Genomic DNA, 44791 nt, shown 5'->3' with positions numbered 1-44791 from the left:
ACTGGAGGACGTCAAGGGCCCCAGGCTTTGCCCTGGTGGAGACGAACAGGCCTTGAACGTCCTCGAACCGGGTGCTCACGAACTCCAAACGTCGAATGAGTCCGTCGTTCAGCTCGTAAACGTAGTCCCCGGCGTGCCCTTGGGAACGCAACTCGTCCCGGACCAATCTCGCCGTGCGAAGTGATTCAGACCCGGCCGCGATCAGGTCGTGGGATGCCATCTCGATAGATAGACCCACTGCGGCAAGGTCCTCAAGTCGTTCGATCTGCAAACGCGAGAGTTCTCGCTCTGCCGCGATGGCATTGGCCACTCTCGCGATCTCGGCACGCGCCGAAGCGGGGATGGACTTATCGCCGACGAGCGAATCAAGACTCCCACCTTCCCCGCTGGTCTTCTCGAGCTTGGACTCGCGTTCCTGACGCTTCTTAACCAGATACTTCGCGTAGTGGTCGCCGCGAACGAAGGAGAGCACTGATTGGAGGAGCGCAACAAAGTCTTCGGTTGCATTGCCGACGTCAAGCAGACCCTCGCGGCTCGTCTTGTCGCGCAGGTCCGGATTGTGCGCTTGCGAGATCGCGACGTACCCCACCGTCTGATCGTTGCTGAACGTCGTCCGAGCAGAACGCGTGCCGCGAGTCGCGTCGATCCGAAGCCAGTCGTCGTCCGGGTCTCCATAGGGATAGACGCGAACGCCGTCCCGATAGAGATAGATGCGGTGCTGCTTGAGTGCGGTCTTCTCCTGAGGGTCCAACCGAAACTGTTCGGAAACATCACCGTTGAGGTCAAAGACGTAGAACTTGAACTCAAACGGGCCACACTCGGGACGTCTCCACTCGCCCTCGCCGGTCTTGAAGCGCGCGATGAACTCCGAGTTTCCGCGCAGCTCTGGACCATCGAGCTTGAGGCACTCTCTCGCACCGTTGACCAAGAAATCGATTTCGTTCGCCCCGACGTCAAATCGGCCCTCGTCGATTGTCAGGACCGCGCGCTCAAGAATCAGGTCGATTGGAGCGGTCTTCTCGCTCCTGAAAGACTCAGGAACTCCGTCGCGCAGGAACTCGACTCTGAAATCGTCCGACTGCGTCTGATCTGGAGCCACCCAGTGAAGCGGTTGGAGCCTAAGAACATCGACTAGGGAGTTCTCGACCGCGTCGTTACTCCAAGAACCTCGCAGGTTTCTTATCTCGATCTGAGTTCCGTGCGATGAAGCACCGGCGCCGCCTTCGAAGGCGATCGGTGACCCGCTCTCGATCATCACCGGTAGCTCATCCAGGTACATCTCGCTCGGGGCGCCGGTACCCTCGTCAAGCATCGCGATGTCGACCGCGACCGTCACCTCGGTGGGGCTGCCCTGAGTACGAGATGACAAGTGAATCTCGCGCCCGAGCTTGAATGCGGCGAAACGGCCGATCCCCTTCTCGCCCTGAAGTATGCGACCTCGTTCGGTTCTCGGGTTTGACATCTTGATTAGCCGCTTCGAAGGAGTGGCTGGATTCAGCCACGCTTCGCGCACGACCGACTCCGACATACCCGATCCATCGTCGCGGACGACGATCGCTGATCCGGGGCCTGCGGTCATGTCCTCGTTGAAGTCTCTGAAGTCGACCGTTACCAGGGTCGCGTCAGCGTCATAAGAGTTCTTGACCAACTCGACCAACGCGATTCGATCACTACGGATTAGCTGCTCGCCGAGCATCGTGAGGAGCCTTGCATGTGGTCGGAAGGCTGAGGCGTCGGCCATCGTCAGGGGCGTTCCAGAGTCATGACTATTTCGGTTCTCATTCGCTTGGTCACGCTCGACTCAGTATCCGATGCGTTGATGGCCATGTAGCGGCTAGAAGGTGGAATTTCGCGTTCATACCGCGCGTCGTCAATCATCCGGAATCCAGCGTGTTCCATGGCCTTTTGAGTGATGACGTCGTTACGAATGTAGTTGCCCTTTAGCGTGGAGTTGCCGACGACCAAGACGCAGCGGCCGCCTGACCGAACCGTTCGATGTAGTTCGGTCGCGAATCCGATGCAATCTTGTGCGAACCTTTCCAGCATTGGTCGACGGAGGACTTCCTTGTTCGCCGCCTCGGATTCGATTACATCAACGATCTTGCTGACTGTCTTCGTCGTCTTCCCGTCGGGACGACGTTCCGCACCGATGCTCGCGCTTCGTCGGGCCCGCAGCTCGGCGATCTTGTAGCCGAACCATACGAGCGCTAATTTGTGCCCTCGGAGATAGTCGAGCGCGTTCAGATACGGCGGAGAGGTGACTGCCAGGTCCACTGACGCGTCATCGACACCCGACAAAGATCTTGCGTCTCCCAATTCCACCCTTCCACTGCCGCCGAAGGTTCGAATCTCCAGCATTCGCGCGAGTTGGGTGGTCGATCTGGCGAATCCCGCGAGCACGTCGTAGTCCGAGTCAGTCTGGACTCTGTGCGGTCGACTATGAGATGTATCAGCGGCGAGCGAGGCCGCCGGAGTCTTCGTGACGATTATCCGACTGAGCGCGAGTCGCAGGCCAAGCTGGATTTCGCGGCTGTCGAGGGACGATATCGCGGCTGTGAGGGCTATGAGATCTTTCTTCTGTTTCGATCCGAACCAATAGTCAACGAAGTGATTGGTTTCGTCATCGTCGCCCCAAGGTGGCTCGCCATCGCTGGCAGCCGCCGCTCTCACCACCTCGCTGGACGTCGAAGTGAGGACATCTGAGTCCAAAGGCGTGACCGTGAGCTGGGACATCATCACCGCCAGTGGGTCGATGTCCACTCCGACGGCATTGTGTCCTTGTTGAATCGCCACTCCCAGCACGGTGCCCGACCCGCACATCGGATCCAGCACGGTGAACGGTTCATCCATCGCAGAGGGAATCGCTTTGAGCGCGATTTCCGGCGCCATCCTGGCGGGGAAGGGATGGATAGTGCGCGCGCTCATGGCTCCCCGTCAACTGTCGGAATGGACGCCGCCAGCCTGCCATACACCATCCACCTGCGGATGAGGTCTGCCGGCGTGCCGTGAGGTTGCCCAGGCGCCACCCGCTGGGAGGGACATTCCGAAGTCATGGTCGGAAGTCGCATATAGCGTGATCGCATGTTCGTCCGCAACTCTCGCGTGTACTACAGCGCCTCAGACCTGAAGGCTGCAGTGGAGTGCGAGTGGGCGCTCATGCGGAAGCTCGACGCGAAGCTCGGTCGCATCGAAGCGGTAGAGGATGCCACCGACGCGATGCTTGAACGCGCGAGTCTCCTAGGCGGCGAGCACGAGGCCCGCGCCCTCGCGAATTTCAAGGCCACGTTTCCCGAGACGGTCGTCGAGATCGAGACCGAAGACGCTCGGGCCGACCCCGGCATCCTCCGGGCGGCGCAGGAGCGCACCATCCAGGCGTTGCGGGATGGGAACGACGTCGTGTTCCAGGCGACGTTCTTCGATGAGCCTGAGGGTGAGCGGATCGGGTTCGTCGGGTTTGCTGACTTCCTGGTGAAAGCCCCGGTCTCGACACGCGACCCGGAGGGTCGCTACTCGACCACCGAATATGAGTACCAGGTGTGGGACACCAAACTCGCTCGCAAAGCCCGCGTGACCGCGCTGCTGCAACTCGCGGCGTACGCCGACCAGCTGCGCAAGCTAGGCATCCCGGTCAGCGACGACACCTACCTGCTGCTCGGCAGCGGCGAAGAGTCCCAGCACTCGCTCAAGGACATCGAACCCGTCTTCCACGACCGCGTCGCGCGGCTCAAAGAGATGATCGAGGCGCGGCTCGACGATCCGAACCCCATCGAGTGGGGCGCCCCGGGCTACACCGCCGACGGGCGCTGCGAATGGTGCGCGCCCGAGATCGAAGGCACCCGCGACGTGCTGCTCGTGGCCGGCATGCGCACCACGTCACGGGCACGACTGGCGGATGCCGGCATCCACACGATCGACCAGCTCGCCGCCAGCACGGGCGAGGCGGATGGGATCGGCGGGCCGGCACTCGAGAAACTGCGGGCTCAGGCGCGGATGCAGCTCACCCCGCATGCCGACGGGGAAGTGAAGTACGAAGTCTCGTCGGCGGGGAGCCTGTCGCAACTTCCGCCGGCGGATGCAGGGGACATCTTCTTCGACTTCGAAGGGGATCCGTTGTGGACATCCAATGGTCTCGACTGGGGGCTCGACTACCTCTGGGGTCTCATCACGCTCGAGCCCGAGGAGAAGTTCACGGCGTTCTGGGCTCATGACCGGGATGAGGAGAAGCAGGCACTCATCGACTTCCTCGAGTTCGTGCAGGCACGCCGCAAGGCGCATCCGGGGCTGCACATCTACCACTACGCCGACTACGAGCGGGCGCACCTGCTGCAGCTGACGGCGCGGTACGGGGTGGGCGAGGCGATCCTCGACGAACTGCTCACCGAAGACGTGTTCGTCGACCTCTACCCGATCGTGCGGCGCAGCATCCGCATCTCGGAGGGCTCCTACTCGATCAAGAAGCTCGAGCCGCTCTACATGGGCGACGAGGTGCGCGTCGGCGACCTGGTGAAGGGCGACGAGAGCATCCAGTTCTACGTCGACTACACCGAGCTGCGGGATGAAGGCCGCACCGCCGAAGCGGCGGCGAAGCTCGAAGAGATCCGGGCGTACAACGAGTACGACTGCGTCTCGACCCACCGGCTGCGCGACTGGCTGCTCGAGCGGGCGCGCGAGAACGGCGTCGAGCCCGTCGCCACCCAGGTCGCCGCGGCCACCCGCGAGAACTCACTGGCGACGGCGGAGAGCGAAGTACGAGACCGCCTCTACGCGCACATCGACGGCATCCCGGCGCTAGACCGCACGCCCGACCAGCACGCCATCGGACTCGCCGCCGCCGCCATCGAATACCACCGCCGCGAAGACAAGTCGTACTGGTGGGAGCACTTCGCCCGCCACACCGTCGAACTCGACGACCTCGAAGACACCCGCGGGGTCTTCCGCGTGCACAGCGCGCAGGTCGTCGAGGACTGGCGCGTACCCGAAGGCAAGCGCACCGAACAGCGGGTGATCCGGTTGCGCGGGCGACTCGCGCCCGGATCCCGCCTGGATGCCGGCGGCCGCCCGTTCGTCATGTACGAGCCGCCGCTTCCGGGGATCATCCAGAACGTGCTGCCCGGGCGCCGCGGCGAACACAACCGCGGCTCGGTGCTCGAAGCCGGCCTCGTCGAAGGGCTCGGCGGCGAGATCGCCGACGTCGTGCTCGAAGAATCCGCAGGCGTCGGCGGGGAGCCGTGGGTCTCCTTCCCCGTCGCGCTCACCCCCGAAGCCCCGGTGCCGACGAAGGCGCAGCGCGAAGCCATCCTGCAGTGGGGTGGCAAGGTCGCGGACGCCCTCGCCACCCGCGGGTTGAGTGCCGGCGCAGCCGGTGTATCGAAACCCCCCACGGGTGACTCGGAGGTGGGTTTCGATACACCCGCCTCCGGCGGGCACTCAACCCGCGAGGGCGCGGGGTTCCCGAAATCTCCTGCTCTCGACATCCTGCGGCGGGTTCCCCCGCGCACCGTCGACGACGGTGGGCTCGAACCGGTGGGGATCGACGGGGTGCCGTCGGCGATCGTCGAGACCCTCACCCGACTGGATGACTCCTACCTCGCCGTGCAGGGCCCCCCGGGGTCGGGCAAGACGTACGTCGGCGCGAAGGTGATCGCCCACCTCGTCACCGAGCTCGGGTGGCGCGTGGGGGTCGTCGCGCAGTCGCACGAGGTGATCGAGAACCTGCTGCGGCGGGTGCTCAGCGAGGGCGTGCCGGCGGAGCGCATCGGCAAGAAGCCTCCCGGCGGTGGCTACGCGACCGAACCCGGCTGGACGATCCTCGACCGCAACGAAGACATCCCGCCGTTCATCAGCGCCCACCACGACGCCGGGTTCGTGCTCGGCGGCACCGCCTGGGATTTCGCGAACGCCGGCAAGGTGCCGCGCGAGAACCTCGACCTGCTCGTCGTCGACGAAGCCGGGCAGTATTCGCTCGCCAACACGATCGCCGTCGCGGTCGCCGCCAAACGCCTGCTGCTGCTCGGTGACCCGCAGCAACTGCCGCAGGTCACCACGGGCACCCACCCCGAGCCGATCGACACGTCCGCCCTCGGCTGGCTGTCGGAAGGCCACGACGTGCTGCCGGCGCACCTCGGCTACTTCCTCGAAGAGACCTGGCGCATGCATCCCGCGCTCACGTCAGCGGTGAGCGACCTGTCCTACGAGGGACGCCTGCGCGCCAACCCCAGCACCCTCGAGCGCCACCTCGGCGGCGTCGAACCCGGGCTGCACCCCGTCCCGATCGAACACGACGGCAACTCGGTCGAATCCCCCGAGGAGTGCGCAGCCGTCGTCGCCCTCGTCACACACCACCTCGGGATGCCCTGGCGCGATCCGAGCACCGGCAGGAATGACAGCATCCGCCCCACCGATCTCATCGTCGTCGCGCCCTACAACGCCCAGGTCGACCTGCTGCGCCGCCACCTCACCGCCGAAGGACTCGCGGAAGTGCCGGTCGGCACGGTCGACAAGTTCCAGGGGCAGGAGGCGGCGATCGCGATCGTGTCGCTCACGGCATCCTCAGCGGCGGACGTGCCGCGCGGCATCTCGTTCCTGCTGCAGCGCAACCGGCTCAACGTCGCCATCTCGCGCGGCAAGTGGGCGGCCTACCTCGTGCACTCCCCCGGATTGCGCGACTACCTGCCGTTCACGCCGCAGGGCCTCGCCGAACTCTCCGGCTTCATCCGCCTCACAAATCCAGCGCGTCCCTGAGGTAGAGCCGGATCGTGTCGAGGCTGTCGACATCCACAGACCCGCTCCACCGCACGATGCGTTCCCGCGCGATGGAGCGCATCTGCTCGGTCATCGCCCAGCTCGACGCGGTGAGTCCGGTCATCCCGGTGAGGAGAACGTGGTTCGGCCACTCTCGGTCGCGCGTGGTGACCGGGATGACGGTCGCCAGAGAATCGACGGACTCGAGATACTCCGAGGAAGAGATGACGACGCCGGGACGGATCCCACCCTGTTCACGGCCGCGCGTGGGTTCGAGGTCTACCCAGACCACGGCGCCCGCGAAGAGTTCCATCACGAAAGAGGGTCGTACTTCGCCAGGTCCTCGTTCGCCGCGCGATCCCACAACTGTGTCTCTTCTCGGTACTCCGCCCACTGTGCAGGAGTCGAGCGTGCCATTGCCTCCTTGATCGCCCGAAAACGCTCGGCCCGCTCGTCGGCGGCGATCAACCGCTCGATAACGTCGGCGACGGTGGAATCGGATGCCCGCGCCCGTGCGTTGAGGCGGTCGCGGAGGTCTTCCGGCACTTTGATCGTGGTGGCCATGCCGGGAGTATACCGCCGGTATACTCGGAGGTCGGGGTTGCGAGACACCGCCTCCGGCGGCACTCAACCTGCGGACGGGTGCGGCTCAGGCCGCGGCATCCTTCTTCGCGTCCTTGGCGACCTGCTTCGCCGCCGTGCGGTCGGCGTTGACGTCGGCGGCCATCTCGGGATGCGTCCGGCCCGGGTCGACCGGCGGCGGCACCACGTGGTTGCCGGCACCCCCGGAGGCCGCGCGGCGGCGGAAGAGCAGGATCGCGATCACCACGACAAGGGCGACGACCCCGATCATGACGATGATGCCGGTGATGAGTGCCATGTCGAACATGGGTCCTGCCTAACCCTCATCCGCCCGCCCGGCAAGGGGTCGACAAACCCTGCGCCCTGAGCATCGACTTGATGTCCTGGACACGAAGGAGAACGCGATGAGCGGATACGAGAGCCCCAGCCCCGAGGACGAGGTCGCCGGCGGCAACACCGGCAGCGCGACCGGCGGCGGCTCGCCGGGCGATCAGGACGACATGGGCACCGATGACCCGGTGACGGTCGAAGAGGGCGCCGGACGGCCGCAGTCGGTCGAGGAGACCGACCCCGACACGGCGGACCAGCCGTGAGCGGCTACGAGTCGTCGTTCGCCGGCGGCGAGGAGGAGGTCAATGCGAGCCCGGAGTTCCAGCACGACGCGAACGACGAAGCCATCGCCGAGGGTGAGGGCACCGAGGCCGCCACGACCGTCGACGACCGCAACCCCGAGGGCGAAGACGAGACGGTCGGCATGGAGCACATCGACGACTTCCGCCCGCCGGCGGCCCGCGAGAATCTGCGGCTCACCTGATGGGCAAGCCCGAGCTGAGCGGTGAGGACATCACCGACGGCACCACCCCGGACGCCGACCTCCAGGTCGAGAAGGTCGACGACGACGACGAGGCCTGACTCGGAGCCGACTACGATCCGGGCGCCGACTGGCCGATGATCCCCAGCACGACGATCAGGAACATCAGCGCCACGATGGTGCCGAACTCGACGAGCGGCAGATAGATCGCGACCCGCCCCGCGTGCAGTCGCACCGCGGCTGCGGCGGTGACGATGATCGGCGCCGCCATCAGCGCGATGCAGGTCGCCGACCAGGCCGGCGCGAGGGGCCCGGTCGGGGCGTGGATCAGGTAGAGCGCACCCAGGAAGCTCCCGAGGAAGACGCCGAGACCGGCCAGCACGAGTGTCGCCACGACCTCGCCGAGGGTGACGGGCGATCGAGACCTCGACATCGCCATACGCACGACGGTAACCCTCCGCCCCGCGGACGCAAGGGCCGAAAGTCCCCCCGAGACTAGCGCCCGCGGCCTCCGCCGCCGCCCCCGCCGCCGCCGGAGAACCCGCCGCCCGACGAGCCGCCGCTGAACGACGAACCCGACGATCCGCTCCAGCCGCCGGACGATCCGCCACTGCCCCAGCCACCCCATCCGCTGCCCGACGACGACGACTTCGCCTTCGCGACGAGCGGTCGGGGCGGCTCGGGCGTCGAGCGGCGGATGCCGTTGATCGTCGAGGTGAGCCGCCACGACGTGAGATCGCTCGACCCCGACCACCAGGCGACCGGCACGGCGGCGGCGGCCGCCTTCACGGTGAGCTCCTGCGACCACTGGTCTTCGATGCCGAAGATGATCGCGTACGGCAGCAGGCGCTCGTAGAGCTTCACCATCGCAGAGCGGTCGTCGAGGTCGATGCGCTCGGCGCCCTCCGGGCTCTGCAGGTAGCGGATGCGGTCCTCCTCCGCGAGCTGCATGTAGTCCCGCATCCCGAGCAGGTAGTCGTTCTGCTCGCGGCCGCGCTGGCTGAGGGTCGCCACGGTCGACCGTCGACCGTAGGTCGCCGACGCGCTGAAGATCGCGACGAAGAGGGCGAAGAACGAGAACTCCGCGAAGGAGTCGTCGGCGAACCGGCGCATCGTGTCCAAGCCGGTGAGGATCGCGACGGCGACCGATCCGAAGAACAGCGCCGACCAGAGGAAGGTCGGCTTCGCCGGGCCCTGGTAGCCGTCGCTCTTCAGCTTCTTGTCGACCATCCGGTAAACGCCCGACAGCTTCGAGCCGAGCTTCGTGTTCGACGAGCCCAGCGGGATGCGCCGGCCGGCGGGGAGGTCGTCTCCGAACACCGCCTGGAGCACCTTCAGCTCCACCTCGTCGACCCCGTCGGCGTGGAGCAGTTCCACCTCGAACGGCGCCGACGAATCGGCCGGGTGGTCGAGCAGGCGCACGTTGCCGCGCACCGCGAGGTTCACGATCTGCGCGGCGAAGGCCCGCTCCGGGCGCCCCGCGATGTACGACGCGACCATCACGTTGAGCCCGTCCGGCGGGGTGTACTGCGGGATGATGATGTCGCTCGGCCCGGTGCGGCGCGAGCGATCCGCCCCCTGGGTGGCGCCCGCGATGAGCGAGATCACGACGGCCGCGGGGCCCAGGATGAACGGCCCGAACGTGTCCCAGAAGGTGGGCTGCTCGGCCGGGGGCAGGTAGTCGTCGTCATCCGACGGCGGGATCACGATCTCGCCCGGCTCGAAGGTGCCCGGCTCGAACGCGATCGCGACGGTCAGCGACTCCGTCGGGATGAGGTTCGTCGCCGCCGCCGTGAACACCGCCGAACCGTCGGGCCGGTCGACCCGGGTGAGCGGTTCGTCGCAGTCCCCGACGAGACGCACGCAGTCGCTCGCGCCGGTGAGGGCCGGAACGAGCGACGGGTCGACGGTCAACGTCATGCTCGCCCGCCCGAACGGCTGCGCCCACCCGGTGCCGTTGACATCCCAATAGAACTCGTCGGCCCCGGTGTCGGCGAACGCCTCGATCACGTCCACCTGCTCGTAGCTGATGACGTAGGTCTGACGGCCCTGCACGAAGGTGTCGTCGCCGAGCCCGACGCTGAAGAAGTCGTAGTAGTACTCGGTCGTGTACGCCACCGGCTGCCCGAACTCGTCGACGACCGAGTCGACGGCGGTGTGCAACTGAACGCCGTGCCGGTACTCCGGGATGTCGCGGTAGAAGCCCTTGTTCTGGTCGAAGTCGGGGAACATGGCCACGATCGTCTCCGTCACCCGGAGGTGCGCGTGTCCGTCGGCATCCCGGGTGAGTACCCAGTCGGCGTCGAACGACTCGATGTCGAAGTCATCCAGGTTCTGCGCCGTCGCCACCCCCGCGGGGGCGAGCGTCAGCGCCGCACCCAGGGCGAGCACGGCGACGAATCGAGCGAGCCTCGGCATGCCCTCACCCTATCGACGGCGCCCCGCCACGTAGGCTTGGGCGGTGACTTCCGAGAGCCCCGCGCAGCGCCACGACGGGCAGGCGCGCCGCGCCAGCCTCGAGGTGCTGCGTGCCGAAGCCCAGGACGAGCTCGCCACCGTCGTCGTCGAGCGGCTGCGCTCCGGCGAGGACCCGTGGGCGTTCATGGACGAGATCCCGTCGGTCGACGAGCTCGTCGTGCTCATCTTGCGGGCCGAGCACATCGTCGCCGACAACTCCCGGATCCCGACCGCCGAGGTCGACTACCGCATCCTGCGCCAGATCGCGCTCGCCTACCCCGAACTCAGCTCCACCGTGTGGGCGATGCTCGACCGCCGGATGGCGTCGGCGTGACCGCGGCCGCCCTCGCCGTCTTCCGATTCGACGCCGCGGGTGCCGCGATCGGGTACGACCTCGTCGACCCGGCGGGTCCGACCCTCGCCGTCACCGAGCTCGCCGCGAACCGGGGCGACGGCGTCTTCGAGACCGCGGGGCTGCTCGACGGCCGGCCGCTGAAGCCCGCGCGGCACTTCGTGCGCTTCGCCACCTCCATCCGCATGCTCGACCTGCCCGCGCAGGACTTCACCGTCTGGGATGCGGCCCTGCACGAAGTCGCCGCCGCCCTCGCGCCCTCGGCCCTCGAGGGTGGGGAGGGCTGGGTGAAGATGGTGCTCAGCCGCGGCATCGAGGGGCAGCCGACGCCGACGGGCTGGGCGTACGGGCAGAACATCCCCTCCACCGAACACGTGCGGCAGGAGGGCATCCGGGTGGTGCTGCTCGACCGCGGCTACCCGGCCGACATCGCGCAGACCTCGCCGTGGCTGCTGCAGGGGGCGAAGACGATCTCGTACGCCGTCAACCGCGCGGCCCTGCGCGAAGCGGCCCGCCGGGATGCCGACGACGTGATCTTCACGACCACCGACGGGTTCCTGCTCGAAGGGCCGACCTCGACCCTCGTACTGCGGAATGGGATGACCCTGCGCACCCCGCCGGCGTCGCTCGGGATCCTCGCGGGCACCACCCAGCAGGAACTCTTCGACTGGGCTACCGGCGCCGGCTACACGGTCTCGTCCGAGATGCTCACCCCCGCCGACCTCGCCGCCGCCGACGCGGCCTGGCTCGTCTCGTCGGTGCGTCTCGCGGCCCCCATCCGCTCGGTCGACGGCACCCCGAAGACGGTGGATGCCGAGCTCACCGCCGCCTTCACCGCTCACCTGCGCACCACCGCGGGTTGAGTGCCCGCGCAGCGGGTGTATCGAAACCCCACCCCCGCCCCCGCAAACCTTGAACTATCTAGCGAAACTTGACGTCTTGCGCGCCGCCGCGGGCTGAGTAATCTCGACTCAACCGAAACGGCGAACCCGGAGCGGACGGTGTCACAGCCGCCGGCCGAGGGCCGCACCCGAGTCACCCGGGGTCATTCCCGAGCCGACCCGGACGCGGTGCCCACGGGTCCCCCGGCGTCACAGCCGAAGGACGCGCGGGATGCTTGCCCGAGAGCTCGCGGGCGGGACGCCTGATCGACCACTGATGGGCCCCGGGATTTCTAGACCCGGGGCCCATCGTGGATTAACCGATCCTCCCCACCCCTCCGCGGGTTGAGTGCCCGCGCAGCGGGTGTATCGAAACCCACCCCCGAGCAGCCAGCACGTGCCAGCATCCGGGGATGCCAGCCACGTACCTCCTCCGTTGCGCCGACGGCAGTTACTACGTCGGCAGCACCCGCGACCTCCCAACCCGTCTCGCGCAGCACGCCTCGGGAAAGGGATCGGAGTACACAGCGAGACGTCGTCCCGTGGAACTGGTCTGGGCAGCCGAGTTCGATCGCATCGACGACGCGTACTTCCTCGAGAAGCGCATCCAGGGGTGGTCGCGGCGGAAACGGGAGGCGCTCATCGCCGGGGAGTTCGAGGCGCTGCCGGCGCTGAGCAAGAAGGCGAACTTCGCGCGACCGGAGAGCTGAGTTACTCGGGGTGGGGTTCGATACACCCGCTACGCGAGCACTCAACCCGCGGAACCTCGCGGTTTCGATACACCGCCTGCGGCGGCACTCAACCCGCGGTGATGGGGTACGAGGCGGGGGAAATACTGACGGCGGTGATGTCGTCCGCGGATTTCGCTCTTACCCCCGTAATTGCGAATCGCGATAGTGACGAGATCACCGCCGTCTGGCTAGTCCCCCAACTAGTGCTCTTGAAGCGTAACCGCGGATGTAAGACCCCCGCTGTCCCCAGTGGGGGTGTCCTCACTCAGGAGGACACAGCGGACATTTCGGGGTACAAGACACCTCGGGGTGGGTTTCGATACACCCGCTGCGCGGGCACTCAACCCGCGGAGCCTCGCGGTTTCGATACACCCGCTACGCGGGCACTCAACCCGCGGAGCCTCGCGGTTTCGATACACCCGCTACGCGGGCACTCAACCCGCGGAAGCCCGCGGTTTCGATACACCCGCTGCGCGGGCACTCAACCCGCGGTGGCGGCGACGGCGTCGCGCAGCAGCGAGACGAGCGCCTCGAGCTGCACGGAGCCTTCCGCCGCCTCGAACTCCTCGCCGTCGAGGGCGCGGGCGGCAAGGCCGGCCTTGCTGTCGATGAGCTCCGAGATGCGGCCGTCGATCGTGCCGGCGGCGATGATGCGCCACGCGGTGACCGGCAGTTCCTGCCCGATGCGGTGCACGCGGTCGATCGCCTGCGTCTGCTCGGCGTTCGTCCACGACAGTTCGGCGAGCACGACGTTGGACGCCACCTGGAGGTTGATGCCGACGCCGGCGGCGGTGAGTGAACAGACGGCGACCGCGACATCCGGGTCGTTCGTGAACGCGTCGAGAGCGGCCGTGCGGGCCTTCGTCGACTGCTCGCCGCGGATCGACACCGTCTTCAACCCCGCCTTCGCGAAGAACTCCTCGGCCGCATCCATCACGTCGATGTGCTTGGCGAAGAACACGACCTTGCCGACGTTGCGGGCCAGGTTGACCGTGTAATCGGCAGCCGGCACCGCCTTCGCCTGGCCGATGCGACGCACCATCGCGAAGACGTTGGTGCCGTCGGATCCCCCGCCGCGCGACTCCTCGAGTTCGGCGGCGGCGACCAGTCGGATGGCGTCGTCCGGCGACGTGTCGGGACGCGCCGCGGTGAGTCGGCGATACCGCTCCACCAGTCGGGCGAGCAGCGCCGCCTCGGCCTCGCGGATCGAGCGGCCCGCCTCACCGTCGAGTTCGACGGGGATGTCGGCGATGCGCCGCGCGGGGATGTCGGCCGCGACATCCACCTTTTTGCGGCGCACGATGCCCATGTCGATGACGGCGCCGCGGGCGGAGGAAAAGAAGCCCGGGTCGCCCGGGTTCAGCTCGGTCTCTTCGAGCTTGCGCATGAGCGAGGTGAGCGGCTTCTTGTCGTCGATCCACCCGAGGTACTGCCAGATCATCCGGAAGTCTTCGATCTGGTTGATCAGCGGCGTTCCGGTGAGGGCCACGAAGAGCGCGTTCGGGGTGACCGCGCGGATGCTCTTGGACAGCGCGAGCACGTTCTTGCTGCGCTGCGAGTCCTTGTTCTTGATGAAGTGCGCCTCGTCGACGACCATCCCCTTGAATCCGCGACGCGAGAGCCAGGCGACGTGCCGGTCGAGCACCTCGTAGTTGACGATCACGACGTCGGCGAAGGCGTCGATGTCGTCGCCGTCACCGTGCACGACGGTGGCGGAGCGCTGCGGGATCCACTTCTCGACCTCGCGCGCCCAGTTCACCTTGACGACGTTCGGCACGACGACGACGAGCGGGAACGCGCCTGCGGCCTCCGCGGCGAGCAGCGCCTGCGCGGTCTTGCCGAGGCCGGGCTCGTCGGCGAGCAGGTAGGTGCGGTGCCCCGAGCGGGCGCTCTCGATGAACCGCGCCTGGTGGCGCATGAGCTCTTTGCCCCCGGCGGCCGCGAGCGAGCGCGCCTCCGGCAGCTCCATGCTGGCGGCTCCCCCGCCGGAACCCATCTCGAACGACCGGAACAGCGGCTCGATGAGCTCCCAGTTCGCGAGACGGCCGGCGGTGCTCGAGGCACGCGGGGTCGTGGCGCTGAAGTCGGGGGCGAGGAACGGGTTCGACATCTGGTACTGCTTCACCGACTGCGGGACGACGTACTTGTCCTCCTGCTTCGGCGCGGGGGCCTCGGTGGTGACGATGAGGTCCTCGGGCGACAGTTCGGCGCCCGCCTCGATCAGCATCGCCCGCTTCTCCTCCTGCTGCTGCGTCGTGAGAGGTGCGGTGTCGGTGAGCAACTGGATGAGGGAGGTGTCGCGGGCCGCGGTCTTCGCCATGATCGTGGCGATGCCGTCGAGTCGCGTCAGCTCCTTCGTGCGCTCGGCATCCGTCAGTGCCTTGTCGGTCTTGATGCGGGCGCGCTCTTCGCGCACGAGCGCCGCGACGACGCGGAACTTGACCCGGTTCGACGGCGCGACCTTGCCGCGCTCGGCCGAGTTCTCGATCGCCCGCACGGTGCGCGCGAGGATCGGGATGATGCCGGCTTCGTCCTGGTGCTGACGGCGCCGCTGCGACTGCCCGCTCGAACGCTTGCGCGTCTTCTGACCCGACGACGTGGTCCTCTTGCCCGAGGACGGGTTCTGCCCAGAGGGGCTCATCTATCTCCTTGGTTCCCGTGTCGGGAACCTGCTGTGCGATGTGCCTACGGCGGCCCATCGAGGTGATCCGAGAAACGCTCCGCGAAACGTACCCAGACCCGGCTTGACCGGTGGTGGGGAGCGACTTCATCTTAGCGCGGAACGGCCGACAGCAGAATCGCTCCCCGTAGAATCGCCCCCCGTAGAATCACTGAGTGTTGTTCACCGCGCTCCGAGTCCTCGCGCGGTGCTGGCCCGCCTTGCTCGCCTGGTTCCTGCTCGGCTGGACCGCCCGGGCACTGATCATCCGGCTGGCCGCCTTCGTCGGCAACGCCGACGACATCTACGGCCTGCTGATCCTGCCGGTCGCGGTGCTCGTGCAGCTCGCGGCCTACATCGGGATGTTCCTCGCGATCCGTCGGGAGCTGCCGCACCTGAACCGCGTCGACGACGTCGAGACCGGGGAGGCCGCGCCGAGCGCGACCCGCCGCTGGCGCGAGACCCTGCTCGCCGGCATCCTGCCGTTCTTCCTGCTCTACGTCGCGTGGAACTTCATCTACGACGACATGATCGACTACTTCTCGTCGGCGCTGAACCAGGCGGACCTCTTCGGCGGCGGCCGGGTCGCCTCCCTCGCCTCGTTCGGCGTCATGTCGGTCACCCTCGTCGTCGTCGCGTTCGCCCTGCGCTGGCTGCTCGGGCGCTTCTCCACGCGGCTGCCGCGGTGGTCGAGCGCCATCGCCACCTACCTCGAGGCGGTCTGGGTGTTCGTCGCCTTGACCGTGATCCAGACCTTGCTCGTGGGCGTGCCCGCCTGGCTCGCCAGCCGGCGCATGTTCGCCTGGGCCGTCGACGGCTGGGCATCACTCGTCGACTCGCTCCCCTGGTTCGCGTCGGCGAACGAGATCGTCGGCTGGATGCTGGGTCAGGCCGGCACCCTCATCGGCCTGCCGCTCGCCTGGCTCGCGATCGCCTCGATCGTCTACTTCGCGACACTGCCGCGCAGCACGGGTCCCGCCTCGGGCGCCGTCGCCAAGGTGAGCGAGCGCTGGTCGCGGATGCCGGTGTGGGCGCGCCGCATCGGGATGACGGTGTCGTCGGGCCTCGTCGACCGGTGGGGTCCGGTGACCCTCGCGGCCCGCCTCATCTGGCGCTCCGGGCCGATCGCCCTCGGCACCTACCTCCTCGGCTTCGCCGTGGTGACCGCCGCCGGCGAGTGGCTGAGCCTCGTCGTCTACCGGCTGCTCGGTCCGCACGACACCGGCTGGTGGTTCGGGGCGAGCGACGCGGTGCAGCTCGGTGTCGCCGCGATCACCGCCGTGCTCCAGGTGTGCCTGGTCGCGGCGGCGTTCGACCAGGCGCTGCGCAGCGACGAAGCGGAGCGCCTCATCGACGAGGCGGGCGACGCGGTCAGCTCAGCCGCAGCACCCGCGGCAGACCTGCCGACGAGCTGAGTTCGATCACCGGCTGTTCCACCTGCCCCCGCGGCACGAGGAACGTCAGCTGCAGGTCGTACGACCCCGGCTCGGTGAGGGTGCACAACGACTCGAACCGGTCCGGCACCACGTAGTCGCTGTCGGAGTACAGCTCAGCGTCCCAGCGTCGCTCGAAGCCCGCGTCCGACGACACGACGTGCACCTCGCAGCGGGCGGCCTCGGGCGGCTCGACGACGTCGATCGAGAGCGTCGCGACGACGACATCCGACCCGGCCGGCGCCGCCCAGCGGTCGCCGTCGAGCAGCTCCAGGGCGGTCAGCTCGATGTCGGCCCCCGAGTAGCGCACCGTCTCGCCGAGGGCCACCGACTCCGGCTGCGGCTGCTGCCCCTGGTACGGGAACCAGCGCGGGATGAGCGACACGACGAACGCCACGGGCAACAGCACGGCGAGCGCGACGAGGTACCAGCGGTTGCGGGTCAGCCAGGCGGTCATCGGTCTCCCTCCCGGGCGGGGTCGCGTTCGGTGCGCGACTCCGACGGGAGGCTCGTGAGGTCGAACTCGAGGTCGATCACGCTGTCGAGTCGCGCGTCGATTCCCGAGCTGAACCGCACCGTCGCCGTTCGGGCGCCGGGGTGGTCGAGGATGTCGGCGGGCAACTCCACGAGCACCGAGCCGGTCACCGGGAAGCCCGCGTCGGCGACCCGGCCGTCCACGGCATCCGTGCCGATGCGTCCGGTCGCCGGGTACCGTACGCCGTCGACGAAGACGTTGACGGCGACGGTCGAGCGCTCCGTGCGGGCCTGGATGGTGGCATCCACGACCAGCCACACGCCCGAGGTCGTTCCCCGCCAGTCATCGACGACGACCTCGTCGGCGAGTTGCGCGTCGTGCACGGTCACCACGAGGTGCCGCGACACGGTCTCCTCGCCCACCTCCGCCGCCACGGAGAACGGCGCCTGCACCTCGTCGTCGCCGGGCGTCGAGAACGCGACCCCGAAGGCGAACAGCAGCAGACCCAGACCGGCGAGCACCGCCAGCGGCCGCCTCATCGCTCGTCCCGCAGCACGACCGGCACTTCGACGGCGACGTACGGGCGCGCCCACCGGGTGCCGTCGAACAGGTCGGCCTCCTCCGGGGTGGCATCGGTGAGGCCGATCCGCAGTTCGTCGCCGTCGGCGAAGAGCCCCGCGTCGACGACGAAGACGAACTGCACCGTGTCGGGCACCCCCGGACTGAGCGTGCTCCCGCTGGTGCCGTCACGCAGCAGACGCATCGAGTTATCGCCCGCTCCGAGCACGGTGTCGAGCTCGAGGTAGCCCGGGATGGTGAAGGAGTAGAAGCCCTTCGACCCGAGCGCCCCCTGCGGCTCGTCCGTCAGGTTCTCGAGGGTGGCGACGACGACGAGGAACCTGGTGCCCGGGTCGGGCTCGGTGAACCCGTCGGGATGCTCGTCGGTCAGGTAGAGGTCGTCGATCGCGGTGCTCATCCGATGGCCGGCGTAGGGCTGCCCGATCGGCTGCTCCGGCACGACGGCGCTCTGCAGCTCCACTTCGTCCCACCCGCCGAGCGGGATCGCCACGAGGCCGGCGGCGACGAGCACTCCACCGACGATGAGCACCGGTCGCCAGGTGCGCAGCGTCTCGCGGAGAGTCACCGACGCTGATCCTCGGGAATCGGCACCTTGATGAACCACCCGGCGAGCAGGAAGGCGAGGGCGGCGACGTACTGGGCGCCCTGCCACCACGGCGCCGGGATGTCGATGACCCAGACCGGGTTCCAGGCGATCGCGATCACGGCGAACGGCGGCAGCCACCACCACTGCTTGGCCTGGAACGCGAACACGGCGACGATCGCCGCGAAGATCGTCACGAGGTAGCGGATGACGGTGAACGTGCCCTCGTCGAGCACGACGGCTCCGACGAGCAGCGCGATCGCGGCGATCAGCCCGGGGATGAGCGCGAGTCGCCGGGTGCCGGGGTCGGGTTTCGTGCCGTACCGGGATGCGGGTCGCGACGTAGAGGAAGCCATCCCTGCAACCCTACGATGTCGGCCATGGGCTTCCTCGATGACATCGGCGACGCGGTCCGCTCGTTCACCGGCGGAGTCGACGGCGACCTCCTCGCCACCGGCATCCTCGGTCGCGCCGACCTGCTCGGCATCGACGTCTCGGGCACGACGATCCAGATCGGCAACGGGCTCGTGGAACGCAAGTGCGACTTCACGCTGCAGGTGTATCTCGAGGGGGAAGCGCCGTTCCCGGCGACCTGCACGCAACGGGTCGGCGAGATCTACCTCCCCCAGTTAGTCCCCGGGCAGACGGTGCTCGCCGTGCGGGTCGACCCGGGCGACCGCAGCAAGGTGGCGATCGACTTCGCCTCCGACATCCCGAACATCACCGTCGCGCCGAGTGACGGTCACGACAGCGCGGCCTGGATCCTGGCGAACGGGTCGGATGCCGCCGTGGTGCTCGTCGCGAACCAGCCGATGGGCCTCACCTCCGCGTCGGGCGACCCCGTGCACGCCCTCACCCTCACGATCGACAAAGGCGCCGACAGCTACCAGGTGCAGGTGGGCAACGGGGTACCGAACAGCGCCCTCCCGCTGGTCTTCCCCGGGTCGAAGCTGCACGCGAAGATCGGCGACACCCCGAACGCCGTCGTCGTCGACTGGTCCCGCGGCGCCCGCGGACAGAATTCCGCGGGGTGAGTGCCGCCGGAGGCGGTGTATCGAAACCCACACCGAGTCACCCGCCGGTCGGGTTTCGATACACCGCCCGCTGCGCGGTCGGCACTCAACCCGCGGGGTGGCCGAATACCATCGGAGGGTGGATGCCGACGCCGCCGTGGAGCGCCTGAGAGAGCTTCTCCGGGTTCCCACCGTCTCCCGCACCGAGACCGAGCTCCAGGATGCCGACGCCTTCGCGCGGTTCCCGGTGCTGCTGTCGGAGCTGTACCCGCGGCTGCACGCGACTCTCGAACTCGAGCGGGTCGGCGACGTCGGGCTGCTCTACCGTTGGCCCGGCCGCACGCCCGGGGATGCGCTCATCCTCATGGCGCATTGGGATGTCGTCCCCGCCGACGAACCCGGCTGGACGCATGAGCCCTTCGCCGCGGATCTGACGGCGGATGCCGACGGCTCGCGTCGGCTGTGGGGCCGGGGGGCGATCGACGACAAAGGCGCGCTCGGCGGCATCCTCGAGGCGGTCGAAGATCTGCTGGGCGCCGGGTTCGTGCCCGAGAACGACGTCTATCTGAGCTTCGGCGGCGACGAGGAGATCGCCGGCACCGCGGCCGCCGCCGCCGTCGACGTGCTCCTCGCGCGCGGCATCGCCGTCGAGTTCGTGCTCGACGAAGGCGGCGCGGTCGTGCAGGGGCAGTTCCCCGGCGTGAGCGAGCCGACGGCCGTGATCGGCATCGCCGAGAAGGGCATCGCGACGATCGAACTGCGCGCCGCCGAACCCGGAGGGCACGCGGCCCACCCGCCGCGCTCCGGAGTCACCGCGACCTCCCGGCTCGCTCGCGCCATCCAGCGGGTGTCCCGGCAGGTGCCGGCCGGACTCCCTCCGACGGCGTTCCCGATGTTCGCGGCCCTCGGCTCCCGCGCCCGCGGGATCCTCGGCCTCGCCTACCGTCATCCACGCCTCTTCCGTCCCGTGCTGCTGCGCGCGCTGACGACCGGCAGCGACGAGGCCAACGCCCTCGTACGCACCACCCGGGTGGTCACCCGGCTGCGCGGCGCCGCCGCCGACAACGTGCTGCCCGAGGTCGCCACCGCCCACGTCAACATGCGCGTCGTCGTCGGGTCGACGCTCGACGCGGAGGTCGCCCGCATCCGCCGCGACATCGCGGATGCCGGCATCGGCGTGCGGGTGCTCGCCGGATCCGACCCGCCCCCCGTCGCGCCCGCGACCGGCCGCCCGTGGGAGCGGCTCGTCGCCGCGCTCGCCAGCTCGCATCCCGAGTCCGTCCCCGTGCCCTACGCGATGCTCGGCGCCACCGACGGCCGGCACTTCACCCGGCTCACCCCCGCCGTCTACCGCTTCACGCCGTTCGAGATGACGAAGGCCGAGCTCGCCGGGTTGCATGCGATCGACGAGTCCATCCGCGTCGACGCCTACCTGCGCGGCATCGCGTTCTACCGCGCGCTCCTCGAGTCGGCGTAGGGCGATTCACCACCGCGGGTTGAGTGCCGCGAAGCGGTGTATCGAAACCCGCGAGGGAAGATGGCCTCAGGTGCCGGGAGCGGTGGCGGCGATCCACTCGTCGAGGGCGGACGGCTCGTCGGTGACGATGCCGTCGACCCCGGAGGCGAGGGCCTCCCCCCACCGCTCCTCGCTGTTGAGGGTGTAGAGCAGCACGCCGAGGCCGGCCGCGTGCATGTCGGCGACGGCGTCCGGACTCGCCGCGAGCGCGGATGCCCGCGTCATGATCGCGATCGCGCCGAAGCGGCCGGCGACCGCGACCGGGTCGAGGGGCAGCACCCGCCGGATGAGCACCCGCGGGATGACGGGGGCCGCCTCCTGGAGAGCCGCGACGGTGCCGGTCGAGAAGGCGGCGAACACGATGCGGTCCTGCGTGCCGCGGAAATAGATGCCGCCCATCAGGCGGTCGACCTCGTCGGCCGACCACTCACCCTTGACTTCCACGAGCGCGGTGACCTCGGGCGAGGCGACGAGGATGTCGAGGAATTCGTCGAACAGCGGCACCGGGATGCCGGCGAACGCCGGGTCGTACCAGGAACCCGCGTCGAGGGTGCGGAGTTCGGCGAGGGTGAGGTCGGCGACGAGCCCGGTGCCGGTGGTGGTGCGGTCGACGCTCGGGTCGTGCATCAGCACCGGGTAGCCGTCGGCGGTCAGCCGCACGTCGGTCTCGAGAAAGTCGCTGCCGCTGGCGACCGCCGAGACGAAGGCGGGGATCGTGTTCTCGGGGGCGCTGGCGCGGTCGCCGCGGTGGGCGGCGATGAAGGCGGCCTCCCCGGGGGCACGCAACGGACCCATCAGGTTGGCGGCGTAGGCGCTGCGGGCTCCGGGGGCGAGGATCAGCACGAGCACGGACGCGGCCGTGACCAGGATCGCGGCAGCGATGCGCACAGGACTGCTCATGGAACGCCTTCGGGTAGCGGGACCGCGTCATTGCGGTGGCCCGACGATAGCAGAACCCGTTACCGTTTCGTTACCTCCCGTTCACCATTTCGTGACCTTCGCTCCTCGGTCGGCGGCGTCTGGCACGCTGTCGCCATGGTGTGGAGCACGGACAACCCGACCCAGGCCCGCCTCGACGGATTCGCCGACCGCTACCTGGCACGGCCCGACGTCGACTGGGGTCGCATGTTCGGCACGATCGGTCTGCGCGTGCGGGGCAAGGTCTTCGCGGTCGCCGTGCACACCGGCGGACTCATGGTGAAGATTCCCGGGGCGCGGGCCGACGAGCGCATCGCGGCCGGTGAGGTCACCCGCATGGTCATGCGCGGGCGGGAAATGCGCGAGTGGGTCGTCGTGCCGCTCGACGCCCCTGACGCGCTCTGGGAGTCGCTCCTCGAGGAGGCTTACGCCTACCTCGACGAGATCACCCCGGCGTAGGCGTTTCGATACACCGGGCTTCGCCCGGCACTCAACCCGCGAGCGCTAGATCAGGGCCTTGGTGTGCCAGACGGTCTTCGTCTCGGTGAACGCGAGGATGCGGTCGAGCGCGAGATCCGGGATGCCGGCCTCCGGCCGTACCACGCGCTTGAGGGTGTCGGCGGCCGCGATCTCGAGGTCGATCCACTCCAGCGCCCCGGCCCCGGCCAGGTCGAGGGCGTTGACGTCGGCATGCGAGGCGAGCCACGGCGCCATCTCGGCAGGTGACCCGGTGAGCACGTTGACGACTCCCCCGGGCACGTCGCTCGTCGCGAGCACCTCGGCGAGCGAGACCGCCGACAGCGGGCGCGTCTCGTCGGCGATGACGATGACCGTGTTGCCCGCCACGAGGATCGGCGCGACCGTCGTCACGAAGCCGAGCAGCGACCCCCCGGCGACGCCCTGCGGGGCGATCGCGGCGACGACGCCCGTCGGTTCCGGCACCGAGAGGTTGAAGTACGGGCCGGCGACCGGGTTGCCCGAGCCGGCGACCTGGGTGAACTTGTCGGTCCAGCCGGCGTACCAGACCCAGGCGTCGATCGCGGCGTCGACCTGCTTCGCCGCCGCGGCGGTCGAGGCGCCCTCCGAGAGCCGGAGCTCCTCGATGAACTGGTCCCGGCGACCTTCGAGCAGCTCGGCGATGCGGTAGAGCACCTGGCCGCGGTTGTAGGCGGTGGCGCCGGCCCAGCCGGACACCGCCGCGCGGGCGGCGACCACGGCATCCCGGGCGTCCTTGCGGGAGGCGAGCGACGCGTTCGCGAGGAAGACGCCCTTCGGCGTCGTCACCTCGTAGGTCCGGCCCGACTCGCTGCGCGGGAACTTGCCGCCGATCGCGAGCTTGTAGGTCTTGGGGATGCTGAGGCGGCTCATCGAGTGCGTCCCTTGGTTTCGATACGCGAGCCGCTGCGCGGCGCGCTACTCAACCCGCCTGCGGCGAGATAGGCGGCGAGTCCGTGGCGGCCGCCCTCGCGGCCGTAGCCGGACTCCTTGTAGCCGCCGAACGGGGAGGCGGGGTCGAAGCGGTTGAAGGTGTTCGCCCAGATGACCCCGGCGCGCAGCTTGTCGGCGACGGCGAGGATCTTGCTGCCCTTGTCGCTCCAGATGCCGGCGGAGAGGCCGTACGGGGTGTTGTTCGCCTTCGTGACCGCCTCGGCCGGGGTGCGGAAGGTGAGCACCGAGAGCACCGGGCCGAAGATCTCTTCGCGGGCGATCGTCGACGACGCCTGCACGCCCGTGAAGATCGTCGGCGCGAACCAGAAACCGTTCTTCGGGATGTCGCACGGGGCGCTCCAGCGCTCGGCGCCCTCGCTCTCGCCGATCTCGGAGAGGGTGCGGATGCGGTCGAGCTGCTCTTTCGAGTTGATCGCCCCGATGTCGGTGTTCTTGTCGAGCGGATCGCCGAGGCGCAGCGTCGAGAGGCGGGTCTTCAGCTTCTCGACGACCTCGTCGTGCACGTTCTCCTGCACGAGCAGCCGGCTGCCGGCGCAGCAGACGTGGCCCTGGTTGAAGAAGATGCCGGTGACGATGCCCTCGATCGCCTGGTCGAGCGGGGCGTCGTCGAAGACGATGTTGGCCGCCTTGCCGCCGAGTTCGAGGGTGAGCTTCTTGTCGGTGCCGGCGACGGCCTTGGCGATCTCGCGGCCGACCGCGGTCGACCCGGTGAACGCGACCTTGTTCACGTCATCGTGGCGCACGAGCGCGGCGCCGGTCTCGCCGGCCCCGGTGACGATGTTGACGACGCCCTTCGGGAGCTCGGCCTGCTGCAGGATCTCGGCGAAGATCAGGGCGCTCAGCGACGTCGTCTCGGCGGGCTTCAGCACGACGGTGTTGCCGGCGGCGAGGGCGGGCGCGATCTTCCAGGCGAGCATGAGCAGCGGGAAGTTCCACGGGATGACCTGCGCGGCGACCCCCAGAGCGCGCGGGTTCGAGCCGACCCCGGCGTACTCGAGCTTGTCGGCCCAGCCGGCGTAGTAGAAGAACCAGGCGGCGACGAGGGGGATGTCGACATCCCGGCTCTCCGTGATCGGCTTGCCGTTGTCGAGGCTCTCGGCCACGGCCAGTTCGCGGGCGCGCTCCTGCACGAGCCGCGCGATGCGGAACAGGTACTTGCCACGGTCGGACCCGGACATCTTCGACCAGGTCTTCTCGTAGGCGCGGCGTGCGGCGGCCACGGCCTTGTCGACGTCGCCCGCCGTCGCGGTGGCGATCTCGGCGATCTTCTTCTCGGTCGCCGGCGAGATCGTCGAGAACGACGTGCCGTGGCCGTCGACGAAGTCGCCGTCGATGAAGAGCCCGTACGCCTTCTTCAGGTGCAGGATGCTCGTCGACTCCGGCGCGGGGGCGTAGTCGAGGAATCGGGTCGCGGGCGCGACGTCCTTGGCCATGGTCAGTCCACCGTCACGTAGTCGGGGCCGCTGTAGCGACCGGTCGTCATCTTCTGCCGCTGCATGAGCACGTCGTTGAGCAGCGTCGAGGCGCCGAAGCGGAACAGGTGCGGCTGCAGCCACTCCTCCCCCGCCGTCTCGGCGACCGTCACCAGGAACTTGATCGCGTCCTTCGACGAGCGGATGCCGCCCGCCGGCTTCACGCCGATCTTCTCGCCGGTGAGCCGGTGCCACTCCTGCACGATCTGCAGCATGAGCAGCGTCACCGGCAGGGTCGCCGCGGGCTGCACCTTGCCGGTCGAGGTCTTGATGAAGTCGCCACCCGCGAGGATCGAGAGCCAGGATGCCCGGCGCACGTTGTCGTAGGTGTTCAGTTCCCCGGTCTCGAGGATCACCTTGAGGCTCGCGTACGTCCCGTCGGCGCGGCGGCAGGCCTCCTTCACGGCGACGATCTCCTCGAAGACCTTGCCGTAGTTGCCGGCGAGGAACGCGCCGCGGTCGATGACCATGTCGATCTCGTCGGCGCCGGCGGCCACCGCATCCTCGGTGTCGGCGAGCTTCACCCGCAACGACGCGCGTCCGCTGGGGAACGCCGTCGCGACCGCCGCGACCGAGATCTTGCCGTCGTCGGGGTCGCCGTGCATCTCGCCGAGCGCCTCGACCGCCGTGGCGACCATGTCGCCGTAGACGCAGACGGCGGCGACGCGGGGGGTCGACGGGTCCGACGCGTCGGGGGTGATCGCCTTCGCCACGAGCGAGCGGACCTTGCCCGGGGTGTCGTCCCCGGAGAGGGTGGTGAGGTCGATCAGCCGGATGACGGTGTCGAGCGCCCAGGCCTTCGAGGTCGTCTTGATCGAGCGGGTGCCGAGGCCTGCCGCGCGGGCTTCGAGCCCGACGGCATCCACGCCCGGAAGTCCTTCGAGATGGAGCCGGAGGCTCTTCTCCGAGAAGTCCCCGCCGAGCAGCGAGACCGCCCGTTCGGCCGGTGCCAGCGACGTCGCGTCCATCCGCCAGAGTCTACGCGGACGGCCCGGCGTCTACGCTGGAGGCGTGACTGAGGCGCCGGTGCTCGCTGTTGACTTCGGAGGCACGAAGGTCGAGGCCGCCCTCGTCGCCGACGGCCGCCTGGTGGAGGGCACTCGCACGCGTCGCCCCACCGGACCCGACCGCACCGCGGCCGAACTGGATGCCGCGGTCACCGAGGTCGTGCGAGGCGCGCTCGGCGACACGACCGTCACCCGCGTCGGCATCGGCTCGGCCGGACCCGTCGACACCGCGCGCGGCTTCGCCTCGCCGCTCAACGTCCCCGCCTGGCGGGATCACCCGCTGCGCGACCTCGTCGCCGGCCTCGTGCCGGGCGCCGACGTCACCCTCGCGATCGACGGGCTCGCGATCGCCCTCGCCGAAGCGCGCCACGGCGCCGGGGCGGGGTCGGCGAACGTGATGGGGATGGTCGTCTCGACCGGGGTCGGCGGCGGGCTCGTGCTCGACGGCCGCGGCATCTCGGGCGCGAGCGGTAACGCGGGGCACATCGGCCACGTGCAGGTCGCCGGCTTCGACGACCCGTGCCTCTGCGGACGCCGGGGCTGCCTCGAGGCGATCGCCTCGGGACCCAACTCGGTGCGCTGGGCCAACGCCCAGGGCTGGGTCGGCGCGACCGGCGAGGAGCTCGCCGCCTCGAGCGATCCCGTCGCCCGGGCGGCCATCGAACGCTCCGCCCGCGCCGTCGGGCTCGCGATCGCGTCGGCCAGCGCCCTCGTCGATCTCGACGTCGTCGCCGTCGGGGGCGGGTTCTCGCACTCCGCGCCCGACTACCTCGACCTCGTGCGCGCGGCGGCGGATGAAGGTTTCGGCTTCGTGCGAGCCACCCGCATACTGCCCGCCGGGCTCGGCGGCGAGGCGCCGCTCATCGGCGCCGCCGCCCTGGTCGTCAGCTAGCGCGGGTCGTCGACCCGCCCGGGGCGCAGGACGATCGGCACCGCCACCAACGGCAGCATCCCGATGGCGACGAACACCACGAGCGGCGCCGTCCACTCCCCCGTCGCGTCGTGCAGTACACCGAGCGCGAGCACCGTACACCCGGTGACGACGTAAGCGATCGTCTGCACGAACGCGCTCAGCCGCACCGCGACCCGCGTCGTGCCGGCACGCACGACGACCTGCACGAGGACGAGGGTGAACGTGAGCGCCCCGCATCCGATGAGCACGCACCACAGGGCGGGCGCGGCCGTCGGCGCGAACAGCAGACCGGCCCAGCCCGCCGAGCCGAGCAGACCGGCGGCCGCGACGATCGCCGCGGCGGGGTGTGGCCTCGACGCGACGAGAGGCACGAGCAACGACGCCGGGATGCCGACGAGCAGCACGATCCCGAGGTGGGCTCCGGCCGTCGCGGCGTCGAGCCCGGCCCGGGCGGTGAGGATGAGCGGCAGCCAGGCCGCTCCGCCATAGCCGACCATCGCCGACGCCGAGAGCACGAGCACGAGCGCCCAGGCCAGCGGCGAGCGCCTCAGCCGCACCGGATCGCCGGCGTCGGCCACCGGGGCGGCGGCGGGCAACTCGAGCGCCACCGTGCGCGCTCCGCGGGCGAGGGCGATCCACGGCACGACCGCGATCAGCACCGTGACCGCCCAGACGGTGAGCGCGGGGCGCCAGCCGATCGCGTCGGAGAGCGGCACGGCCACGAAGGCGGGGCCCGTGCCGCCGATCGCGAAGAGCGTCGTGTACACCGCGGTCAGCACGCCGACGCGGTCGGGGAAGTAGCGCTTCACGAAGGCGGGCAGCAGCACGTTGCCGACCCCGATCCCCACCATCGTCAGCGCGGTCGAGGCGACGATGCCGAGCACCTCGCCCGAGAGGGCCCGGGCGACCTGTCCGAGCACGATCGCGCCGATCGCGACGACGAGCGCGCGCTCCGCTCCGAGCCGGCGGGAGAGCCAGGGGGTGAGGCTCCCCGCGAGCGCGAACGCGAATGGCGGCAGCGCGCCGACCACTCCGAGCACGACGGGCGAGAGACCCAGGTCGGCCGAGACCAACTCGAACACGGGAGTGAACGACGTCGTCGCGCTGCGCATCCCGAACGACAGCAACACGATGCCGAGCAACGCGAGCAGACGGGGCTTGACGACCCCCGTCATGAGCGGACGGTGGGGGTGACGATCTCATCGTCGACGAAGCGCTCTCGCCGAAGGATCACGATCGCCGGCACCACCAGCAACAGGCTCACCAGGGCGAGCACGGTCGACGCCGTCCAGCCGCCGGTGAGTTCGTGCAGCGCTCCGACGATGAACGACGAGAGACCGCCGAGCACGTAGCCGACGGCCTGCACGAAGGCGCTGACCGAGACCGTGACCCGGTGGTTGCGGGTGCGCGTGTTGACCAGCAGCAGCGCGAGGGGGAAGGCGATCGGCACCGACCCGATGAGGAACGCCCAGAGCACGGGAGCCGCCGCCGGGGCGACGAGCATCCCGACCCAGCCGACCACCCCCGAGGCCGCCGCGACGACGAGCAGCGGCAACACGAATCGCCGCCGCACGGCGAGCAGCGGCACGATCAATGCCTGCGGGATGCCGACCACGATCGCGACCCCGAGGGCGAAGGCGGCCGCGGCAGGCGACACCCCGGCCGCGATGAGCATCACCGGCAGATACGCCATCGCGGCGTAGATGCTCACCGAGGCGAGCGCGAGGGTCGCGGCGATCGCCCACGCCGTCGGCGACACCGCGACCCGACGGCGCACGATCGGAAGCACCGCCACCGGCTCGACGGGGTCGCTCGGTCGCTCGTCGAACTCGGCGGCGAGCGGCTCGACCGGCGCGACCGCGAGCGGGGCGGGGGCGCGCACCATCGCGAGCCACGGGATGATCGCGATCAGCGGGATGAGCGCCCAGACCCCGAGCGTCCAGCGCCAGCCGACGCCCTCGGCGAGCTGCACCGCCGCGAACGCCGGCGCCGACGCGCCGACGCACATCAGCACGAGGTACAGCGAGGTGAGGACGGCGACGCGGTCGGGGAAGTAGCGGCGCACGAGCGGCGGCAGCAGCACGTTGGCCGCGCCGATCCCGAGCATGACGATGACGGTCGAGCCGACGAGCAGCACCGCCTCGCCGGAGAACGCGCGCAGGATCTCGCCGAGCGCGATCGCGAGGATCGCGACGACGAGGAGCGCCTCGAGCCCGAAGCGGCGGGTGAGCGGCGGCACGAAGAGTCCGGCGGCGGCGAAGCACAGCGGTGGAGCGGCGCCGACGAGCGACAGCACGACGACGCTCAGCCCGAGTTCGTCCGAGATGACGTCGAAGACCGGCGCGATGACCGCGACGGCGTTGCGCATCGACAGCCCGACGAGCACGATGCCGAGCACGGCGACGAGGCGGCCGCCCCTCGGGATGACGGCGAGCGCGCCCGTCACCCGAGCAGCCGCTCGTGCCAGGAGCCCGCCGACACGTCGGTCAGCGAGGCCACCTGGTCGACGACGACGCGCATGCGGGCGGCGTCGTCGGGAGCGTCGGCCCAGTCGGCGGCGAAACCGACATCCAGCTGGCTCGGATCGGCCAGCAGGCGGTCGGCGAGTTCGGTGAGGATGCCGCGCTGCCGGGCGTAGAGCGGCTGGCGGGCGTTCGTCGACATCACATTCGCCGCGACGATGCCCTTGAGCACCGCGATCTCGGCCCGGGTCTCCTCCGGCACCACGACATCCGCCCCGAATCGCGCGAGGGCGGACTGCGGGTACGCCTCCCGGGTCGCGCGCTCGGCATGCCCGGCGAAGCGGCCGATGAGGAAGCTGGTGAGGTTCTTCAGCCGGGCGAGGTCGCGGCGGCTGGCGTCCCAGGTGTCGATCCAGTACTCGAGGCTGTCGAGCCGGTCGAAGGCCGCGATCAGAGTGTCGTGGTCGAACTCGCCGCCGATCCAGGCGAACATCGCGTCGACCAGGGCGTCGTGGTCGACGCGGGCCCCGAGCGCCTTCACGTCGAGGAACCCGCCGACGATCGCATCCTCGAAGTCGTGCACCGAGTAGGCGATGTCGTCGGAGAGATCCATCACCTGCGCTTCGATGCAGCGCACCCGCTCCGGCGCCCCGGCGCGCAGCCACTCGAACACCTCGGTGTCGTCGTCGTAGAAGCCGTACTTGCTGCGTCCCGACGGGTCCGGGATGCCTTGGGCGGCCGGCCACGGGTACTTGCAGCTCGCGTCGAGCGACGCCCGGGTGAGATTGAGTCCGTACGAGCGGCCGTCGTCGCCGAACACCTTCGGTTCGAGCCGGGTCACCAGGCGCAGGGTCTGCGCGTTGCCCTCGAAGCCGCCGATCTCGCTCGCCCACTCGGCGAGCGCACGCTCCCCGTTGTGCCCGAACGGCGGATGCCCCAGGTCGTGCGCGAGACACGCGGTGTCGACGACATCCGGGTCCAGTCCGAGCCGCTGCGCGAGTTCCCGACCGACCTGAGCGACCTCGAGGGAATGCGTGAGGCGGTTGCGGGCGAAGTCGAGCCCGGCCGTGGGACTCAGCACCTGGGTCTTCTGCGCCAGCCGGCGCCAGCCGCTGGAATGCAGGATGCGCGCGCGATCGCGGGCGAAGTCGCTGCGGCGGCTCGCGTGCTGCTCGGGAAGCCAGCGCTCGGCATCCTCCTCCGCGTAGCCCAGCGGCAACGGCGAGGAGTGGCGGTGATCAGCCACCGCTGTTGTGCAATTCGGCCTCGGCGACCTCGGCCCGCATGCCCTCCGCGATCTCGCGGCTGTCGAGCCAACGATCGGGCAGGCTCGGGGTCTTCGGGGTGCCCGCCCGGCCGCGCTGGCCCTCGGCGTCGGCGCCCGGGTAGGGCTGGTCGTGGTCGAGGCGACCGAGCAACTGGGCGATCTCGTCGAGGCTCGACGACATCGCGAGCGCCGCCCGCGTCTCGCCGCCGACCGCGTAGCCCTTGAAGTACCAAGCCACGTGCTTGCGGATGTCGCGGCAGGCCCGCGCCTCGTCCTCGAAGAACTCGACGAGCAGTTCGGCGTGCCGCTGGTAAGCCCGGGCGACCTCGCCGAGCGTCGGCTCGGCCTTGAGCACCCCGCCGGTGAACGCCGCGGCGAGGTCGCCGAAGAGCCAGGGCTTGCCGAGACAGCCGCGCCCGACGACGACCCCGTCGCAGCCGGTCTCGGCGACCATGCGGAGGGCATCCTCGGCCGACCAGATGTCGCCGTTGCCGAGCACCGGCACGTCGGTGATCGTCTCCTTGAGCTTCGCGATCGCCGACCAGTCGGCGTGTCCGGAGTAGAACTCGCTCGCCGTGCGCGCGTGCAGGGCGATGCTGCCGACACCCGCGCCCTCCGCGATCCGCCCGGCCTCGAGGTAGGTCAGGTGGTCGGGATCGATGCCCTTGCGCATCTTGATCGTCAGCGGACGATCCCCGGCCGCCTTCACGGCACCCTCGACGATGTCGCGGAACAGGTCCAGCTTCCAGGGCAGCGCGGCTCCCCCGCCCTTGCGGGTGACCTTCGGCACCGGGCAGCCGAAGTTGAGGTCGATGTGGTCGGCGCGGTCCTCGGCGACGAGCATCGTCACCGCCTCGCGCACCGTCTTCGGGTCGACCCCGTACAGCTGGATGCTGCGCGGCGTCTCCGACTCGTGGTGCCGGATGAGACGCATCGACTCCGGGGTGCGTTCTACGAGGGCGCGGGAGGTGATCATCTCGCTCACGTAGAGCCCGGCGCCGTACTCCCGGCAGAGCCGGCGGAACGCCGTGTTCGTGATCCCGGCCATCGGCGCGAGCACCACCGGAACGGTCAGCTCGATCCCCCCGATCCTCAGGGGTTTCGCGATGACGGAGGTGGACACTCCTTGATTGTTTCAGACCCGCAGACGGGGTGCCGGTGGCGTCCCGTCGTGTTCTCAACTCTTGGACATTCAGCCCTTCGTCGATGAGACGTCGATGAGGGGTCGAAATTCCGAGAGTTGCGAACACCGGGAGAGAATCGGAGCATGACGACCGGCAGAGAACGTGTTGCGGCCGACGCGGAAGCCCGAGGCATCCCCGTCGAGTTCACGGAGCGGGCCGTCGCCCGGTCGCTCGAGGAGGCGGCGAGCATCCTCGGCATCGATCCCGCGGACATCGTGAAGTCGCTCGTCGTGCGCCGCCACGACGGCAGCTACCTGTTTGCCCTGGTGCCCGGCGACCGGCAGATCTCCTGGGCGAAACTGCGGGCCGTCGTCGGCGTCAACAAGCTGCGTCTGCCCGAGGCGGAACTCGCGCTCGAGGCGACCGGGTTCGAACGCGGCACCATCACCCCGCTCGGCTCGACGACGGCGTGGCCGGTGTTCGCCGATGAGCGGATCGCTGGCAAACGCGTCTCGATGGGCGCGGGCGAGCACGGGTACTCGCTGTTCGTGCAGGCCGACGACCTGGTGCGCGGGATGGATGCCACCCTCGCCGACATCACGGAGCCGCTGTAGGGGTTTCGATACACCGCGCGTCGCGCGGCACTCAACCCGCGATGGTGCTCGGGACCTCGCACACGTCGCCCTCACAGACGACGCCGGCGTCGCCGAGGGGGGTCAGCACGATCTTCGGCGCGTCGCTCATACGGTCGCCCGCTCCGCGACGACCTGCTCGAGCACGTTGACGAACGTGGCCGACTCCTGCGCACCGGAGACGCCGTACGTGCCGTCGAGCACGAAGAACGGAACACCGCGGATGCCCAGCTCCCTCGCCTGCGCGACGTCGGCGTGCACGGCGGCGAGGTACTCGCCCGCGGTCAGCGAGCGGACGACATCCTCACGGTCGAGGCCGATCTCGGCGGCGAGGTCGGCGAGCTCCGGGATGCGACCCACGTGGCGGCCCTCTTCGAAGTACGCCTTCATGAGGCGCTCCTTCATCTCCAGCTGCTTGCCGTGGGCCTTGGCGTAGTGGATCGCCTGATGGCCGAGGACCGTGTTCGTGGTCTGGAGGGCGTCGTAGTCGTAGTGCAGCCCCACGCTCTCGGCGATCCCGGTCACGCGGTCGAGCATCACCTGCGCCTGCTCGGCGTCGACACCCAGGTGCGAGGCGAGGAAGTCGGAGTGCGTGCCTTCCATCTCGACCGGGGTGTTCGGGGAGAGCTCGAACGAGTGGTACTCGACCTCCACCGGGATGCCCGACGACGTCACCGCGGCTTCGAACTTGCGCTTGCCAATGAAGCACCACGGACAGGCGATGTCCGACCAGATGTCGACCTTGATCGGAGACGCGTCACCAACAGAACTCATACCGGGTTCAACTCGGGGGAAGCGGTGGCATTCCCGCCGCGGGCACTTCCACGCCGATTCGGCTCAGCCGCTCGATGCCGTGCCGGCGGGCGAACCACTCGACCGCGAGCACCCAGAGCACGACCGTGACGATCTGTGCGACGAGACCGGCCGGGCCTCCCGTGTCCTCGGTGATGCCGGTGGGGCCGAACATCCCGGTGCCGGTCACCACGAACGCGGCCACGTTGTTGACCGTGTGCATCGCGATGCCCGCCTCGAGTCCGCCGGTGCGGATCGTCACGACCGCGAATCCGACGCCCATCACGATGACCGTCAGGATGCCCCAGAAGTCGTAGGCGTGGCTGAGCCCGAAGAGCACCGCCGAGACGATGATCGTGACCGGGGCGAACCGCACCCACGAACCGACCGACTGCATCAGCACGCCGCGGTAGAGGTATTCCTCCGTCGCCGCCTGGATCGGCACGAGCAGCACGACGATGAGCACCGAGAGCAGGTACGTCGGCACGTCGGTGCTGAACGGCAGCAGCTCCTCCCCCGCCGCGATGCCGATCGCGAGCTGCCCTGCGAAGGTCGCGATCCAGACGACGGCCGCAGGGATGAGGGTGACCGCGAGCCAGCGCCAGCGCAGGCGGAAGAGCACCGAGTGCAGGATGCTGACCCGCACCCCGGCCGGGCGGATGCCGGCGATGCGCAGCGCGACCGGGATGAGCGGCAGCACGAGGATGATCGAGCCGAGCCCGAAGGCGAGGGTCCACGGCCGCGCCATGTCGGGGGTGATGAGCGTGGTCAGGTCGTCGGTCGCGCTCGGGGCGAGGAAGTCGATCGCGTTCGTCGCGAGCACCACGACGAACACCGGGATGGCGACGAGGATGCTGACCCCGATGAAGAACACCGCGGTCATGAGCACCGCGACCAGGGGGCGCCACCAGCGGTAGGTCGGCTGCGCGCGGTAGAGCCGGTGGTAGGGCAGTTCGACGATCGTCAGGTCACTCACGGGGTCTCCTCGGGCTGGCCGACATCCAGGTCGTCGATGAGCCGCAGCCCGTCGCGCGCCCAGGCGATCTCCTGCTCGGCCCGCTGCACGAGGCCTTCGTAGGCGTAGCGCTTGAACGCCGCGGTGCGCTTCCGATCCTTCTCGGGCGTCACCTCGAGGCGACGGTTGAGCATCGGGCTCGAGCCGCCGTCGATCTGATCGATCTGGTCCTGCCACTGCGCGAGTTCGGACTCGTAGTGGGCGATGTGGGCGCGCAGCTGACTGCGGGCAGCGTCCGGGGTCGCCCACTCGAAGTACGCCGACTTGAGGTGCATCGCGTCCCGGAAGCGGGCGTACGGGAGGGTCGTGTTCATCCACGTGCGGAGGGCATCCCGACCTGCGCCGGTGATGTGGTACTCGCGCTTCGTGCCCTTGGTGCCCCAGGGCACCTCCTCGGCGGTGACGACGCCGTCGGCCTCCATCTTGCGGAGCTCGGGGTAGATCTGCGAATCGGGCGCGTACCAGACGTGTCCCACCGAGGAGTCGAAGCGCTTGTGCAGGTCGTAACCCGTCATGGCGTCGACGCTCAGCAGGGCGAGTAGCGCGAATCTCAGGGACAACGGGCACCTCGAATAGCGGGAAAAGGCCTAGGGCCGGATGCGGGACCGTGAAGTGATCCCGCATCCGACCCTAGAGGTTGCGACGGATGCTCAGGCGTTGTAGCCGGTGCGCCAGCCGCCCTGGTAGGACTGGCGGGCGACCGTCGAGTACGGAACCGGGCTGACGACGGCGCGCACGGGCAGCTGCTCGTGCTTCTCGACCGAGGCCTTCGTGGTGTTGGGCGCCTCGCCCCACAGCACGCGCAGCTCGGTGCCCTCGGGCACGTCGGGCGAGATCGTCGCGAGCGACAGCGCGCGCTTCTCGTTCGACGAGTACCCGGTGAACATCGAGTAGCCGACGACGGTGCCGTCGGCATCCACGACCGAGTCGTAGTTCGCCGAACCGTAGTTCGCCAGCGGCAGGTCGAAGAACTTGTGCGACGGGCCGTCGACGTCGAAGAGCGACGCGAAGATCTTGGTGACGTCTTCCGGCTCCCAGGCGAGCGTGACCTTCTTGCGCTGCGCGTCCTTGTCCATCTTCTCGAGCGCGTCGCGACCGATGAAGTCGTGGTCGAACTTCACGAACGAGCCGTAGCCGAGTTCCCACGGGGTGAGGTAGTAGTCCTCGATGTTCTCCGAGACGAACGAGCCGGCGAGCGTGCCGGTGGCCTCGTAGGAGTCGGCGGGCAGCCAGTCGCGGTAGCCCTGCTCCTCGGCGCCCGTGTAGATCGCGGGCAGCGGCGACGGGATCCAGCCCGACTCGAGCGTGTTCGACGGGTAGGCGCGCGAGCCGACCGGCACGAGGCCGAACTCCTTGCCCGCCTCGACGATGAGGTCGCGGATCTTGTGGTGGTCGGCGTACGGGCCCCACAGCTCCAGACCCGGGGCGCCGGCCATGCCGTGACGCAGGGTGCGCACGCTCACGCCGCCGATGTTCATCTTCGCCATGCTGAAGAACTTGAGCTGCTCGAGCGGTCCGCCGTTGAGCTTCTCGATGACCGACCACGCGGCCGGGCCCTGGATCTGGAACCGGTAGTACTTGCGCGAGACCGCGTCACCGTACGGGCGCGAGTTCGAGCGGCGGTCGATCACCAGGTCGAGGTTCGAGTAGCCGCCGGTCTCGGCGTGGTACGCGAGCCAGTTCGAGGCCGGCGCGCGGCCGACGTACACGTACTCGTCCTCGGCCTCGCGGAAGAGGATGCCGTCACCGATGACGTGACCCGACGCGGTGGTCGGCACGTACTGCTTGGCACGGTCGACCGGGAAGACCTCGACCGAGTTGATGGCCGTGTCGCGGATCAGGTTGATGGCGTCCGAGCCCTTGAGGAACACGTTGTCCATGTGGTGCGACTGGTCGTAGAGCACGGCGGTCGTGCGCCAGGCCTGCTGCTCCTTGATCCAGTTCTGGAAGTCGGCCGGCACGACCGGGTAGATGTACGACCCGATCTGCGAGTTGCGGAGCAGTTCGACGGGGCTGCCGGCCGCGTCGATCTTCCCCTGGAGGTTGGTTGCTTCAGCCATGGTTCCTTCTTCGTTGAATACCTATGGATATAGGCGTTGGGTGGGTGTGGAAGGGCTCGGATGAACCCGGAGGTCGCTAGAAGACGATCGTTTCGCGGTCGGCGCGGATGACCCGGTCCTCGCAGTGCGCGAGCACCGCGCGGGAGAGCACCGCGCGCTCGACGTCGGCGCCGCGGCGCTGCAGGTCGGCGGCGGTCTCGGCATGCGTGACCCGCACGACGTCCTGCTCGATGATCGGACCCTCATCCAACTCGGCCGTCACGTAGTGCGCGGTCGCGCCGATCAGCTTGACGCCGCGCTCCTTCGCCTTGCGGTACGGGCCGGCGCCGATGAAGGCGGGCAGGAACGAGTGATGGATGTTGATGATCGGCACGCCGATCTTCTCGATGAAGTCCTCGGAGATGACCTGCATGTAGCGGGCGAGCACGACGAGGTCGGCGTTGCCGCGGATCAGGTCGAGGATCTTCGCCTCCGCCTCGCTCTTGTCGGGGCCGGGCTTGCTCGGCACGTGCAGGAACGGGATGCCGAACCCGCGCACGTCATCCGCCAGCTCGGTGTGGTTGCCGATGACCATCGGCACCGTCATCGGGATCTCGCCGCGGCGCTGCCGCCAGAGCAGGTCGAGCAGGCAGTGGTCGCTCTTCGACGCCATGATGACGACGCGCTTCGCGACCGAGCGCTGCGAGAGCTTCCACTCCAGGCCGAAGCCCTTCGTGATGACCTCGCCGAGTTCGGCTTCGAGCGCGGGCACGGCGACGTTGAGGTCGGCCAGGTGGAAGACGGTCCGCTGGAAGAACCGGCCGCCCTCGGGGTTGTCGGAGTACTGGTCGAGCGACACGATGTTGGCGCCGATCCGGGCGAGCACCGCCGAGACAGCGGCGACGATCCCCGGCTGGTCCTTGCCGTGCACGATGAGCACGGCCTGGTCGGCGTAGGCGTCGAGCTGGGGGGCCGGCGCGGGAGCGAGTTCGGTGGTCGCCATGGTTACAGCTTCTCCTTGAAGTCGCGGATCCACTCGGACGTCGCCGTGAGCCCGCCGAAGGTGTAGAAGTGCAACTTCACCACACCGTGCTTCGACGGGTCGAGCTTCTTGGCGAGGCGCTTGATGAACTTGTCCGGGCCGGCGGTACCCATCAGGTTGGTGAGCGAGAGGCCGTACTTCTTCGCAATGCCGGCGCTCGAGGCGACCCCGAAGCGCGCGGCGAACGACAGGAGTCGCTTGATGCCGGCCGGTCCGGGGACGCCGACCCGGATCTCGTAGTCGATGCCGGCGGCGCGCACCTTCTCGATCCAGGCGACGACCGGGTCCTCGTCGAATCCGAACTGGGTGAGGATCGTGCCGGTCGTGCCCTGCTCGACGAGGGTCGCGTGCTTGCCGGTGATCGCGGTCCACAGCTGCTCGTCGGAGATGTCGGGGTGACCCTCCGGGTAGCCGGCGATCGAAATGTCCTTCGCCCCGAACTTCTGCAGCAGCCCGGTCTTGATGACGTCGTGCGAGTCCTCGTACGGCCCCTCCGGGGTCGAGGGGTCGCCGCCGACGGAGAAGACGTACTCCGAGGTGCCCTGGCCCTGGAGGGCCGTCAGGTACTCCTCGAGCTGGGCCTGCGAGGAGAGGCGCCGGGCCGAAATGTGCGGCACGGGGAGGAAACCGCCATCCAGCACCGCCTTCGACGCAACGAGCCGCATCTGGAGGTCTTCGTTGCCGAGGAAGGTCACGTTGATGCGCGTGCCCTGCGGGATGAGCGGAGCGGCTTCGAGGAGTCCAGGGACATCCTTGCCGGTCATCTCGAGCGAGAAGTCCTCGAGGAGCTGAGCTGTGGTGTAGTTCGCCATGGGGTGCGTTCCTTCCGACATCGTCGTCGCGAGACACACTACCTATCGTCATAGGTAGTTGTCCAGCAATGGTTCCGCACAATGAAACCGCGCCGTTCAGGTCGCACCGATTGCAGTGCGTTTGATGCGGAACTGTCGGCCTGCCCAACGCCCGAAACCGATCGCCCGACGCTCGATGAGCCACCAGGAGGCGAGCGCGAGCCCCCCGGCGATGATCGCGACAAGCAGGATGTCGACGGCGAGCGGCAGCCCGGGGGCGACGAGCACGACGGCCTGCTGCACCGGGAAGCCCCAGAGGTAGAGCCCGTACGACAGATCGCCGAATCGCGCGGCGCGACGCACCACGGGAGTCGACCGCCCGCCCCAGCCCACGACGAGACTCGGCAGCACCACCCAGGCGAGCCCGACCGCGGCCGGCTCGGGCAAGACCGCGCCCCCGACGACCCACGCCGCGGTCAGCGCGACCAGCACCGGAACCCGGCCGAGGAGACTCAGCCGTCCGCGCGCGCGGAGTTCGGCGAGAACCGCTCCGCCGGCGAAGAACACGGCGACCGTCAACACGTCACGTGCTCCACGGGGAGCAAGGTGGGGGACCAGCAGGACGACGACGACGGTCAGACCGAACCCGGCGAAAGCGACGAGACGCCACGTCCCCGGACGAACGGTGCGGAGCGCGAGCAACCCGACGGCGAGGACGACCAGGTAGCAGACGAACTCGGGACCGAGGGTCCAGAGGGCCCCGTTGACGATCGCGTCGACCGGATTCTCAAGAAAGACGCCCGGCAGCGTGTAGACCGGCACGAGCGTGAGATTGCCCAGATACGCCCAGGAACCCGAGTCCGCGAAGTAGTCGGCCGCACCGATCGCCGTGACGACGGGACCGACGACGAACGTTGTCGCGAAGACGAGCAGTACCAGCGCCGGGAAGATGCGGAACACACGTCGGAGCAAGAATGGGATCGCGAGCGGGGATCGCGCCCAACTGCTCCCGATGAGGAATCCGCTCAGGCTGAAGAACACGTAGACGCCGAGGTCGAACAGCTTGAGCCCGGCGAGAAACGGCGGATGCGGCATCCCGGTGAGCGGGAACGCATGCCCGACGAGAACGGCCATCGCGGCAAGCAGCCGAATCGCGTCGAAGTCGTTGTCGCGCTCCGGACGCGCCATCAGCCCTTCAGCTGCTCCGCGATGTAGCCGTGCAGCCGGTCGAGGGAGACCCGCTCCTGGGCCATCGTGTCGCGCTCGCGCACCGTGACCGCCTGGTCGTCGAGGGTGTCGAAGTCGATCGTCACGCAGAACGGGGTGCCGATCTCATCCTGACGGCGATAGCGGCGACCGATTGCGCCGGCGTCATCGAACTCGATCATCCAGTCCTGGCGGAGGTCGGCGGCGACCTCCTTCGCGATCGGCGAGAGCTGCTCGTTGCGCGACAGCGGGAGCACAGCGGCCTTCACCGGGGCGAGGCGGCGGTCGAGTCGCAGCACGGTGCGCTTGTCGACGCCCCCCTTGGTGTTCGGGGCCTCGTCTTCGGCGTAGGCGTCGACGAGGAACGCCATGAGGGCCCGGGTCAGGCCGAAGGCCGGCTCGATGACGTACGGCGTCCAGCGCTCGTTCGTCGTCTGGTCGAAGTACGACAGGTCGACACCCGACTCCCGCGAGTGGGTCGACAGGTCGAAGTCGGTGCGGTTGGCGACACCCATCAGCTCGCCCCACTCGCTCCCGCTGAACCCGAAACGGTACTCCAGGTCGGTGGTGCCCTTCGAGTAGTGCGAGAGCTTCTCGGTCGGGTGCTCGTAGCGGCGCAGGTTCTCCGGGTTCAGCCCGAGGCCGAGGAACCACTGCTCGCACTGCTCGATCCAGTAGCTGAACCACTCGTCGTCGGTGCCGGGCTTGACGAAGAACTCCATCTCCATCTGCTCGAACTCGCGCGTGCGGAAGATGAAGTTGCCGGGGGTGATCTCGTTGCGGAAACTCTTGCCGACCTGCGCGATGCCGAACGGGGGCTTCATGCGGGCGCTCGAGAGCACGTTCGCGAAGTTCACGAAGATGCCCTGAGCGGTCTCCGGGCGGAGGTAGTGCAGGCCCGCCTCGTCGTCGACCGGGCCGAGGTAGGTCTTCAGCAGTCCGCTGAACTCGCGCGGCTCGGTCCACTGGCCGCGGGTGCCGCAGTTCTCGCAGACGATGTCGGCCATGCCGTTCTCGGGGGTGCGGCCCTTCTTCTCTTCGAACGCCTCCAGCAGGTGATCCTGGCGGTAGCGCTTGTGGCAGCTCAGGCACTCGACGAGCGGGTCGGAGAACACCGCGACGTGGCCGGAGGCCTCCCACACGCGCTTCGGCAGGATCACCGAGGAGTCGATGCCGACGATGTCGTCGCGCGTCTGCACCATGAACTTCCACCACTCGCGCTTGATGTTCTCCTTCAGCGCGGTGCCGAGCGGGCCGTAGTCCCAGGCCGAGCGGGAACCCCCGTAGATCTCGCCGGACTGGAAGACGAAGCCGCGGCGCTTCGCGAGCGAGATGATCGAGTCGAGGGAGGTGGGTGTAGACATCCTGCTCAGGATACCGGCGTGCCGACTCTGAACGGTGCCGCGCCGACATCCTCGCCTGCGAGCAGCGCTGGCGCGCCGAAAATCTAGGTCTCGTGCCAAGTTTCATCCTAGGTCTAGGATTAGGTACGTGTTCGAGACCTATGAAAAAGGAGCGACTAAGGCGCCCACGTGGCCGGAGGTGACGCTTCTCCGCAAGGGCTCCATGCACCTCAACTCGGAAGCGCGCCGACTTCTCGGCGACACGGATTTCGTCGAGCTGCTCTTCGACCGCGAGCGCGAGGTCATCGGTCTGCGCCCATCCCGTCCCGATTCAACGAACGCCTACAAGCTGTCGGGGGTGCGCGACGTGCTGTGGACCATCTCGCTCATTTCTTTCCTCAAGTTCTACGACATCGACGTGACAGAGTCCCGGCGTCGTATCCCCACGCTGGAGAAAGAGATCCTCTGCGTGAATCTCAGGGAGCCGGGAGTCCTCGTAGATCGAAAGACATCGTGATGCAGGCCTACGTCGACGAGTCGATACGCGGACGCGACTACATCCTCTGCGGCGTCATCGTTCCGGAGCAGGAGGTCACGCGGACGAGACAATCGATCAAGAGCCAGCTCCGCGGTCGGCAGACCCGTCTTCACATGGCCAAGGAGAGCGCCGAGACGAAAGGACGCTTAATCGCCCACGTCGCGGACCTCTCGATGATCAGCGCCGTCATCGTCATCAGGACCTCACGTGAGAGCGACCGAGTCAGTCGCGACGGGTGCCTTGCCGCGTTGACGGATCATTTGGTCTCGCAGGGACTACGGCGCATGGTGATCGAATCGTGCGACCAGGACAAGCAGGACCGGCAGATCATCGGCGACGTCTTGGCCCGAACAAAGAACCTGGATCGGGTCAACGTCGTGCACCACCGGCCCTCGGACGAGCCGCTTCTGTGGCTCGCCGACATCGTCGCGTGGGCGCACGGAGGATCGAGCGCCTGGCGATCGAAGATCTCCTCGTTGTCGATCACGGAGCTTCGGCTGTAGAAACGCGAAACCCGGCCGACTCACCGTCCGGAGAGCTGCCGGGTTCACTTTCCAAAGCTTCCGCAATGGACACTTCATTCTCCCGCGATGCGTCGCGTTGCGCAACGTCGACGCCTGACGCGGTCGTGCGCTTCAGCTCTGCGGCGCATCCACCGCTCCACCGAACCGCCTCGCGCGCCCGGCGTAGATCTCGATCGCGTGCCAGAGGTCGGTGCGTGAGAAGTCGGGCCACAGGGTGTCGAGGAAGACCATCTCGGCGTAGGCGGACTGCCAGAGCAGGAAGTTGCTGGTGCGCTGCTCCCCCGACGACCGCACGAACAGGTCGACATCCGGCAGGTCGGGCACGTAGAGGTGCTTCTGCAGGGTCTTCTCGCTGATGCGGTCGGGCTTGATGCGACCGGCGGCGACGTCCGCGGCGATCTGGCGCACGGCATCCACGATCTCCACGCGACCGCCGTAGTTGACGCACATCGTGAGGGTCAGGCCGGTGTTGCCCGCCGTCATCCGCTCGGCGACCTCGAGCTCCTCGATCACGGAGCGCCACAGCCGGGGACGGCGACCGGCCCACTTCACGCGTACCCCCCACTCGTGCAACTGGTCGCGGCGGCGGCGGATGACGTCGCGGTTGAAGCCCATCAGGAAGCGCACCTCGTCGGGGCTGCGCGCCCAGTTCTCGGTCGAGAACGCGTAGGCCGACAGGTGGGTCACCCCGATCTGGATCGCACCCGCGACGACGTCGAGCAGGCTCGCTTCGCCCGCCTTGTGACCTTCGACCCGCGAGAGGCCCTTGCGGTTCGCCCAGCGACCGTTGCCGTCCATGACGATCGCGACGTGCTTCGGCACGGCGGCGTGCGGCATCGTCGGCGGCTGCAGCCCGGTCCAGTCGATCGGCAGGCCCGTGCCTGAGCCGCCGTATCCCGTCGAGTCGGTCACGCGATCCTCCACTGCGTCGATGTGCGTCGAGCGCGCGTGATCACGCAATTGCGCTCGACGCACATCGGTGCGCTCGGCGTCATGCGGGGGTCCGATCGACATGGGTGAGCGAACGCAGTCCGCGCTCGAGGTGGAACTGCGTGTACGCGGCAACGACGCCGGAGGCCTGCGCGCGGGTGCGTTCGTCGGCGCCCTCCGCGACCGGCCAGTCGCCGGCGAGCAGCGCGCCGAGCACCTCGAGGGTCGCCGGGTCGAGACGCGGGGCGCCGGGTGGGGCGACCGCGTCGCTGACGACCCCGCCGAGCTGCACGACGAAGGCGGTGTGCCCCGGACCCGCTTCCCCGGTGACGGCGCAGTCGACGAACGACGGCGCCCATCCCGCGATCGACAGCGCGCGCAGCAGGTAGGAGTCGAGGGTGAGCCCGGCCGAGTGCTCGGCCTTCGCGAGCGAGCGCAGGGCGCCGACCAGCAAGAGGTAGTGCTGCAGTCCGGCGTCGTGGTCGGTCAGCCGGTCGGCCGCCTCCACCATCGCGGTGGCCGCGGTGAACCGGGGGTAGTCGTCGACGATGTCGGCGCCGTAGGAGCCGAGCGACTCCGCCTGCTGCACGATGTCGAGGCTGCGGCCGCGGTAGAGCTGCAAGTCGGCGACCATGAACGGTTCCAGCCGCGAGCCGAACCGGGATGCCGTGCGCCGCACCCCTTTCGCGACGGCGCGGATCTTGCCGTTCTGTCGGCTGAGCATCGTGACGATGCGATCGGCCTCGCCCAGCTTGTGGGTACGCAGCACGACGGCTTCGTCGCGATACGTCTGACCCATGGGGACAAGTCTCCCCTTTCCGGGCTGAGAAGGGGGGATCCTCCGCTCCGGGCACGATGATGGATGCCGTGACCCCCTTCACGATCCCGCTCTGGGCCGACCTGCTCGCCGTCGGCATCGGGTCGCTGCAGGGGGCGCTGTTCGCGGCGCAGTTCCGCGATCGGCGCCTCGACCTGCTCGGCGTGGCGATCATCGGCATCGCGACGGGCTTCGGCGGCGGCATCATCCGCGATCTGCTGCTCGCCGACGTACCGCGCGCGCTGGAGAGCAACGCCTACCTGCCGGTCGCGACCGTGGCGGCGCTGCTCGGGATGCTGCTGGAGCGCCTGTTCGCGCGGCTCTCCGCCGTCATCACCGCCCTGGATGCCCTCACCATCGGCCTCTTCGGAGCGATCGGCACGACCGCCGCCCTCGCCGCCGGGCTGCCGGAGGTGCCCGCCGTGTTCGTCGGGGCGGTCAGCGCCGTCGGAGGATCGATCCTGCGCGACCTGCTGCTCAACGTGCCGATCGCGCTCATGCACGTCGGCTCCCTGTACGCGGTCGCCGCGATCGCCGGGGCGACGGCACTCGTGGCCCTCACCCGGTTCGGCGTCGACGGCACCCTTGCGGCGATCGCCGGCGTCGTCGTGACCTTCGCGGTGCGCATCCTGGCGGTGCTGTTCCACTGGAGCCTGCCGGAACAGGTGGCGCTGCGTCGGCGGCGCCCCCGCCCGGTCGAGCCGCAGTGAGCGACCGGCTCGTCGCCCGGCTGCGTGCCGTCGGCTGCGTCTTCGCCGAAGCCGAGGCGGCCGAGATCCGCCGCGTGCTCGGTCACGACGACGACGCGACGGATGCCGTGGTCGCCGCCCGCGCGGCAGGCACCCCGCTCGAACAGGCGCTCGGCGTCGCCCGGTTCGCCGGGGTCGAGGTCGAAGTCGGAGACGGCGTGTTCGTGCCGCGACTGCGGGCCGAACCCCTCGTCGACGACGCCGTGGCCGCCGCTCCCGACGCCCGCGTGGTCGTCGACCTGGGCTGCGGATCCGGGGCGATCGCCGCGGCGCTGCACCGCCGCCTGCCGCAGGCCCGGGTGCACGCCGTCGACATCGACCCGGTCGCCCTGCGTTTCGCCGCCCGCAACGGGCGACGGCACGGCTTCGAGGCCCACCTCGGCGACTGGTGGCAGGCACTCCCCCGCACCCTGCGCGGCCGGGTCGACCTCGCCGTCGCCTACCTCCCGCACGTGCCGACGGCCCGGCTGTCGGGCATCGCCGGCGACTACCGCGCGCACGAACCCGACCGCGCCGTCGCCGGGGGCGCGGACGGCCTCGATCCGTTACGCGCCGTCGTCGCCGGGATGGACGACTGGATGTCGCCCGACGGCCTGCTCGTCACCTTCGTCGCCGACGAACAGCACATCGCGGCGCGCACCGTCGCCGGCGCGCGCCGCGTGCTGTTCGTGCTGGGTTAGACGGCGGCGAGTTCGCGGTCGCTGGCGTCGGCGCGCACCGAGCGGTTCACCGCCGACACCACCGCCTTGAGGGATGCCGTCGAGATGTCGCCGTCGATCCCGACGCCCCAGAGGCGCTTGCCGTCGACCTGCAGCTCGACGTAGGCGGCCGCCTGGGCGTCGCCTCCCGCCGACAGGGTGTGCTCGACGTAGTCGTAGAGCTTGATGTCGTGTCCGAGGTCGCCCAGGATGCCGAGGAACGCGGCGATAGGTCCGTTGCCGCTCCCGT

At 69.0% G+C, this 44791-nt stretch carries 47 protein-coding genes; 16 read left to right on the top strand and 31 right to left on the bottom strand.

Features of this window, described 5'->3' with window-relative positions:
* A partial coding sequence (locus tag ACILQS_RS04045; protein WP_395638821.1) for an ATP-binding protein occupies positions 1-1696 on the bottom strand: 1696 nt, incomplete at its 3' end.
* A gap of 47 nt (positions 1697-1743) precedes the next feature.
* On the bottom strand, positions 1744-2925 hold the full coding sequence (locus ACILQS_RS04040; protein WP_395638820.1) for a hypothetical protein: 1182 nt from the start codon (positions 2923-2925) through the stop codon (positions 1744-1746).
* A 156-nt stretch (positions 2926-3081) separates the two neighbouring features.
* Here ACILQS_RS04040 and ACILQS_RS04035 point away from each other — a divergent pair, with 156 nt between their 5' ends.
* Entirely contained in the window at positions 3082-6741 is a 3660-nt protein-coding gene (locus ACILQS_RS04035; RefSeq protein ID WP_395638819.1) for a TM0106 family RecB-like putative nuclease, read from the top strand.
* On the opposite strand, the gene ACILQS_RS04030 is transcribed toward ACILQS_RS04035, so the two are convergent.
* The 3 genes from ACILQS_RS04030 to ACILQS_RS04020 form a co-directional block, all read right to left on the bottom strand.
* On the bottom strand, positions 6719-7054 hold the full coding sequence (locus ACILQS_RS04030) for a type II toxin-antitoxin system PemK/MazF family toxin (RefSeq protein ID WP_395638818.1): 336 nt from the start codon (positions 7052-7054) through the stop codon (positions 6719-6721). The two genes, ACILQS_RS04035 and ACILQS_RS04030, sit on opposite strands and share 23 nt — an antisense overlap.
* The gene (locus ACILQS_RS04025) at positions 7054-7305 is read right to left on the bottom strand and encodes a ribbon-helix-helix protein, CopG family (RefSeq protein ID WP_395638817.1); all 252 of its coding nucleotides are present in this window, start codon (positions 7303-7305) and stop codon (positions 7054-7056) included. Before ACILQS_RS04025 ends, ACILQS_RS04030 begins: the two co-directional genes overlap by 1 nt.
* A gap of 85 nt (positions 7306-7390) precedes the next feature.
* Positions 7391-7630, bottom strand: a complete 240-nt coding sequence (locus ACILQS_RS04020) for a hypothetical protein (RefSeq protein WP_395638816.1) — start codon at positions 7628-7630, stop codon at positions 7391-7393.
* 97 nt (positions 7631-7727) lie between these two features.
* Here ACILQS_RS04020 and ACILQS_RS04015 point away from each other — a divergent pair, with 97 nt between their 5' ends.
* Entirely contained in the window at positions 7728-7916 is a 189-nt protein-coding gene (locus ACILQS_RS04015; RefSeq protein ID WP_395638815.1) for a hypothetical protein, read from the top strand.
* Positions 7913-8137: a hypothetical protein gene (locus ACILQS_RS04010; protein WP_395638814.1), complete on the top strand. Its 225-nt coding sequence runs from the start codon at positions 7913-7915 to the stop codon at positions 8135-8137. The genes ACILQS_RS04015 and ACILQS_RS04010 overlap by 4 nt, the downstream gene beginning before the upstream one ends.
* 109 nt (positions 8138-8246) lie before the next feature.
* On the opposite strand, the gene ACILQS_RS04005 is transcribed toward ACILQS_RS04010, so the two are convergent.
* Positions 8247-8567: a hypothetical protein gene (locus ACILQS_RS04005; RefSeq protein ID WP_395638813.1), complete on the bottom strand. Its 321-nt coding sequence runs from the start codon at positions 8565-8567 to the stop codon at positions 8247-8249.
* Positions 8568-8629: 62 nt separating this feature from the next.
* The gene (locus ACILQS_RS04000; protein ID WP_395638812.1) at positions 8630-10552 is read right to left on the bottom strand and encodes a DUF2207 domain-containing protein; all 1923 of its coding nucleotides are present in this window, start codon (positions 10550-10552) and stop codon (positions 8630-8632) included.
* 43 nt (positions 10553-10595) lie between these two features.
* Between ACILQS_RS04000 and ACILQS_RS03995 the strand changes: the two genes are divergently transcribed.
* The 3 genes from ACILQS_RS03995 (at position 10596) to ACILQS_RS03985 (ending at position 12534) form a co-directional block, all read left to right on the top strand.
* On the top strand, positions 10596-10925 hold the full coding sequence (locus ACILQS_RS03995; RefSeq protein ID WP_395638811.1) for a tryptophan synthase subunit alpha: 330 nt from the start codon (positions 10596-10598) through the stop codon (positions 10923-10925).
* Positions 10922-11806, top strand: coding sequence for an aminotransferase class IV (locus ACILQS_RS03990; protein WP_395638810.1), 885 nt, complete (start codon positions 10922-10924; stop codon positions 11804-11806). Before ACILQS_RS03995 ends, ACILQS_RS03990 begins: the two co-directional genes overlap by 4 nt.
* A 431-nt stretch (positions 11807-12237) precedes the next feature.
* On the top strand, positions 12238-12534 hold the full coding sequence (locus tag ACILQS_RS03985) for a GIY-YIG nuclease family protein (RefSeq protein WP_395638809.1): 297 nt from the start codon (positions 12238-12240) through the stop codon (positions 12532-12534).
* 502 nt (positions 12535-13036) lie between these two features.
* Here the strand turns inward: ACILQS_RS03985 and ACILQS_RS03980 are convergent.
* Positions 13037-15196, bottom strand: a complete 2160-nt coding sequence (locus ACILQS_RS03980) for a DEAD/DEAH box helicase (RefSeq protein WP_395638808.1) — start codon at positions 15194-15196, stop codon at positions 13037-13039.
* Between the two features lie 194 nt (positions 15197-15390).
* On the opposite strand from ACILQS_RS03980, the gene ACILQS_RS03975 reads away from it, so the two are divergent.
* A complete protein-coding gene (locus ACILQS_RS03975; protein WP_395638807.1) occupies positions 15391-16629 on the top strand; it encodes a hypothetical protein in 1239 nt (412 codons plus the stop codon).
* Here the strand turns inward: ACILQS_RS03975 and ACILQS_RS03970 are convergent.
* From ACILQS_RS03970 to ACILQS_RS03955, 4 genes are read right to left on the bottom strand one after another with little or no spacing between them, the layout of a single operon-like run.
* Positions 16586-17104: a hypothetical protein gene (locus ACILQS_RS03970; RefSeq protein ID WP_395638806.1), complete on the bottom strand. Its 519-nt coding sequence runs from the start codon at positions 17102-17104 to the stop codon at positions 16586-16588. The two genes, ACILQS_RS03975 and ACILQS_RS03970, sit on opposite strands and share 44 nt — an antisense overlap.
* Positions 17101-17661: a hypothetical protein gene (locus ACILQS_RS03965; protein WP_395638805.1), complete on the bottom strand. Its 561-nt coding sequence runs from the start codon at positions 17659-17661 to the stop codon at positions 17101-17103. The genes ACILQS_RS03970 and ACILQS_RS03965 overlap by 4 nt, the downstream gene beginning before the upstream one ends.
* Positions 17658-18266 (bottom strand): hypothetical protein, encoded by a 609-nt coding sequence (locus ACILQS_RS03960; RefSeq protein WP_395638804.1) that lies wholly within the window; start codon positions 18264-18266, stop codon positions 17658-17660. Before ACILQS_RS03960 ends, ACILQS_RS03965 begins: the two co-directional genes overlap by 4 nt.
* The gene (locus tag ACILQS_RS03955; protein ID WP_395638803.1) at positions 18263-18640 is read right to left on the bottom strand and encodes a DUF6804 family protein; all 378 of its coding nucleotides are present in this window, start codon (positions 18638-18640) and stop codon (positions 18263-18265) included. The genes ACILQS_RS03960 and ACILQS_RS03955 overlap by 4 nt, the downstream gene beginning before the upstream one ends.
* 24 nt (positions 18641-18664) lie before the next feature.
* Between ACILQS_RS03955 and ACILQS_RS03950 the strand changes: the two genes are divergently transcribed.
* Complete coding sequence (locus ACILQS_RS03950) at positions 18665-19318, top strand: hypothetical protein (RefSeq protein WP_395638802.1); 654 nt, start codon at positions 18665-18667, stop codon at positions 19316-19318.
* A gap of 118 nt (positions 19319-19436) precedes the next feature.
* The gene (locus ACILQS_RS03945) at positions 19437-20774 is read left to right on the top strand and encodes a M20/M25/M40 family metallo-hydrolase (protein WP_395638801.1); all 1338 of its coding nucleotides are present in this window, start codon (positions 19437-19439) and stop codon (positions 20772-20774) included.
* A 66-nt stretch (positions 20775-20840) separates the two neighbouring features.
* Here the strand turns inward: ACILQS_RS03945 and ACILQS_RS03940 are convergent, their stop codons facing one another.
* Complete coding sequence (locus ACILQS_RS03940) at positions 20841-21713, bottom strand: glycerophosphodiester phosphodiesterase (RefSeq protein WP_395638800.1); 873 nt, start codon at positions 21711-21713, stop codon at positions 20841-20843.
* Between the two features lie 135 nt (positions 21714-21848).
* Here ACILQS_RS03940 and ACILQS_RS03935 point away from each other — a divergent pair, with 135 nt between their 5' ends.
* On the top strand, positions 21849-22190 hold the full coding sequence (locus tag ACILQS_RS03935) for a TfoX/Sxy family protein (RefSeq protein ID WP_395638799.1): 342 nt from the start codon (positions 21849-21851) through the stop codon (positions 22188-22190).
* Positions 22191-22235: 45 nt separating this feature from the next.
* On the opposite strand, the gene ACILQS_RS03930 is transcribed toward ACILQS_RS03935, so the two are convergent.
* Genes ACILQS_RS03930 through deoC form a run of 3 tightly spaced genes read right to left on the bottom strand, consistent with a single transcriptional unit; the run spans position 22236 to position 25620 of the window.
* Positions 22236-23099: an aldehyde dehydrogenase family protein gene (locus ACILQS_RS03930; protein WP_395638798.1), complete on the bottom strand. Its 864-nt coding sequence runs from the start codon at positions 23097-23099 to the stop codon at positions 22236-22238.
* Positions 23096-24613, bottom strand: coding sequence for an aldehyde dehydrogenase family protein (locus tag ACILQS_RS03925; protein WP_395638797.1), 1518 nt, complete (start codon positions 24611-24613; stop codon positions 23096-23098). Before ACILQS_RS03925 ends, ACILQS_RS03930 begins: the two co-directional genes overlap by 4 nt.
* Before the next feature lie 2 nt (positions 24614-24615).
* On the bottom strand, positions 24616-25620 hold the full coding sequence (gene deoC, locus ACILQS_RS03920) for a deoxyribose-phosphate aldolase (RefSeq protein WP_395638796.1): 1005 nt from the start codon (positions 25618-25620) through the stop codon (positions 24616-24618).
* A 43-nt stretch (positions 25621-25663) separates the two neighbouring features.
* Between deoC and ACILQS_RS03915 the strand changes: the two genes are divergently transcribed.
* Positions 25664-26551, top strand: coding sequence for an ROK family protein (locus tag ACILQS_RS03915; protein WP_395638795.1), 888 nt, complete (start codon positions 25664-25666; stop codon positions 26549-26551).
* Here the strand turns inward: ACILQS_RS03915 and ACILQS_RS03910 are convergent.
* Genes ACILQS_RS03910 through dusB form a run of 4 tightly spaced genes read right to left on the bottom strand, consistent with a single transcriptional unit; the run spans position 26548 to position 31424 of the window.
* A complete protein-coding gene (locus ACILQS_RS03910) occupies positions 26548-27747 on the bottom strand; it encodes an MFS transporter (RefSeq protein WP_395638794.1) in 1200 nt (399 codons plus the stop codon). The genes ACILQS_RS03915 and ACILQS_RS03910 overlap by 4 nt on opposite strands.
* Positions 27744-29018: an MFS transporter gene (locus tag ACILQS_RS03905; RefSeq protein ID WP_395638793.1), complete on the bottom strand. Its 1275-nt coding sequence runs from the start codon at positions 29016-29018 to the stop codon at positions 27744-27746. Before ACILQS_RS03905 ends, ACILQS_RS03910 begins: the two co-directional genes overlap by 4 nt.
* On the bottom strand, positions 29015-30280 hold the full coding sequence (locus tag ACILQS_RS03900) for a deoxyguanosinetriphosphate triphosphohydrolase (RefSeq protein ID WP_395638792.1): 1266 nt from the start codon (positions 30278-30280) through the stop codon (positions 29015-29017). The genes ACILQS_RS03905 and ACILQS_RS03900 overlap by 4 nt, the downstream gene beginning before the upstream one ends.
* Positions 30273-31424, bottom strand: a complete 1152-nt coding sequence (gene dusB / locus ACILQS_RS03895) for a tRNA dihydrouridine synthase DusB (protein ID WP_395638791.1) — start codon at positions 31422-31424, stop codon at positions 30273-30275. The genes ACILQS_RS03900 and dusB overlap by 8 nt, the downstream gene beginning before the upstream one ends.
* A 144-nt stretch (positions 31425-31568) precedes the next feature.
* Between dusB and ACILQS_RS03890 the strand changes: the two genes are divergently transcribed.
* Positions 31569-32039: an aminoacyl-tRNA deacylase gene (locus ACILQS_RS03890; RefSeq protein ID WP_395638790.1), complete on the top strand. Its 471-nt coding sequence runs from the start codon at positions 31569-31571 to the stop codon at positions 32037-32039.
* Positions 32040-32165: 126 nt separating this feature from the next.
* On the opposite strand, the gene ACILQS_RS03885 is transcribed toward ACILQS_RS03890, so the two are convergent.
* The 8 genes from ACILQS_RS03885 to ACILQS_RS03850 form a co-directional block, all read right to left on the bottom strand.
* A complete protein-coding gene (locus ACILQS_RS03885) occupies positions 32166-32831 on the bottom strand; it encodes a DsbA family protein (protein ID WP_395638789.1) in 666 nt (221 codons plus the stop codon).
* A 7-nt stretch (positions 32832-32838) separates the two neighbouring features.
* The gene (locus ACILQS_RS03880) at positions 32839-33825 is read right to left on the bottom strand and encodes a lysostaphin resistance A-like protein (protein WP_395638788.1); all 987 of its coding nucleotides are present in this window, start codon (positions 33823-33825) and stop codon (positions 32839-32841) included.
* Positions 33822-34379: a PadR family transcriptional regulator gene (locus tag ACILQS_RS03875; RefSeq protein ID WP_395638787.1), complete on the bottom strand. Its 558-nt coding sequence runs from the start codon at positions 34377-34379 to the stop codon at positions 33822-33824. Before ACILQS_RS03875 ends, ACILQS_RS03880 begins: the two co-directional genes overlap by 4 nt.
* 135 nt (positions 34380-34514) lie before the next feature.
* Positions 34515-35924: an aminomethyl transferase family protein gene (locus ACILQS_RS03870; RefSeq protein ID WP_395638786.1), complete on the bottom strand. Its 1410-nt coding sequence runs from the start codon at positions 35922-35924 to the stop codon at positions 34515-34517.
* A 76-nt stretch (positions 35925-36000) separates the two neighbouring features.
* Positions 36001-36906 (bottom strand): formyltetrahydrofolate deformylase, encoded by a 906-nt coding sequence (gene purU, locus ACILQS_RS03865; protein WP_395638785.1) that lies wholly within the window; start codon positions 36904-36906, stop codon positions 36001-36003.
* A gap of 2 nt (positions 36907-36908) precedes the next feature.
* On the bottom strand, positions 36909-37757 hold the full coding sequence (locus ACILQS_RS03860) for a methylenetetrahydrofolate reductase (RefSeq protein WP_395638784.1): 849 nt from the start codon (positions 37755-37757) through the stop codon (positions 36909-36911).
* Between the two features lie 96 nt (positions 37758-37853).
* The gene (locus tag ACILQS_RS03855) at positions 37854-38924 is read right to left on the bottom strand and encodes an acyltransferase family protein (RefSeq protein ID WP_395638783.1); all 1071 of its coding nucleotides are present in this window, start codon (positions 38922-38924) and stop codon (positions 37854-37856) included.
* Positions 38924-40306, bottom strand: a complete 1383-nt coding sequence (locus tag ACILQS_RS03850; protein WP_395638782.1) for a glycine--tRNA ligase — start codon at positions 40304-40306, stop codon at positions 38924-38926. Before ACILQS_RS03850 ends, ACILQS_RS03855 begins: the two co-directional genes overlap by 1 nt.
* A gap of 127 nt (positions 40307-40433) precedes the next feature.
* Here ACILQS_RS03850 and ACILQS_RS03845 point away from each other — a divergent pair, with 127 nt between their 5' ends.
* A complete protein-coding gene (locus ACILQS_RS03845; protein ID WP_395638781.1) occupies positions 40434-40802 on the top strand; it encodes a hypothetical protein in 369 nt (122 codons plus the stop codon).
* The gene (locus tag ACILQS_RS03840; RefSeq protein WP_395638780.1) at positions 40802-41326 is read left to right on the top strand and encodes a DUF3800 domain-containing protein; all 525 of its coding nucleotides are present in this window, start codon (positions 40802-40804) and stop codon (positions 41324-41326) included. The genes ACILQS_RS03845 and ACILQS_RS03840 overlap by 1 nt, the downstream gene beginning before the upstream one ends.
* A gap of 132 nt (positions 41327-41458) precedes the next feature.
* Here the strand turns inward: ACILQS_RS03840 and ACILQS_RS03835 are convergent, their stop codons facing one another.
* Both ACILQS_RS03835 and recO read right to left on the bottom strand, forming a co-directional pair.
* Entirely contained in the window at positions 41459-42259 is an 801-nt protein-coding gene (locus ACILQS_RS03835; protein ID WP_395638779.1) for an isoprenyl transferase, read from the bottom strand.
* 79 nt (positions 42260-42338) lie between these two features.
* Complete coding sequence (recO, locus tag ACILQS_RS03830; protein WP_395638778.1) at positions 42339-43076, bottom strand: DNA repair protein RecO; 738 nt, start codon at positions 43074-43076, stop codon at positions 42339-42341.
* A gap of 59 nt (positions 43077-43135) precedes the next feature.
* Here recO and ACILQS_RS03825 point away from each other — a divergent pair, with 59 nt between their 5' ends.
* A complete protein-coding gene (locus ACILQS_RS03825; RefSeq protein WP_395638777.1) occupies positions 43136-43804 on the top strand; it encodes a trimeric intracellular cation channel family protein in 669 nt (222 codons plus the stop codon).
* Positions 43801-44523 (top strand): methyltransferase domain-containing protein, encoded by a 723-nt coding sequence (locus ACILQS_RS03820; protein WP_395638776.1) that lies wholly within the window; start codon positions 43801-43803, stop codon positions 44521-44523. Before ACILQS_RS03825 ends, ACILQS_RS03820 begins: the two co-directional genes overlap by 4 nt.
* Here the strand turns inward: ACILQS_RS03820 and ACILQS_RS03815 are convergent.
* Positions 44520-44791 (bottom strand): alpha-isopropylmalate synthase regulatory domain-containing protein (locus ACILQS_RS03815; protein WP_395638775.1); only part of this gene is annotated, 272 nt, incomplete at its 5' end. The genes ACILQS_RS03820 and ACILQS_RS03815 overlap by 4 nt on opposite strands.

Origin of the sequence: Pseudolysinimonas sp., assembly GCF_044239695.1 — a bacterium.
Lineage (GTDB): Bacteria > Actinomycetota > Actinomycetes > Actinomycetales > Microbacteriaceae > Pseudolysinimonas_A.
The sequence above is the reverse complement of the archived record's forward strand: the minus strand, read 5'-3'. Positions and strand labels throughout refer to the sequence as shown.

Excerpts from the sequence above, each read along its gene's own strand:
- ACILQS_RS03870 (WP_395638786.1), bottom strand. The coding sequence starts at position 35,924 with ATGGCTGAAGCAACCAACCTCCAGGGGAAGATCGACGCGGCCGGCAGC.
- ACILQS_RS04030 (WP_395638818.1), bottom strand. The coding sequence starts at position 7,054 with ATGGAACTCTTCGCGGGCGCCGTGGTCTGGGTAGACCTCGAACCCACG.
- ACILQS_RS03940 (WP_395638800.1), bottom strand. The coding sequence starts at position 21,713 with ATGAGCAGTCCTGTGCGCATCGCTGCCGCGATCCTGGTCACGGCCGCG.
- ACILQS_RS03840 (WP_395638780.1), top strand. The coding sequence starts at position 40,802 with ATGCAGGCCTACGTCGACGAGTCGATACGCGGACGCGACTACATCCTC.
- ACILQS_RS03855 (WP_395638783.1), bottom strand. The coding sequence starts at position 38,924 with ATGGCGCGTCCGGAGCGCGACAACGACTTCGACGCGATTCGGCTGCTT.
- ACILQS_RS03935 (WP_395638799.1), top strand. The coding sequence starts at position 21,849 with ATGGTGTGGAGCACGGACAACCCGACCCAGGCCCGCCTCGACGGATTC.
- purU (WP_395638785.1), bottom strand. The coding sequence starts at position 36,906 with ATGGCGACCACCGAACTCGCTCCCGCGCCGGCCCCCCAGCTCGACGCC.
- ACILQS_RS03970 (WP_395638806.1), bottom strand. The coding sequence starts at position 17,104 with ATGACCGCCTGGCTGACCCGCAACCGCTGGTACCTCGTCGCGCTCGCC.
- ACILQS_RS03980 (WP_395638808.1), bottom strand. The coding sequence starts at position 15,196 with ATGAGCCCCTCTGGGCAGAACCCGTCCTCGGGCAAGAGGACCACGTCG.
- ACILQS_RS04035 (WP_395638819.1), top strand. The coding sequence starts at position 3,082 with ATGTTCGTCCGCAACTCTCGCGTGTACTACAGCGCCTCAGACCTGAAG.
- ACILQS_RS03825 (WP_395638777.1), top strand. The coding sequence starts at position 43,136 with ATGGATGCCGTGACCCCCTTCACGATCCCGCTCTGGGCCGACCTGCTC.
- ACILQS_RS03885 (WP_395638789.1), bottom strand. The coding sequence starts at position 32,831 with ATGAGTTCTGTTGGTGACGCGTCTCCGATCAAGGTCGACATCTGGTCG.
- ACILQS_RS04005 (WP_395638813.1), bottom strand. The coding sequence starts at position 8,567 with ATGTCGAGGTCTCGATCGCCCGTCACCCTCGGCGAGGTCGTGGCGACA.
- ACILQS_RS03965 (WP_395638805.1), bottom strand. The coding sequence starts at position 17,661 with ATGAGGCGGCCGCTGGCGGTGCTCGCCGGTCTGGGTCTGCTGCTGTTC.
- ACILQS_RS03985 (WP_395638809.1), top strand. The coding sequence starts at position 12,238 with ATGCCAGCCACGTACCTCCTCCGTTGCGCCGACGGCAGTTACTACGTC.
- ACILQS_RS04020 (WP_395638816.1), bottom strand. The coding sequence starts at position 7,630 with ATGTTCGACATGGCACTCATCACCGGCATCATCGTCATGATCGGGGTC.
- ACILQS_RS03950 (WP_395638802.1), top strand. The coding sequence starts at position 18,665 with ATGGGCTTCCTCGATGACATCGGCGACGCGGTCCGCTCGTTCACCGGC.
- ACILQS_RS03955 (WP_395638803.1), bottom strand. The coding sequence starts at position 18,640 with ATGGCTTCCTCTACGTCGCGACCCGCATCCCGGTACGGCACGAAACCC.
- ACILQS_RS03875 (WP_395638787.1), bottom strand. The coding sequence starts at position 34,379 with ATGACGGGTTACGACCTGCACAAGCGCTTCGACTCCTCGGTGGGACAC.
- ACILQS_RS04015 (WP_395638815.1), top strand. The coding sequence starts at position 7,728 with ATGAGCGGATACGAGAGCCCCAGCCCCGAGGACGAGGTCGCCGGCGGC.
- deoC (WP_395638796.1), bottom strand. The coding sequence starts at position 25,620 with ATGGACGCGACGTCGCTGGCACCGGCCGAACGGGCGGTCTCGCTGCTC.
- ACILQS_RS03925 (WP_395638797.1), bottom strand. The coding sequence starts at position 24,613 with ATGGCCAAGGACGTCGCGCCCGCGACCCGATTCCTCGACTACGCCCCC.
- ACILQS_RS03860 (WP_395638784.1), bottom strand. The coding sequence starts at position 37,757 with ATGGCGAACTACACCACAGCTCAGCTCCTCGAGGACTTCTCGCTCGAG.
- ACILQS_RS03890 (WP_395638790.1), top strand. The coding sequence starts at position 31,569 with ATGACGACCGGCAGAGAACGTGTTGCGGCCGACGCGGAAGCCCGAGGC.
- ACILQS_RS03930 (WP_395638798.1), bottom strand. The coding sequence starts at position 23,099 with ATGAGCCGCCTCAGCATCCCCAAGACCTACAAGCTCGCGATCGGCGGC.
- ACILQS_RS04040 (WP_395638820.1), bottom strand. The coding sequence starts at position 2,925 with ATGAGCGCGCGCACTATCCATCCCTTCCCCGCCAGGATGGCGCCGGAA.
- ACILQS_RS04025 (WP_395638817.1), bottom strand. The coding sequence starts at position 7,305 with ATGGCCACCACGATCAAAGTGCCGGAAGACCTCCGCGACCGCCTCAAC.
- recO (WP_395638778.1), bottom strand. The coding sequence starts at position 43,076 with ATGGGTCAGACGTATCGCGACGAAGCCGTCGTGCTGCGTACCCACAAG.
- ACILQS_RS03910 (WP_395638794.1), bottom strand. The coding sequence starts at position 27,747 with ATGACGGGGGTCGTCAAGCCCCGTCTGCTCGCGTTGCTCGGCATCGTG.
- ACILQS_RS04000 (WP_395638812.1), bottom strand. The coding sequence starts at position 10,552 with ATGCCGAGGCTCGCTCGATTCGTCGCCGTGCTCGCCCTGGGTGCGGCG.
- ACILQS_RS03850 (WP_395638782.1), bottom strand. The coding sequence starts at position 40,306 with ATGTCTACACCCACCTCCCTCGACTCGATCATCTCGCTCGCGAAGCGC.